Here is a 57,295-nt window from a genome sequence, read left to right as displayed (position 1 = left end):
GTCCAAGGGCAGCAAGAAACCCATATCCGAACAGATAGACCCAATCGACAAAGGACGCGGGCCATGAGGCATGAAGCGCCATCAGGACCCCGTTCCCTACCAGTGGTCCGATCAGGCTTGAACCAAAGAGGGAGAGACGCGTCTTTTCATGATCGGCAAGGCGATAGGCAATCACGCTTCCCGCGTTGGCAAATGCTGCAACAAGGGCGCACAGATGCCCGAAATGGAGCGCCCTAAAGCCGGGACGCAGGACGATCAGCACGCCGACAAATCCAAGCAGAACGGCCAGCCATGCCCAGAAGGTGACTTTCTCTTTCAGAAGAACGACTGAAAGGATCGTCACGAAAAGCGGCATCAGGAACATCAGCGAGAGTGCTTCGGGCATAGGCAGAAGCATGAAGGCTTCCACGCTCGCCGCAGTCGCGACAAACACACAGGCTGCTCGCAGAATCCACATACCCCACAATTTGGGGCGCACGATATCGATGTAGGACTCTCCGGGCTGCTTCAGAAAGGGCAGGATCAGGAATCCGAACACCCCTCCCGAGAAAGCCACTTCAAACGGATCGAGCCGTCCGGCCAGTAATTTGGAAAATGCATCGCTGATGGAAAAGAAGGCATAGGCGCCGAAGGCGAGCGTCATGCCGTTGAACAGTTGCTTGGGAGTCATTATCGTGCGCCGTGTCGTCAGGTGAAAACAGAGACGCCCACCACGCAATGACTGATCACGGCGCGCATGCAGCGTATGGCAGAAGATCGTTGGGCCTTGTTAAGAGCAGATCGGCCCGCAACGCAATCGGCGCGGATACCTCGGACAGACGCTTTCACAAACAAAACCTGCGTGACCGGCCACATCCCTCATATGCCATGCTGTTTTTCCATTAATCTCCCTGCTGACAAAAAGACTTTTGCTCACGCGCAGAGGATTCTGGACCCTTTTCATGGCCGCCAGAGACCTGCGAGGAAACCGTGCCGCCGGGAACGGTGACATAACGCATCGGCCTGAAAGAAAAGCGCTCGTTAAACGTAATTTCGCTGGCTCGGTATGAGAACGCTATGCCGAGTGATGGGCCGTCTGGTCGATTAAAAGAACGGGGATGTTCCCTACGGTCCCTCACGACGAGGGCGCCATTTCCCGCTGCTCTGTCGGGTTTTCGTCGCCGTTCAGCATAGGACCGTTTGAGGCTATCGGGACGATTAAATCGGGAGGGCTTTTCCGGCGGATATATTGATGACTGTATCCGCCGGAAGGTTGCTTTTATTCCACGGTCACCGACTTCGCGAGGTTACGTGGCTGATCCACGTCCGTGCCTTTGAGAAGCGCCGTCTCGTAGGCGAGGATCTGCACGCCGATGGTCTGGATAAGCGGCGTTACGAACGGATGGACTTTGGGCAGCACGATGGTCTGTTCCGCGATGGCTGAAACACGCTCAGCGCCCTCATCGTCCGTGAAGGCGAGCAGACGGCCACCACGAGCCCTGGCTTCCTGAAGATTCGACAGCGTCTTGTCGAACAGAACCCCGGACGGAACAGTCGCGACAATCGGCACCGTGCGATCAATGAGGGAAATCGGCCCGTGCTTCATCTCACCTGCGGCATAGGCTTCAGCGTGGATGTAGGAAATTTCCTTCAGCTTGAGCGCCCCTTCCATCGCCACGGGATAGCCGCTGCCGCGCCCGAGATAGAGCACATCGCGTGCCTCGGCGACGATGGTGGCCATCTTGCGGATGGCGTCTCCATGCGTGAAGACCTCGGCGGCTTTGCTGGGAAGATCCAGCAGGGCCGTCACCAGCTCTTCTTCACCAAGGGCATCAAGTGTGCCGCGTGCGCGGGCGATGGCGATGGTCAGGCAGGCCAGCACGGTGAGCTGGGCGGTGAACGCTTTGGTCGAGGCCACCGAGATTTCCGGTCCCGCGACCGTTCCCAGCACGACATCGCTTTCACGGGCCATGCTGCTGTGTTCGGCATTGAGGATGGAGAGGATCGGCAACCCGGCCTGTTTCAGGCTCCGCATGGCTGCGAGAGTGTCCGCCGTTTCCCCGGACTGGGAGATCAGGATGCCCAGCGAACCGGGAGTCAGCGGCGGATTGCGATAGCGCATCTCGCTCGCCACATCGATATCCACCGGCAGGCGTGCGATTTCCTCCAGCCAGTACCGCCCCACGACACCGGCATAGAACGCTGAACCGCAGGCCGTGATGGCGGCGCGCGGAACGGTCGCAAGATCGACGGGCATGTCCGGCAGCACGACCTTGCGGGTGGCGGGGTCAATCATGCGCTGGAGAGTCTGACCGATCACCAGCGGGTGCTCGTGCAGTTCCTTCTCCATATAGTGACGATAGCCGTCCTTGCCGACGGCACCCGCGACGAGTGCCGTCGTCTGGATCGCGCGCTCTACGCGCTCCCCGGAATGGTCGAAGAATTCGGCTCCCTCACGGCAGAGAACGACAGAGTCGCCATCATCGAGATAGGCAATGCGACGGGTGAGCGGTGCGAGGGCAAGGCTATCGGAACCGAGAAACATTTCCCCTTCGCCGAACCCGACGGCCAGCGGAGCACCGTGGCGGGCTCCGATCATCAGACCCTCATGCTCGGAGAAAATCATCGCGACAGCATAGGCGCCTTCGAGACGCCGGAGTGCGGCGAAGGCGGCCTCCCGAGGGGGCTGCCCTTCAGCGAGGTAATAATCGACCAGCTGTGCAATGGTCTCGCTGTCGGTCTCGGTCTCGAACACCTGTCCTGCCGCTTCCAGTTCGGCGCGCAGGGTCTCGAAGTTCTCGATGATGCCGTTATGCACGATGGCAACACGCGCCGTGCCGTGCGGATGGGCGTTCGTCTCGTTGGGAGCGCCGTGCGTGGCCCAGCGGGTATGACCGATGGCCGTCCTGCCGTGCAGGGGCGTCTGCTCCAGAACTTTCCCCAGATTGTCCAGCTTGCCCGCCGCGCGACGCCGTTCGATATGGCCATCAGCGTTCAGCGTGGCGATGCCAGCCGAATCATAGCCACGATATTCCAGCCGACGCAGCCCCTCGAAAACGATCGGCGTTGCCTGCCTGTGTCCGACGACGCCACAGATGCCGCACATCAGCCCTGTTCCTTCTTTGCCCGAAGCGCCGCACGGAAGCGTGCGGCCCATCCAGTTTTGTTTGTCTGCACGCCTCGCGCAATCGCAAGAGCGTCCGGCTCGACATCCTGCGTGATGACACTGCCTGCCGCTACCAACGCTCCGTCACCCACCGTCACAGGCGCGACCAGAATGGAGTCGGACCCGATGAAGGCGTTCGCGCCAATGGTGGTGCGATGCTTGAAGACGCCGTCGTAATTGCAGGTGATGGTGCCCGCCCCGACATTCGTGGCCGGTCCGACGCTCGCATCCCCCAGATATGTAAGATGGTTAACCTTGGCGCCATCTCCAAGGGTGGTAGCTTTCAGTTCGACAAAATTACCGACATGGCAGCCCTCACCCAGCACTGTTCCGGGACGCAGTCGACCATAAGGACCAACCAGCGATTTCGGGCCGACTTCGCACTGTTCGAGGTGGCTGAAGGCCCGGATTTCCGCGCCTGAACGCACGATCACGCCGGGACCGAACACCACGTTCGGCTGCACCGCCACGTCCGGCTCCAGTACGGTATCGAACGAGAAGAACACAGTTTCCGGCGCGACGAGCGTGACACCCCGTTCCATCGCCTCCCGACGCAGGCGACGCTGCACCGTCGCTTCGGCTTCGGCCAGTTCGACGCGGGAATTCACCCCGAGCAGTTCGCTCTCAGGCGCTTCCACGGCGCGGACGATTCCGCCTTGCTCGCGGACAATACCGACCACATCGGTCAGGTAATATTCGCCCTTGCTGTTGGCGTTACCCACCTTGTGCAGCCATGACCGGAAACGGCTGGCATCGGCACAGAAAACACCCGCATTGCACAGCCCCACAGCCCTTTCAGACTCGGAGGCATCAGCCCATTCGATAATTTTTTCTACCGTGCCGTCCTGATTGAGAATGACGCGGCCATATCGCCCCGGATTGGCCGGACGCATGGCGAGAAGCGCAAGATCAGTCGGCTCGGACGTGCTGCGACGCACATCCAGCATGCGCTGGAGCGTCTCGGGCGTGATGAGTGGATTATCGGCGTAAAGAACGGCCACGTCGCCTTCACCAAACAGCGCCTCGGCCTGTAGCGCCGCGTGCGCGGTTCCGAGGCGCTCGTGCTGGATCACGACTGTATGGGGCGCGGCGCACCGGGCGAGATCGTCCATGCCCGGTCCGATGACCACCACCACCTTGTCGAACACCTTCGCGGCGCTGGCGATGAGGTGACTCAGCATCGGCTGTCCGGCAAGCGGCTGGAGTGCTTTCGGCAAGGAGGACCGCATGCGCGTGCCGAGGCCGGCAGCGAGGAGAATGGCGGTGGACGGACGGATTGCTGGCGATACTGTCATGACTTTCTGGCGGTAAGCCACTGTCGGGAACGTGTCAAATCAGCGGTGTAGGTTCCTGTTTCACTTCGCGTTACCTTCATTTTCCGGAAGAGCATTATCGTGAAGGAACACCCATGAGACTGGCGGTTTTCGATCTGGACGGGACACTGGTGAACTCCCTGCCCGATCTCACGGACTCTGCTGGACTTCTGCTGGCCGAACATGGCTTTCCCGCGCTCTCGGAACCGCAGGTCCGAAGCATGATCGGAGATGGCGTGGCCGCTCTGGTTCAGCGTGCTCTGGACAGTGCCGGACCGGGGGCTGCCGGTATCGACCGTAAGATCGCCACGGAACGGTTCATGGAGATTTACAGCCCGCGTGTGACGCTGAAATCCCGTCTGTTTCCGGGCACGAAAGACGTTCTCCTGCGCCTGCGCGCCGAAAACTGGCGTCTGGCCGTGTGCACCAACAAGCCCGTTGCCGCAGCCCGCGACATTCTGCGCACCTTCGGCATTCTGGAGGATTTCGCGGCCATTGGCGGTGGAGATTCTTTCCCCACCCGCAAGCCGGATGCGGGTCATCTGCTCGGCACCATTGAGGCAGCAGGAGGGCTACCCCGGCAGTCCGTCATGATCGGAGACCACGCGAACGACATGCTCGCGGGGCGCCATGCCGGCGTGCGCTCGATCTATGCGGAATGGGGATATGGGGTTCCGGGTTATGCCGAGGGCGCGGCGGCCGTGGCGGCAAGCATCGCCGAGGTTCCCGACGTGGCCGACAGGCTTCTGCCGACGTGAAACACCGTTAAACGGTTTGAAACGGAAGATCGCTAGCGTGGCCGAAACACATCAGGTCAAGGCTCAGCCAGTGTACGCTTCTCCTCAGTCTCCCCACGTCTTCATTGCCACACCCTGTTTCGGCGGAGTGGTCACGCAAACCTACATGCAGTCGATCATCGGCTGCATGGCGGCTGCACAGCAGCATGACATCGAACTGACCCTTTCACTGGTCGGGAACGATGCCCTGATCACGCGGTCGCGCAACACGCTGCTCCACCAGTTCTTCGCTCAGAGCGATGCCTCGCACCTTCTTTTCGTGGACAGCGACATCGGGTTCCCTCCGAATGCGGTTCCCCGACTGGTTGCGGCCGGCAAGGATGTCGTCGCCGGGATGTATCCGCTCAAGGACCGTTACTGGGACAGGCTGACCACCCTCCTGACCGAGAAAGGCGAGCCAGCGGAAACCGCTTCGCTGCGGTATGTCGGAGAGAGCGCAGCGCTTCACGAGCATCAGCACGGAACCGGTCTGGTCAAGGCCGGATATGCCGGAACCGGCTTCATGCTGATCAGCCGGAACGCCATAAGCCGCATGATCGAAGCGTATCCCCAGACACGCTACAGCCGTATCGACGCGCCCGTCGGACAGGACAATTCCAGCGCGGTAACAGCTGACGCCGCCTATGCGCTTTTCGACTGCATGATCGATCCGGATACGGGCACCTATCTCAGCGAGGACTTCACGTTCTGCAAACGCTGGCGCGACATCGGCGGGGATGTCTGGCTCGATACGGGTGTGGAGCTTTCCCACACTGGTCCCTCTACCTTCATGGGCGATCCATCACTCCGCGTCGGCATCGTCCACAAAGGGTAAGCGGCCAGCCTCCCCGCTCAGAAATCCGGCAGGGTCTGCGAAAGCATGCCACCCTGCCGCAGCGGCGCGACCTTTCGGGCAAGGCCGGTCGCATCGTCGGTTTCCACCATGATGCCGCAGACGGTCGCATCCCCGTCCGCCGGTTGCAGCCGCTCTCCCGGCATTTTGCGGACGAAACGGGCGACGGCTGCTTCTTTCTGCATGCCGATCACACTGTCATAATCCCCGCACATGCCGGCATCGCTCTGAAAAGCGGTTCCGGCAGGCAAGATGCGGTGATCGGCCGTCGGAGTATGCGTATGGGTTCCCACGACAAGGGATACCCTGCCGTCCAGCACATGGCCCAGCGACCATTTCTCGCTGCTGGCTTCCGCATGGATGTCGATCACCGTCGCCTGCACGGAGACACCCAGTCGATATTTTCCGACCAGCTCAAGCGTCAGACGAAAGGGATCGTCGAGCGCATCCATGAACAGCCGCCCCATCACATTCACGATCAGCGCCTTCCGGCCATCGGCGAGAGACACCACCGTGCTGCCATGCCCCGGTGTGCCCGGAGGAAAATTCAGCGGACGCACGACATGCGGCATGCCGTCGATCTCACCGATCAGATCACGCCGGTCCCACGCATGATTGCCAAGCGTGATAACGTCCACCCCGCATTCCAGAAGATCGCGTGCGATTCCCGGCGACAGACCGAAGCCGTGGCTGGCGTTCTCGGCATTGGCGACGACAAGGTCGAGAGACAACGAGCGACGAAGTTCGGGAACGCGGCTCACCACCCCTTCCCGTCCGCTTCGTCCTACGATGTCTCCCAGAAACAGTATCCGCACGCTTTTCTCCTCTGGACGGCGCGATGCCTCATTGGCTTGGGCATGATGCCGCAAGGGCTGTCATCAGTCGGATGACATATCCCTGATGATGTCTTCATTTTCAGTGATGATGATCGGCAGGGCCATATCGAAGGGTCCGACCGGAACCTCAGCCACTTCCTGAGCGGAAAAAGCATAGCCGACAGGTTTTGAACCCGGCAGGCGGGCCAGCGTGCGGTCGTAATATCCTCCGCCATAACCAAGCCGATAACCACGGCGGTCAAATGCCACCATCGGGACGAGAATGACATCGGGCACGCTGACAGGGCCATCGGGATAGGATGTGCCGAAACGCCCCTGCTTCATCTCTGCCTCCGGTCGCCACTGGCGGAAGATCAGCGGCGACCCTTTGGGCGGCGTTTCCGGTATGAGCACCCGCCAGTCATGCTGATGGAGCTTTTCACAGAGAGGGCGCAGGTCAACCTCTCCGGGCAACGGCCAGACGCAGGCGATGCAAGCTGGTGTCTCCGTCAGAAGACGGGAGGCCAGACGCTCGCAAAGATGTCGGGATGTCGCAGGGGGCACATGAACGAGTCTGTCCCGCATTGCAGCGCGGATGGCACGTTTTTCATGCACTGTTCCGGGAAGATCGCCAGAATGCGTCATGAAACCGGGAAAACCGTGTGGAGCCACCATGGCCGTTGGTCTTTACAACCTCCAGGACCTGCTAGTGCAGGTGGGCGCCGGAATACCGTGACCAGGATCACGACAGAGCCAGCTCCCGAGGAAGTGCTTATCGGCCCAGGGGATGAATTGCCTGACGCACCGGGTAGCTCCACATTCATAATCTAGTCTGCCTCAAGCGCCGCCGCAATGGTTTCCGCACGCTCAGCCAGCACAACAAGTTCATCCATGAGGCGTGCATTTTCCCGAACCGCATTCTCACCCGCTTCAATGGCCTTGCTCGTTTCCTTCGAGACCATCTCTGCCGTGAGGTCGGACAGTTCGTCCGCCATCAGCAATCCGGCGAGAACGAGCACCTTCGATTCACCACTGAACCCCAGCGCCCTCACCCGAGCGACCCGCATGCTGACCTCCTGCGCCATATCGAGAAGATGGCGCTCCTCCCCGACCTCGCAGCCGATCTGATAGGCATAGCCATTGATCCGGACTGTCACTTGCGGCATTGCTCAGCCCTCCTCATCATGCGGAATGTCGCTGTCTGCTTCCGCCCATATCGACTGCTCATGTGCCGAATCAGTCAAACGGGGAGCATCCAGATCCGCCAGCACGCCCCGGACATCGCGCATAAGATCATCAAGACCTGCGATGACAGCCTGCACATCCGGTCCCGGTGCCGCCGGGGCTGATCCAGACAACTCCGGCAATGGCTGAGGCGCCGTCTTCCGATGTTCGAGCGCGAAGGCAATCCTGTCCAATGCGATGCGGAGTCGTGAAATCGGATCGACGGACGGAAGATCGTCCGACCTGCTTTCGCTCATATGCGACACTTGCCTCCGCCCTGCTGTATGTCTTTTCTGAAATCCCTTCAGAAATCACCCGCAAAGGATTGAACGTCAAGCATGATCCTCACAATGCCCTCCCATTCGTCGAGGGAAATCGGCTTCGACGGATCACATCCTGTCTTCATCGTCGCCACGCTGGAGGAAGGTCGGCAAGCCCTGCTCACGACCTTTAAGAAAGATGTGCCAGAGACGATCCTGCTTTCCCCGCCTGGAGCCGCATGTTTCATGGGTGTGCCATGGTGGATGGAAATGATGAGACAACTGCGTGCAGGGCTGAAAGAGCCTGCCCGCTTTACTGATATTCTGGATTGCGGCAGTCAGGCCGGGCGCGCCGTGTCGGCTCTCAGCCGCGGCCAGACCCATATCGTTTTCGATCCCGCATCCCCTCAGATCAGCGCCGTGATCGCGCTGGCAAGGTCAACAGGAGCGACCGTTCTCAGGGAGAGACCTGCTTCATGTGAGCAGGCTCTCTTGGCAGAAAGGCGCGTTCCGGCGAATAAGCAGTTTCAAACGACGCACACCAAGACGGGAGAGACAGAGTGAGCAAGACGCAGCCTGCGATGCGGGAGCCCTGTCAGGCCTACCTTGTCACGCCCTTGATCGAGGACCCCGCACCTTTCCTCCCCGCACTCAGGATGGCCTTGCAGGCTCTCCCCGTTGCCGCCGTGCGACTGCGCCTTCCGCCCTCCCTTTCAGGTCAGCAGATGCGCGAGACAATCAGCATGGTCAGGGATCTTGTCCAGAGTCATGGCGCAGCCCTTATGCTGGAGGGACAGCCAAAGCTCGCCCGCGACATGTCCTGTGACGGCGCGCATGTCGCGCCGGAAGATGTCAAAGAGGCGCGACGGATTCTCGGTGAGGAGCTGCAACTGGGCACGTCATGCGGCATCAGCCGGGACGACGCCATGCGGGCTGGGGAAGCCGGGGTTGATTACATCGCTTTTGGCGTATTCGATGAGCAACCGAACCCGGAAGGGGTTGCACTGGTACGCTGGTGGCGGGAAATGATGGAGCTCGCGGTGGTTGCCGAGTGTTTCATCACCCCGACGGATGACAGCATCATGGCCGCCTCAGCCCTGATGGAGGTCGCGGATTTTCTGGCTATCGGCATGACATCCGAGGGTGAGACGAACGAGGCCTTCTGGCAGGCCCCCGATCAGTTTGCGAAGCTGTTCGAGGGCGTCCCCACTCCTTAGTTCATAAGGGGAATAGTCTGATATCTGTCGTTCAGAGCGTTGATATCATGGGTTTCCTGCGCAATCGAACGTACTGTTGCGGGCACCGTCTTCTCCCGGATTTCTGAATGACGGGCCTGCGCGCCGACTTCCGGAAAATCTGCGCGACAGTGAACACCGCGACTTTCTTCACGCTCGTAAGCCTGGAGCGCCATCATCTGGGCGATGAGGGCGACATCGTCATATCCGGCAAATCGTGACAGACGGAACAGAGTCTGACGGAGAGGATTGCCCTCCCGCACCGGACCGAGGGCGGTATCCACCAGTGGACGCACCATCGACATCATACCTTCGGCCAGAGAAAGCCCAGGCGTGAGCGAGGACACGTCGAGCGTTCCGGTTTCCTGCGTCGTTTCCAGCACATTGCGGGCCACGATCTCGCTGCACACGATCGCTTCGAGCAGCGGATTGCCTGTCAGGACGGAAGCGCCGTGAAAGCCGGTGCAGGCAACCTCTCCACATGCCCACAGCCCGGCGACCGAGGTGCGGCCGGAAAGATCGGTCTTTATGCCCCCAATATGGAAAGCGGCGGCAGATTTGACAGGCAAAGCCTCCCGACGAGGATCAAGACCCTGCGACTCGCAAAGCTGAACAAAATGATCGATTTCGTGGCCTGTCACATCGGGCAGACCTGACAGTGCATTTCGCAGATCAAGAAAAACCGCGTGTCCCGCAGCGCGCCACAGACTGACTTCCACCGTCGCGAGCGCTCTGGTCTGACCGGGCTCAACAACATTTTTTCCATGCTCATCGACAACAGGCGATGAGCCGCAGAGATCGAGAGGGATGGCAAGCGCCGTTCCCTGCGATGCGCCGCCCGCCAGCACGAACGGGTGGAACTGGACAAATTCGAGATCGGACAGGACAGCACCTGCCCGCGCGGCCACAGCCATTTGCGTGCCGACCGAACCACCCGGCACCAGCCTTTCATCATAGAGGCCGCAGGCACCTCCGCCAGCCGCAATCACCGTATTGGTATCAAGGACGACGATCTTTCCCGCCGCCTGAATGACGGCCCCCCTGACATACCCCTCCACGAGCACCAGACGCCGCAACATCGCAGAACGGATGATCGTGATATTCCGCCGCTTCGCCAGCACCGACAGAAGAGCGGCATGAAGTCCAGCGCCGGAAACGCATCCGGCCAGGGCGCTCAGGATCCCGAGTTGCTCCAGCCCCGTCAGAGCATGTTTCATGCGGGAGGTAATGCACTGGACCGCATCCAGACGGGCAAGGCCCGCACCGGCTTCAAGCGTGTGGGCGGCCCGGACCATTCCGGTCCCGCCACCTTCCAGCAGGGCCGTCAGGCCAGCGGGTAAAACGCCGACAGCGGGCTGCGGGACACCCGAGACAAGGACGCAGGGCGTGTCACCCATATGCAGGGCGGTCAGGAGGCCGGCGATGGTGGCTCCGACGATCACGGGCTGGCCACGCAGGGCACCAAGGTTGACTGTCGGGTCCATGATCTCACGTCCTTTTCGCGCCGACAGCCGGTAGCCGCCTTCAGGTCAGGACTGGCCACGATGCGCTTCATGAGCACCTGTTTCCTGACGCGCCGGTCCTGTTGGTTTTTCTTTCAGACAAAGATCAGCAAACAGTTACCGGACGGCGCCCGGAATGCGTCAGGTCTCATCGGGTGGCAGAGATGATCCTTTCTTCGCCCGTGAAGGAAACAGGAGAGTTTCAATAGTTTCCGACCGGCTGACGGCGTCGGCAAGCGGGAGTGCCAGTGACAGGCTCTGGGCGTTCCGCGCCACCGCGATATCCAGACGGAAGCGGAATAAACGGGCAGGACGACCAAAGATCTCGTCGCTGACTCCCCCTGTCTCCTCCAGAAGCCCGCAATGCGACACATTCCGCCGAAAGGCCTGCTTATCCAGAGCCTCGCCCAGCACGCCTTCAACAGAGGCCTGAAACTGGGGGATGGTGAAACGTTCCGGCATCAATTCAACCGGCATGTTGAGCGAAGGAAGCGGTTTCCGCAGATAACCCAGCGCCTGAGCAAGCCATTTGTAACAGCGGGTGTCCGCGAGATGGGCGGCGCCGGAACTGCCCTCTTCCGGCAGAAATTCCGCCTCGATCAGCGCACGGCATCGTTCGGCCACAAGATCGGGCCGCCAGGGGCGTCCTTCCAGCGCGAACAGGACGGAAAGTTTTCGGCGCACCTGCACCATATCGGTTGTCAGGGCAGGCGTCAGACCGGCAAGCAATCGTTCGCCAAGCATTGTTCGCAGGGTGATGCCATGAGATGATCTCTGATCTTCCCACGGCAGAAACTCGTAGCAGGGCGTCCATTCGCCGTCGCTGTCTCCTGTCCGCGCCGTGACAAGATAGGGTAATTCCACAACGCGCGATCCGCCCGCTCCTTCATAGACGCGGACCGGCAACTGATCGGCACAGGCGACCGGAACGCGACGACGCGTCACCAGAAGAGATTCGAGCGTTTCCCGTATTTTTTCTTCTCCTCCGGCAAGAAGCGCATGCGGTAGACCACCCTGACCGTCCGTGAGCACGAAAGGCTCGCCCGCCCGCAAGCTGATCGGGATGGCGGCTATCACGATCCTTGCTCCCTCCTTCATGTTGGGCGGATCATTTCAGCCACGCCTTCGGCTCAGTTCGTTGGACGATGCACCGGTATAAAAACCAGCGCATGCCTGTCTCAGGCGAGCGGTCGCTCTCTCCCTTTCCATACCCGGTTAGAACCCCCCGGATGGCCTCCGGAACTGCCCTTGCGACCACACACGTAAGGTTTGACCCGGCCAACGGGGGAACCTCACAAAACATTGCGGGATAAAGGCGACAGGACAAGCGGAACCGTCACAGTGATGTAATCAAACGGCTGCCGATGTATGTCACCGTCGTTTCCCGCCAATGACATTTGCTGTCGCCAGGGAACCCGATAAGGTACAGGAGTTTCTAGGCTAATGTAGAGCGTGTTACGCTCTACCTGATCGCGGACCGTTCATCTTCTTTCAAGAGAGGGCAGCATGGCAGCCAGCAGCGCCAGAGACAGTCTCATCGCCCTTTTGCGCGGCGTTGAGAAATTCAATACCCACGTTTTTCCGGGCAAGGAAAAACTTTTCAGGGAGCTGGCTGAGGGGCAGTCCCCAAGCACGCTCTTTATCGCCTGCGCCGACAGCCGTGTCAGTCCGAGCCTCATCACCCAGACAGACCCCGGAGACCTCTTCATTCTCCGCAACATCGGGAACGTCGTGCCTGCTTACGGCGAGATGCTCGGGGGCGTGTCCTCCGCCATCGAATACGCCGTTGTGGCTCTCGGGGTGTCCAATATCATCGTCTGCGGTCACTCCAACTGTGGTGCTATGACGGCTCTTCTGGAGCCGGACACCTCCAAGCTGGACAAAATGCCGACAGTCAAATCGTGGCTGCGAAACGCGGAAGCAGCCAAGGCCGTCATCGGCGCACTCGTGGGCACCGACACCGGTCCGGCGACAGTCCGCAGTCTCGCCGAACACAATGTCCTGCTGCAGATCGCCCATCTGCGCACCCATCCCTCCGTGGCAGCTGCCTTGGCCCGTAGCACACTTGTCCTTCAGGGATGGTTCTACGACATCGGCTCGGGTGAAGTGTCCGTTCTCGATGAAAATTCGCGCAAGACGATTTCCATCGAGGAAGCCATTACCCGTCTGGAGCATGTTCCGAATCCTGCCTGATCAGACCATTCCAGCAGATGCGAAAAACGTGACGCCTGTGAAAAGGAGCATGGCCCTGTGCCAGCTCCTTTTTGCCATGTGCTTCCTGTTTTCATCAGCAGCCCAAGCCCGCGATGTTCGCGTGACGACCTGGAATATGAGCTGGCTCACCCTGCGTGGCGCGCAGGATTCCAGTATGCCTGCAGATGTGTATCGCCGGACTGATGCTGATATTGCCAAACTTTCCGGCTATGCGGCACGTCTGGGATCGGACGTTATCGCCTTTCAGGAGGTTGATGGCGCCGGTGTCGCCGCCCGCGTCTTTCAGGCACCCACTTATAAAATCTTCATAACGAACGATCCGGTGGTGCAGCGTGTCGGTGTGGCAGTGCGCAACACGTTAACGGTTGAACGGCACCCTGACGTTACGGCTTTGAATGTCTATTCCGCGCAGGCCCCTCACCCGCTCCGCAGCGGTCTGGACATCACCGTTTCGGACGGCAAGGGCTCACTGCGTATTCTGGTGGTGCATCTCAAAACAGGGTGCTGGGACAATCCCCCGGATGAGCAGAAACATGCCTGCCCGACCCTTCAAAGTCAGTTTGCAGTGCTTTCCGACTGGATTCTGGAACGGCAGGATGAAGGCGAGGCTTTCGCTGTTCTGGGAGATTTCAATCGCCGGATGACGCCCGGCGATCCGTTCTTTCATGAACTGGCAACGTCCGCACCGCTTCTCCTCACCACCGCAGGTCATGCCAGTCCATGCTGGGGAGGAGAATATTTCATCGATCATATCCTGCTCGGCGGAGCCGCGAAAAACTGGCTGGTGCCCGACAGTCTTCGGGTCATGTCCTACAAACATGACGGAACCAGCCCGAAGGCGCTTTCCGATCACTGTCCGGTATCGGTCGAACTTTCGCTGCCCTGACCGGCCAGTCACGACCCTGTTTCAATCCACGGGAATTTTTGCCGGAAAAGCACCAAGCGCCCGCAAGGAGGGGTCCTGCTCCCACTCCTCGACAGGCACCAGATCGACGCCGACACGCAGCGTATCGCCGCTTCCACCCAGAATCAGGCCTCGGACAGGACTGATATCCGAGTAATCGCGGCCCCACCCAAGAATCACATGTTCATTGCGGACAACAATGCCATTCGTCGGATCAAGGCCGATCCAACCATATTCCGGCCCCAGCCATACGCCCACCCACGCATGGGACACATCCGCGCCCAGCCGCCTTTTCTGGCCCGGAGAGGGTCGGGTACGGATGTAACCGGACGTATAGCGCGCAGGCAGACCGAGCCAGCGCAGGCCACTCAGGATGAGATGCGTGAAATCCTGACACACACCCTCCCGCCTCTCCAGCACTTCTTCGGGCGTTGTCCGCAGCGATGTCACACCCGACGAGAAACGGAATTCCCTGAAGACACGCTCGTTCAGGTCCAGCAGACCTTCGAGGACTGAACGGCCCGGAGGGAAGCTCTGCGCAACATACGCGCCCACGCGCGGGGATGCAGCACACATCGGTCCGTCAAACAAGAACTCGGACACATCCGGATCAGACGCGGCAAGAACGGCGATCTCTTCCCACGAAGCGGTCATATGGACCGGGGGCGGCTCGGGAAACTGAACATCCACCTCCGACAGGGCGACGATATCAAACCGCGAATGGGGTGTTTCGTGGAACAGCCAGACAATCCGGTTGCCGAAATGATCGGTGCCGGTCTGACGGCGGACGGGGGTCGGTTCACATTCGAGGCTCGTCCAGAGTAATTTCTGTCCCGGACAGTCACGCGGCGTCAGATGCAGGACATGAGCGGCCAGTTCCACCGGTCGGCCATAAACATACGAGGTGGTGTGACGGACGCGATAGATCACGACCCCACCATACTGTCATCGATTGTGGCGTCATTCCCGATTCCCACGAGCCGGGGAGAGTTCAGCACGGAGAAATAACAACGCCCGATCTGTTCCGAGAGGCTCATGACAGCTCTTTGCGCCTCCCTGATGGCGGCAGGAAGTGAGGCCGCCGCAGCATCCTGATTGTCCGCGCTGATCACCATGTTCACCAGATCGGCCAGCGTCACGCGAATGGCCTCGGCGGCTGCGGCCAGTTCCCGGGAAGCAGCCTGCTGCGCGGCCGGAACAGATGGACTGTCCGACACCAGAGCCGCGAGGGAATCCCGCAAGGCCGTCAGCTGGAACCCCACGCCGCGCGGATTGTCTTCATCCAGCAGAAGCAGATCGAGGACGGGCGCGGGCTGAACCACGCTGAAATAACGGGAACGATAGGTAATCACACTGTCGCCGAGTTCGAGCATCAGTCTCAATGCTCCTTCCATGCGACCGCGCTGATGAACATCCGGTTGATCGAGAACACTGGCGCAATCGAGAAGCACGGACGAGGCCCGTTCGATTCTCCGTCCCAGATCGAGAAACTGCCGTCCGCCGGACCGGACCATGTTCTCGGCTACGAAACCCGACAGGGTCGCGCTGTAGACCAGAAGATCATTAGCGCCGGAAAACAGATGGTCGAGCGTCTTCGTAGGATCTCCAGAACGGCCATGCCGCACGAAGCTTTCCAGAATGGCATTGGCCCGATGGATGAGATAATCCCGCACGTCCTGCGTGAGGCGATCCGCCAGTTCGGGACCCAGACGGATGATCTTGCGCAGAGTACGCGCGAAATAACCATCAGGGCTTCCGGTCCCTGCCAGATTACGGGCTATATTCGACATGCCATAACCCGGCATGCTCACCCGATGGATAATCCCCGTGGCCTGCATCTGCCGCATGAGCACTTCCAGGTCTGCTCTTTCGCGAGGTGATGGATCAGGCCCGGCAATATGGGCGAGCGTCACATGCAGGAGACGGGCTCCGCTCTCAATCTGTTCGAGATAGCGGCCCAGCCAGAAAAAATCGTCCGCGGCACGGCTTGGCAGGTCGGCCTGATCCCGACGAATGGCCAGTGGTCGATGCGCCACCAGAGAGCTGCCGCGCTGTGTCACATGCTCATCGACCGTGACCCATACGTCTTTGGTGGTCTGGACAACGCGGATAGGCTCGACCGTCACGGGCTCGCCGGACTCGAACACCCGCGCGACGCCGCCGGGCAGCACCGTCCATCCGTCATCTTCCTGAATGGCGAAAAGCCGCAAGACGATCGGGCGCGGAACAATTGCACTTTCCCCCACCGTGGGAGACAGGGACGCGAGAGGTTCCCTGTAGGCAACGTAACGCCAAGGGGCGTGCCTTACTTTCTCGGCGAGCTGGGCTTTTTTGGCATCATCGAGGATCGACAGACGCTGGACGGTCCTGTCACTTCCCAGCGCGGAGGTGATTACCCAGCGATCAGCATGACCGCCATCCTGCTCCCCGGCGGGACCAAGCAGCCGCTCCCGGAACGATTCAGTCTCCGGGTCTCCGAGCCAGACCGTCTCTATGGTCTCCAGCAGTGGGTCTTCTCCGAGAAACCAGCCTGTCAGGCGTGGAAGAAAGGGTGCCAGTCCGAGCGCTTCCGCAAACCCGGAACGGGGATCGTTGATCAGACGCACTGAACCGCTTCTCGCCGCATCCAGCAGCCCCGAAACGCCCCCCGGTCCAACCGAGTCCAGTTCAAGGGGATCGATCGATCCACCGCCCTGCCGAATGAAAAGCACGTCGATACGCCGCAGCCCGCGCACCGTTTTCAGCCACAACTGGCCCTCCCGCACAGTCAGATCGGCGGTTTCGACCAGAGAACAGCCCAGTTCCCGCGCAAGAATGACATGCTCTCCCCAGTGGGGACTCGCTGGTCCCGGCGTGAGAAGCGCCACGCTTGGATTGGTGGACTCGCCAGAACCGGGGCGCTGAATTCCGTCCTGCCACCGGTCGAGAAAAGAACCGAGCCGTCTCAGGGGCTGGCTGGAAAAGATTTCCGGTATGGCGCGAGCCATCTGCCTGCGATTCTCGATCGCCAGACCGATGCCGTTTCCACGGTCCACCCGATCAGCCAGCACACGCCAGCACCCATCCGGTTCACGCACAAGATCGACCGCGTAACAGGAGATGAAATGCCCAGCAGCTTCCCCACCATCAGGGTTACCCCCACGCAGGAAACCCTGATTGCCCCATACAAGAGCAGGCGGAAGCAGATGGTCCCGCAGAACGGAGCGCTCGCCGTATATATCCCGTAAAAGCGATTCCAGCAGACGGGCGCGCTGGATGACACCTTTCTCCAGCGCGGCGAATTCCTCGTTTTTCAGGATGAGCGGAATGGGATCGCACACGACCCCCACGGGGCCTTCCGGCGTTTTTTCGTCGGCGGAGATGAGCCCTGACAAGGGTGAAGGCGAACTGAGAATGCCTGTCTGATCAGAGAGCGCGAGAGCGATCTGCTGCCGACGCCCGAGGAGGTCCGCATGGCCAAGTTCGGAGAGGATGCTGAGCAGGTGGCGCCACTGCGGACGCACGCCTCCCTGTCCATCCACCATTTCGTCAATCGGTATCGTCCCGCTCATTCGATGCTTTCTAGGGTGTCGCGCTCCCGTGAAGCAATGCAGAGTTGCACGATCGGCCGGGCTTCACAGGGAAACTCCGGCTGATCGCAACCTCACTGTGGCGGTGCGGCCACGGGCTTTAACGGTAGATGGTGCACCAGTTCGTGGATGAACCGCAACTTTTCCGCGATGGGCGGAGTGAGGATGAAGGGATAGAGGTCAGCCTGCCCCATCGATCGATTGAGCGCGTTGACCGCAATGGTCAGCGGTGGCCATGCCTCCAGCAACCCTCCAAAATTGTCACTGCCATAGGCATCGAAATCGAACCTTCGGGTCAGGCTTCCGTCTTTTGCCGCCGCGGGATCCACTGCGATCCCGTAGGAAACGGCTGTCTGGAGCGTATCCACGATATGGAGATAGTGCGCCCAGGTTTCGGCAAAATCTTCCCACGGATGGGTCGTGGCGTAGGCGCTGACATAGCTCTCCTGCCACCCGACCGGCGGCCCGCTCTCATAATGCCGCTGCAGGGCTGCGCCGTAATCCTGCGTGTGGTCGCCAAAGACTGCACGACAGGCGTCCTCATTCCCCGCATTGCGAACCAGCACGTTCCAGTAGAAATGTCCGACTTCATGACGGAAATGGCCAAGCAGCGTGCGATAATGCTCGCCCATCTCCACGCGCATCTTTTCGCGCTCGGCGTCATCCGCCTCACGCAGTGCGATGGTGATCTCGCCTTCATTGTGGCCGGTCAGAACCTTCCCGGAACCATTTGGCAGGTCATCGGGAAAATTGAAGACAAGGCCGCCTTTTGGATCATCCTGCCTTGTCGGCATCGGCAGTTTCAGAAGCAGAAGACTGTAGACCAGCCGATGCTTGGCCTGCTCCAACTGTCGCCAGAGTTCCTGATTCCCTTCTTTCGAGAGATCTGGAATCACATGGTTGTAACGGCACGCCATACAGAGCGCATCCGTGCTTCCTTCCGGCACGAGCCAGTTACAGACATCATATTTTGCATTCGTGCAGAGAAAACGCGTGGGCGTCTCCACCCCCTGCCCCACAGGATTCCAACCCTCCCCGTTTTCCGTGGGAGCGAGAGCAAGAAGAGAAGCTGATTCCGTGCAGTAACCAAGCTTGTGGCCACAGCATTCGCACTGGGTATTTTCGAAAAACAGGACCTGACCACAACTCGGGCAGCTAAACAGCTTCATAACAGCACGACTTCCGTTTCGATGTGTGTGCCCGATCAACGTGTATCAACTGGTTTCGTTGCAAAAGTCATCACGTCCAATATTTTGCTTTTGAACTGCACCCAGAAACTTCCGATGACTCAATTAGCTTATGAGTAACCATTTGCTGAAATCCTTTGTTACAGAAAATGGAGTTGGATCCATGACGATCTCCGCCACGACTTATGACTCACTCGCCACTCTGTCGATCATGACGCAAACGGCATCCGCCGATACTGATCTGCGAGATGGTCACGTCACGGGTTCCGATTTCGGAGATCTCAATGGAGCCACGCTTGCGACAAGCAAATTTGCTTTTGACAGTGGAGAGATTCAGCCATCCTTCATTCTCGACATCAGCACTGCCGCCAACGTCGCAATGACGTCCGACACAGGAACCGTTCAGGTCTCAGCAGCCAGTGACATGAAAGTAGGCGTCATGATTGACGATACACCCATATACACCGTCACAGATGGAGATGAGCCCACATCAAGCAGTGGAGACACTCTGCTGAATGGCGTGCCTATGAAGGACATTAAAGGCGCAACTGTTTCTGATCATAATTACGCCTATATTTATACCGGCACGTCCGTGACAGCGGTTAATCTGGATTCCCTCTCGTCTCAGATGGAGACTTACTCCACATCGGATTCGGACGATTCCGCTCTTTCATCCGTCATCACGAATGTGGCGGCTTATCTGAAATCCACCCACGGACAGCCGGGGGCGGACACTCAAGGCAGTTCGGCCACAGGCTCCACGACCAGCGCCGCGAGTAGCGAAACGATAAAGCAGACCGTTGAAGCGCAGATCGCGCTTGATACTCTCAACAAGGCCACCACCGCACAGAGCGACCTGCTGACGCTTTTCGATGTCCCGAATTCTCAATATGGGACAGGCAACTCGTCCACACCGAACGTGGGACTTTCAACAAAAGCCTAACGCCCCGGCAGAGTTATAAAAACCTGCCCTGCCGGGGAATTTCTCTCAGAACCGCCGCAAATCGAGCGTTCTCGGCTGCTCCATGGAGCGCTCGGCCCGAGGCTCCGTCATCGCCCCCGCCGTATGACCGAACGGGAAGAAACGGATGCGACGCCGCGCCTCGGCCTCATTGGCGTTAACAGGGCGCGTGTCATAGCTACGTCCTCCCGGATGCACGACATGATAGGTCAGGCCGCCGATGCTGCGCCCTGTCCACGTGTCGTAGATATCGAACACGAGCGGCGTTTCGATGCCGATGGTGGGATGCAGCGAACTGGGCGGGTTCCACGCCTTGAAACGCACCCCACCGACATACTCACCCTGCCTCTGCGTGCTGGTCAGAGGCACTGCACGACCGTTGCATGAAAGAGTGTAACGCTCATCCACCCAGCCCGAGACCAGCGCCTGAACCCGCTCGACGGAACTGTCCACATACCGAGCGGTGCCACCTGCTGCCGGTTCTTCAGCCAGCGTATTCCATGGTTCCAGCGCCGTGCGGAGTTCCAGTGTCATGCCGAGTTCGGTGATCGAACCGATTTCCGGGAAGCGGAACTGGAAATGCGGCTCAAACCATCGTGCCTCCAGAGGCGCTCCCATCTGGCGCAGTTCTTCAATGGCGTCACTGAAGTCCTGCCGCACATAATGCGGCAGCATGAAGTCGTCATGCAGGCGCGTGCCCCACCGGACCAGACGGCGCTCGTAAGGTTTGTTCCAGAATGCTGCGATCGCGGCCCGCATGAGTAGCGCCTGCGCTGCCGCCATCCGGTGATGCGGAGGCATCTCGAAGGCGCGGTATTCCACCAGCCCCAGCCGACCGGAACTGCTTTCCGGCGCGTAAAGCTTGTCGATGCAGAACTCTGTGCGGTGTGTATTGCCGGTTATGTCGGCGAAGAGGTTGCGGAACAGGCGATCCGTCAGCCAGGGCGGCGTGAAGTGCTCACGGCTGACCTGACGGAAGGCGATTTCCAGTTCATACAACGAGTCCTGCCGTGCTTCGTCGATACGGGGATGCTGTGAACTGGAGCCTATGAAGAGACCGCTGAACAGATAGGACAATGACGGGTGGTTGTGCCAGAAGCTGGCGAACGACTTCAGCAGGTCGGGGCGGCGAAGGAACGGACTGTCCTCGGCCCTTGCCGCACCCATCACCACGTGATTGCCGCCGCCGGTCCCGACGTGGCGGCCATCAAGCATGAATTTTTCCGCAGTCAGCCCGACAGCACGCGCTTCCTCATAAAGCTGGCGGCTGCGGGTTTCATGCTCGTCCCAGCTTGCTGCCGGATGCACGTTGACTTCGATGACGCCGGGATCGGGTGTGATGGAGAAGGACAGCAGGCGCGGATCGCGCGGGGGTGCATAGCCTTCCAACACCACCTTGCGACCGGTCTCGGCTGCCGTGGCCTCAACGGCGGCACAGAGATCCAGCCAGTCCTCGACAGCGTAAAGCGGCGGGAAGAAGACATGCAGGATTCCGCCCCGGGCCTCCACGGTGAGTGCGGTGCGAACGACGTCCGGCTCTTCGCGGTCGGTCTCCAGCAGATGCTCGGCGAGTGCTTTATCGGTGCTGATGCGCCATGGCTTGCGCACCGGATAAGGCGGGAGCGCCGGAAGATCGGAAAGTTGCGGCAGAGGGCGCTCTGACGGCAGGCCGGAGCGGCTGACGAGGTCCGGCACGCTCGCACCGTAAGGCGTAGCCGAGCGGCGGGCGAAGACCGGATGCGGCGGCAGTTTCGGATGCGGTGCAAACGGATCGACCGGAAACTCATGGTCGATATGGTCATTGTCCGCCCACGGCAGGCTCTCCAGAGGCAACCGGAAGCCTATGGATGCATCGCCGGGAACAAGGAAGATCGTGTCTCCGCGCAGGAACCAGCGACCTGACTGCCAGCGCCGCACACCGTCCTGCACGCCCGCACGTAACGCCAGAACCGACCCGGCTTCACGGGCCAGACCACGATCGAAGACGCGGGCCAGCCGCTCACGTTCGAGCGGATCGTTCAGCTTGGAATCTTCGGCGAGCACGTTGGCCGGAAGCCGGTGCTCTTTCCAGAGATAGTAGTGAATATCCTCATAAGCCGGAGTGACCAGCTCAGGATCGATCTGCAATTTCCGCGCGAGCGCCTGGGCGAACCGTCGGGCATCGTGTTCGGTGGCGTTATCGGTATCGTCGTCCGAGGCCAGCAACTCACGGTTCAGCCATACAGGTTCACCGTCCCGCCGCCAGAAGCAGGTCAAAGCCCAGCGGGGGAGTTGCTCACCCGGATAATGCTTGCCGAACAACGTCATGTAGGTCGCGCCCGCCGACCAGAGCGGCATGAGGCGACGCAGCAGACGATTGGCGTAGGCGCGTTTGGTCGGACCGAGAGCTTCGATGTTCCATTCCGGCGCATCCATGTCATCAGCAGCGATGAAGGTGGGCTCGCCACCCATGGTCAGGCGGACATCTCCCGCCTGAAGCTGCTTGTCGACCACCTCACCCGCCGAGAGAATCGTCTCCCACGTCTGCTCGTCATACGGCTTGGTGGTGCGCGGTGTTTCGGCGACACGCTGCACCTGCATGTCGAAGCCGAATTCCGTTTCGCAAACCTCCATAGCCCCCGAAATCGGCGCGGCGGAGCTGGGCTCCGGCGTCGATGCGAGCGGGATATGCCCCTCGCCCGTCATCATGCCGGAGGTCGCATCCAGACCGATCCAGCCGGCACCGGGGAGATAGACTTCCGCCCATGCGTGCAGGTCGGTGAAGTCGGACGTTGGGCCGGACGGTCCTTCCAGCGGCTTTTCGTCTGCGACGAGCTGGATCAGGTAACCCGACACGAAGCGGGCGGCATAACCGAGATTGCGGAGAAGCTGGACAAGCAGCCACGCACTGTCACGGCACGAGCCCTTTCCTTCTCCAAGGGTCTTTTCCGGTGACCAGACTCCCGGCTCCAGGCGCACGATGTAGCCGATACGTTTTTGTACCGACTGGTTCAGTGCCACCAGCATATCCACCGTATGCTGCTTCTCTTTCGGCACCTCCGCGATCAGGCCCTTGAGCAATGGCCCGACCGGCTCCTTGTTGCGATAGGGAGCGAGTTCCTGATCCAGAACATGATCGTAGGTGAACGGCCAGGCCTCGGCCTCCGGTTCAAGAAAGAAGTCGAACGGATTGATGGTCGCCATGTCGGCAACGAGATCGACCGTGACGTGGAAATGCGTCACGCGTTCCGGAAAAACGACCCGCGCCTGCCAGTTGCCTGACGGGTCCTGCATCCAGTTGATGAAATGCGGTTTCGGCTCGATGGTCAGAGCATAGGACAGCACGTTGGTCCGCGCGTGCGGAGCGGGCCTCAGGCGTATGACCTGCGGCCCCATCATGACGGGACGATCGTAATCGTAGGTGGTCTTGTGAGTCAGAGCGACGTTCAGCGTCATCGTCATCTTTCCAGATCGGTCGTGAAGAGATTAAAGCTCAGCTCTCGGCGGCCTGACACCCCCTATTTCGTTACGATCCAAAAAAAACTTCATCAAAATCCTTTATGCGCGCTGATATCTGCCACGCAAACAGATCAATGACTTTCAAGGTCCGAAATGCCTGACGCTTCATCCTCCACTTTACCGTCATTCACCCTGCCTTCGGACCTGACTGACTGGCGCAGCGTGAGTCTGTCGCCACATCTGTCTGTTGTCGTAACGCAAAATCGTCCGGTCTTGGCCGCCGAAACGGAAGCCCGGATCGACGCGATCTGGACGAGAGCCCGCGCCGCCCGTCCCCGACTTTTCAACGGCCGTATCTTCTGTGCCGACCAGATCGCACCGGACCGCATCACGGGTCACTGGACGGAATACCGGCTGGCTCTGGCGCAGATGACGGAGCCCCTGATTTTTGGTGAGCGTCCGCTTCATCAACTGGCTGTTTGCGGGCTTCTGCGCTGTGCGGACGGTCTGATTCTTGCCCGCAGAAATCCGGCATCGCTCTATCTCGGCGGCTTCTGGCAGTCGCCTCCGGCCGGGACGGTCGAAGCGAGAACAGAAGACAATCAGGTGTCGCACAATCAGGTGTCACTGGCCGCACAGATTCTGGCCGAAGCGGAGGAAGAGCTGGGGCTTTCGCCCTCCGAACTGACGGTGGGTGTGCCTCGGCTGGCTGTCATTCATGGAAGAACGCGCATTGTAGATGTGGGGGTTCCACTCATAACGCCTCTTTCTTTTACGGCTGTGCACGAACGATGGGCCTCCCACGCCAACCGCGAGTATGACCGTCTTGAGCTTGTCCCGGACCCGATGAAGGCCGCATGGAGCAGAAGAGACGATATTCTGCCGACCACCCGGCTGTTGCTGGACATGCTATGACGCAAACCGGCCTTGATATGTGTATTTTTCATGTCTGGCATGTGAACTTCATTTACCTGGGCGCGTTGAGAATGTAAGGTGAGCCTCAACGGCCACCTCCACATTCAAAGTCAGGAGCCTTGCCATGGTCACGCGCATTGCACGCTTCGTCTCAAACGGCCTCATCGCGGTTCTGGTTGCCTCGAAAGTGGAAGCGGAACATGCGCAGGAATCTTCCACGCAGCACCGCTGATTCCCTGAGGGGCAATCGTAGCCGATTTCGGAAGTAACAAGGTTGACCACCAACGAAAACCTTGCTGGATAACGGCAGGGTTTGATGTTGCGTCTTCGGCTGGATTGCCAACTTTCTCGCCCCGGCGACTACGTGCACCATGGCCATTCCAGAAACCCGTGAGCTGCCCTCTCTCCCCTGCGCCTGTCGGGACATCCTGAAAAAGGTTAGGTTTCTCCGGATATTTTTACGGAGAAAATCATGCGGAAACTGTGTCTGGCCCTGAGCTTCTTTCTTTGCCCCATGGCACAGGCGCAGGAAGCCGTGACCATTCCGGACATGATGGACGGTCGGTGGGTCGCGCTGCATCATTCATCGGACGGCGGGGCTCACACGGATGCCTGCATTCTCAACGCCAGCGGACTGAAAATTCAGTTCCGTGCGGATATGCACGGCATGGAAATCCGCACCAGCCCGCAGGACGCGGCCTTTTCAAAAGGACAGTCCGTTTCCACGACGCTTTCCGCTGGCTCGTTCTCCCGCACTTTGAAAATGACCGCTCTGGACGGGACAACCCTGTCAGCCCCCCTTACTCCGACGGCCATGAGCGCCGTTCTGGACGCTTTCACCCGGACGCCATCCGCTACGCTGGAAACGGCAGGGTCGCCGGATGAGGCCGTTTCGCTGGCCGGAAGCCCACGACCGGTGGATGTATTCAAAACATGCGTAACGGCCAGAAAATTCGCTGTGGTGGGCAGCCCGTCAAACAAAACTCACTGAAAATACTGTGCGGCGATCCTCAGATCCCGAGCCAGATCGCGCCCACAATAAGAAGAGTGCCAAGGGTCACGAGAGCGAGCATGCCAGCGGCATTTCCCGGCATGACATCGGGAAGTGCTGTCGCAAAACGAAGCGCGGAGAGAAGCATGAGCACGCCGACCGTGACCGCCAGGATTCTGACGACGGCTATGGTGCTGATGGGAGAACGTTTGATCTGCCGCATGATATCGCTTCCGAGCGCTCTCTTGATGTCGCGCAATCACTGAAAGAACCGAAATCTATCAGCGATTTCGTCATCGAAAAACCTTCGTTTTTCGTTTCCTCTCATGCGAACGCGGGAGGACGTGCGGTCCCTCGGCGACGAGGGCTCTTTATTTCATGCGATAGCGCACGAACCTCTCTTCCCGCTCCCCCTCTGACACCCCTATAAGCGCTTATGCTCAAGGGTTTTCTCACTGTTGGCGGCTGGACGATGCTCAGCCGTATTCTCGGTCTTGTCCGTGACCAGCTTCTTGCCGCCTTCATGGGAGCAGGAGCGATGCAGGACGCCTATCAGGTGGCTTTCCGCCTCCCCAACATGTTCCGTCGCCTGTTCGGCGAAGGTGCGTTCAATGCCGCCTTCGTGCCTCTGTTTTCTTCGGCGCTGACGACCGACGGGGAAGAGCGCGCCCGTACGATGGCACGACAGGTGTTCGGCGTACTTCTGAGTTGGCTGGTCATTCTCTGCGTGCTGGGCGAGATCTTCATGCCGGGCATCCTGCGGGTCATCGCGCCCGGTTTCTCCGAGAACAGCGACCGCTATGATCTGGCTGTCACGCTCAGTCGCATCACCTTTCCCTATCTCGTGCTGATCTGCGCGGCCGCGTTGGTGTCAGGCGTCCTGAACGGACTGCACCGCTTCAGCATGGCGGCGGCTGCCTATCTTTCCTTCAATATCGTGGGCATCGCCGCAGTTCTGTTCGCCACCCCCTTCATGCCGAGCGTCGCTCATGCCGCAGCGTGGGGCGTGACTCTCTCCGGTTTCGTGCAACTCGGACTGCTGATGCTGGCCGCCCGACGCGCCGGGTTCGACCTCACGCCGCTGCCACCACGCATTACCCCCCAGATCCGCCTGCTTGGCCGCAGAATGCTGCCGGGTCTGATTGGAAGCGGCGTCACGCAGATCAACCTCACCATCGACACGATCATCGCGACCCTGCTCCCGGCGGGCAGCGTCTCGCTGATGTATTTCGCGGATCGCCTGAACCAGCTTCCGCTCGGCGTTCTTGGAGCCGCAGCAGGCACGACGCTTCTGCCGGTCCTGACGCGACATCTGGCCGCCGATGATCAGGAAGCAGCCCATGCCACCCAGAACAAGGCTCTGGATTATGTGCTGATGCTCACACTGCCCGCCATGGCCGGACTGCTCGTCCTCGCCACGCCGATCATGCAGTTCCTGTTCGCTCACGGCTCCTTCACGCTTCACGAGGCCGCCCTTTCCGCCCAGTCGCTGCGAGCTTACGCGCTGGGGCTGCCTGCTTTCGTGCTGATCAAGGTGCTGTCCCCCGCTTTCTTCGCACGCGGCGACACCTCCACGCCCGTCAAGATCGGGTTCTTTACCCTGACCGTGAACCTGATTCTCAACCTCCTACTCATGAAGCCACTGGTGCATGTGGGACCGCCCCTCGCCAGCAGCCTCGCAGCCATCCTGAATGTCTGCATCCTGTCCTCCCTGCTCATCCGTCGGGATGCCCTGCGTCCGGAAGCCTCGACTTTCGGTCGGCTCGGACTGATGGCCGCTGCCTCCGTCGTCATGGCGCTGGCCCTGTGTGGTCTCAACAGCTTCCTTCCGATGCCGACGCAGCACGTCACCCTATGGCTGGGTGTCCTGCTGACGATCGAAGTGCCTCTGGGGGGACTGCTTTATCTGCTGGGGCTACAGGTGTTCGGCGTGCTGGATCTGGCCAGCGCCCTCGCCAGTATGCGCCAGCGGCTGAACCGGCGACGGAAAAAGGCCTGATCCCAGTGGGCACGGACATCCTGAGCATCCGCCCTGTGCGGGCAGGTGATGAAACTGCTCTCTGGCACATTCTTGAGCCGACAATCCGGGCAGGCGAGACCTATGCGCTTGATCCCCGCATGACACAGGAAGCGGCCCTCGCCTACTGGCTGGGTGCGGACAGGGAAACTTTCGTTCTGGAACAGGACGATGGAACGATTCTGGGTTCCTATTATCTCCGGGCCAATCAGCTTGGCGGAGGCGCCCATGTCTGCAATGCAGCCTTCATGACCCACAGTGCCGCCCGAGGAAAAGGGATCGCCGGGCGGATGTGCGAAGATGCCGTCATCAGAGCGCAGCAGCACGGCTTCCGCGCCATGCAGTTCAACTTCGTCGTTGCGACCAACGAACGGGCAGTGAGGCTTTGGAGTCGTCTGGGGTTCGCGACCGTGGGCCGCATCCCGCAGGCCTTCGCCCACCCGACACTTGGTCTGGTGGACGCGCTGGTGATGCACCGCTTTCTGTGACGGGAACGAGCCGCTGCCCGCTCCCGTCCGCTCTGCGCTTTACTGGCCAGCAGTCGTCGGTGCGGCAGTCGTCGGTGCGGCAGTCGTCGGTGCGGCAGTCGTCGGTGCGGCAGTCGTCGGTGCGGCAGTCGTCGGTGCGGCAGTCGTCGGTGCGGCAGTCGTTGAAGACGCCTGACGGCTTACCTTGGACGATGCAAGCACATTATCCTGACTGACGAAGCGGAGCGACTCCAGACCATCCGTCAGGGCCGCCACGGCTTCATCAGTCTTGCCGCCTTCGAACAAAACAGAAGCGCGATAGACATCCGCCGTGAACATCTGCTGCGGAGCAAGGGCCAGCACGAACTGAACATCCACACCGGCTTTCTGCAGAACGACAGCGGCGTCCCTCGTCTTGCCCTTCTTCAGCAGGTCGTTCGCCTCGGTGACGGCCTGTTTCTGCCCCGGCGTCTTATCGGACTGCGGTGCAATCATATATTCACCAAGGATCGGCAGCCACAGAACAGGCGCATCCTGCGCCGTGGAAGAAGGCAGTCTGCCGGAATGGCCTTCAGGCACGGCCTGCGCGGGATGCAGGTCGATTTCGGCCTTCAGGAACTGGCGATTATCGCTTCCAGCACGCTCAAGGGTGTGGTTCGCATCGGCCAGAGCATCCGTCGCGGTGGCCTTGTCCTTGGCCAGGATCGCCTTGCGGGCGACATCCACATCTGCGAAAGCCCGAAGACCGTCGCGGGAAAGCTGACTATAATCCTTATCGACCTGCCGCGCCGTTACCGGAGCAGCCAGAACGGGATGAGCCAGAGTGGTCGCGGCGACGAAAGCGGACGCGAGCAGAATGCGAGTATTCATGAACCTCTCCAGAGACAAAGGTTTGTCCTACATCGGCCAATCCCGGGAAGAGAGGAAGACGGAAACTCGCAAGGCCGCTGACAGCTTTCCTCATGGGAACGCTTCTCTCCGAATCGCTCTTCATGTGCTCCCCTCTTTACAGAGGCACGTGGTAAACGTAAGCAAATGATAATTACTCGCATTTGCAGAGATGGCGCCTAATGTCCGCACAGCCCCGCTTCATTCCGCGCCTTCTGATCGCGCTGGCGCTCGCCTATCCCGTAGGGCTTGCCATCACGACGCTTCTCCCGCGACTCTTTCACGGATCACCTCCGGATGCGTTTTTCGTAGCTCAGGCTGAGGCCATCGGCGCCATGCCGATCGTCATTCTGACACTCTTCGCGGCCAGAACCCTCATCCGCGGCCTGCTCGCGGGCGCGGCGGTGATCGTGGCCGTGCTGCTCGTCACCCTCCCCTTCGCGGCACTCGGCGCACCATGAAAACCACCCCTCCTTGCGGAAGCCTCCCGGCTCCCTCCCTGCGGAGCCGGATGGGCTGGCTGCACGCATGGATCGGCTTTGTGGCCGGTTTGATTCTGGTCGGGATTTTCGCCACCGGTGCGCTGGCAGTGTTCGACACGGAACTGACACGCTGGATGCAGCCGGAAATGCCGCACATCGCGACACTGACACCCGGACCGGCCGCACTGGAAGCGGCTTCACGGGAAATCGCGACGCAGGAAGACCTGCATCACCGCGTATTCATGTCGCTGCCATCGTCCCGGGATCCAGTCCTGCGTGTCACCCATATGGACCATGATGTCGTCCAGTCGACCGCATATGACCCCGAAACCGGCGCGGTCATCCCACTGCGGGACACGGCTGGCGGTCTGCTTTTCTTCAATTTCCACTACACCCTGCACATGGGGCGTCTGTTCGGCGTTATCCTTGTGCAGGTCGTTGGCATCGGCCTGATGGTCACTCTCGGGTCGGGTGTGATCATCCATCTGAAATCGCTGCTGCCGAACCTTGTCGTGTTCCGTCCTCGCGCGACGAGCCCGCGCCCGTGGGTCGACGCCCATGTGCTCGCGGCCGTGCTGTTCCTGCCGTTTCTGTTCATGGCTCCCTATACCGGCGTTCTTATCCACGCCAATCGCTTCTTCCCTGCCACCGCCACCGAACGACCCGACCGGGGACCACCGAAATTCAAGCCGGCACCGCTGCCCCCGCTTGCTCCGATAGTGGCGGATGCTGTCAGTGAATTTGGTGAGAATAGCCTTGGTTTCATGCAGTTTTCCGGGAAAGCGGTCAGCGTCTATCGCGCAGACAGCAGTGAAATCCGCATAACGCGCGATCACATCGACTACGACCGGGTCACAGGCGAGCGAATGAAGCTTGTCCGCAAAAGCAGTCCCGTCTCGCGTACATCCCAGTTCCTCAGTGGCTTACATATGGCGCGATGGGCCCCGGCAACCGTCCGCTGGCTCTATTTCGTATCGGGCATGGCCGGATATGTGATGTTCGCCACTGGACTGGTCATGTTTCTTCTCAAACGACGCAGGACGGCAGCCGCGCGCCCGTCGCTCGCCATGAATCTTGCCGAGGGCCTGACCGTTGGAACGGTTCTCGGGATGCCTGTGGCCTGCGCCAGTGTTCTGTGGATGAACAGGCTTCTCCCTGCCTCATTGTCGTCCCGCCTTGAAATCGAAACGTCCGCCCTGTTTGTCGTCTGGGCCATCATGGCTATCCATGGAATGGGGCGTGGCGGCGAAAAGCATATCCTCCGTGGATGGATGGAACAGGCGACCCTACTGGCCGCGCTGCTGATCCTGCTCCCGCTTCTCGATATTGCAACACGCTGGCAGTGGATGAACGGTCAGGATCAGACCGTATATCTCGCTGTGGACGCAACGGCGTGCCTTCTGGGACTTATGGCTTTCCATCTGCGCCGGGTCCTCGTGCGCAAAATGACCAGTCCACCTGCGTCGCCCACGACATTTTCCGCAGGAGTGGCATCATGAATGCTCTGGACCTGTCTCTCATGGGATCTTCCGAACTCTGGGTTCTGGCATTCGTCTGCCACGCACGCCTCCAGACAAGCTGGCAAAGACGCCGCGACTGGACGCCATCACCCGCGATGCGGCGTATCCTGCAAGCTACGAGGCTTGTGTGTCCGATCACGGGCCTGATCCTGTCCTGGCGGCTGGCCCATGCGGAAGGTGTGGTGGTTTGGCTCGGTAGCGGTTCAGCAGCCGGAATCGTCGTGGCGCTGATGGAAAGCTGGCGCGAAACAACTAAAGTCCGCCGCCTCCGCTGAGGGGAATAAACGGAGCGCAGGATGTGCGTCCGGCTTCAGCTTGAAGGCGAAAGCGGACGGACGAGGCAGCCTGAAAACTGGTGCGTTGATTACGATCTGACAGAAAGACGATCAGACAACGCGCATAAAACGGACCGCTCCGCCAGAACGAAACGGTCCATCAGTTGCCCGAAATGTCAGGCTTCAGTGTCGTTTGCAGGCTTTGTGTCACTGGCGACGACTGTGGACAGGGTGGACCGCAGAACACGGACGGACACGGTCGGGGCGATCTCGACCTCGATTTCATCCATCTCCGGGCTGGCCTTGCGGACCACGCCAAGGATACCGCCTGCGGTCACGACCCTGTCGCCACGACGCAGGCTGGCGAGTTTTTCCTTCAGCTTCTTCTGTTTCGTCTGCTGGGGACGAATCATGAGGAAGTAAAAGATGACGAAAACCAGCACATAAGGCAGAAACTGGACAATGCTGGACATGCCGCCCGCAGGGGCCGCGCTCTGGGCGTAGGCCGGGGAAATCAGAAAATCGCTCATCTACGGTAACTTTTCGTCTGACGGGTTGCGTGCCGCGATGGCCCGCTGATAGGCCGGGACCATAGATTCCGGGCGCGCCACGTCAACTGTTCCGCCCCGTTTCGGAGAACGCCATGACGACTGACCTGCTGCCTCTTCTCGATCGCATTGCCTCCGCGCTCGAGCGCCTCTCCCCCGCCCCTGCGAAACTGGAAGGGCTTGAGGTCGCGGATGCCTTCATATGGCAACCTGAGCGCGGTCGCCTGATGCCCGTCCCCTCAGTCTCTCATGTGCCGATGGAGCTGCTGCAGGGTATCGACTCACAGAAACAGGCTCTTGTCAGCAACACCCGTCATTTCGCCGATGGGCTGACAGCCAACAACGCAATGCTCTGGGGCTCACGCGGCACCGGTAAATCTTCTCTGGTCAAAGCCTGCCACGCGGCCGTCAACAGGGACAAACCGACGGGAGCCCACCTTATTCTGGTGGAAATAGAACGCGAGGATCTTGGATCGCTTCCGGAACTGATGGCGTTACTGCGCGAATCACCCCGCCGTTTCATCATTTTCTGCGACGACCTCTCTTTCGAGAAGGAGGACCGGGATTACAAGGCGCTGAAATCCGTTCTTGATGGTGGCATCGCCGGGCGGCCGACCAATGTTCTGTTCTATGCGACATCCAACCGGCGCCACCTCATGCCGCGCGATATGATCGAGAATGAACAGGCCACCGCCATCAATCCTTCTGAAGCGACGGAAGAAAAAGTCTCTCTTTCCGACCGTTTCGGTCTCTGGCTCGGTTTTCATGTCTGCGCGCAGGACGTTTATTTCGAGATGGTGCGCGCCTATGCGAAAGAGCGGAATCTGCCGATATCCGATGAAGAACTCTGTGCCCGCGCCAATGAATGGGCCGTAACACGTGGCAACCGGTCGGGTCGCGTGGCCGCGCAGTTCATCGACGATCTGACGGCAACCCTGCAGGAAGATAAGAATCAATCGTGACAAATGGTTGCTGGGCAGAACGCGACCACACGGGGCAGGCCGGACGTTTGCCCGGTCGCCCCTTGCCTGAAGGGATGGCGGGGGCAAATGGGAAAGGCCGGAAATCGGCATCCTCTTGATCTGTCTCACTTCGACAGTACCTTACTGATGATATAGACTTTCATGACCCGTTCCCACCGCAAGCCTGCTGCGGATGAGGGAAAACGAGGCGATGTGAAGCGCAAGCAGAGGCACGATGGACCAGTCAGTCGAGACCGATTTCTCACCGCATCCCGACGAACTTACGGACACCGTCACTGAGATGGCGTCCACCGTGAAGGACGGCCCGAAAGTCGATCTGAGACGCGTTCATTGCGACCCTGATTTCTGGTACCCGGTCGCCTGGTCACGAAATCTCAAACGCGGGAAAACCCTGGCCGTGCGCTATGCGGGTGAGCCGATTGCGCTCATTCGTCCGGAAGAAGGATCGGTTTTCGCGCTGGAAGACCGCTGCGCCCACCGCCAGGTTCCGCTCAGCAAGGGCCGGGTCTGTGGCCAGTCAGTGCAGTGTTGCTATCATGGCTGGGCCTATGGCCGCTCCGGTCGCTGCATCGACGTCCCGTATCTGGGCAAGGGAAAGCTGCCAAACGGTGTGCGCACTTTTCCGGTGCTCGAACAGGATGGCCTGATTTTCGTATTTCCCGGCGATCCTGAAAAAGCGAAAACCGTCCAGATTCCCGCCATGCTCGCTCAGGTGGATAACTCTGCCTACAAGACCCGCCGTTTCGGTCAGGAAGTCGGCTGCCACTACAGTTTCATGCATGAGAACCTGATGGATATGAACCATCAGTTCATGCACATGAAGCAGATGGGTCAGATGCGCCCGCGCTTCCTCGGGCAGCGACGTGAGCCCGGACTGGTCGAGGCCCGTTATTCCTTCGCCCGGACCAGCGGCAAGCAGCCTCTCGGCGAGGCGCTGATCTTTGGCGAACGGCGCGATGCCTCCGCCAAATTCGCCGATCGCGACGTCATGACGATCCGCACGACCTATCCTTACCAGACGCTGCATATCAAGACGGGCGACGAAGACCCGGTGATGGATCTCTGGATCGCCTATACGCCGCAGGACAAGGATCAGCTGACGAACCGCACGTTCGGTCTGCTGTCCGTGAAGCGCCCGGGCATTCCGGGCCTGCTCGATCTGGCATGGCCGTTCCTCGTCGCCTTTACCGAGCGCATCTTCGCGGAAGACCGCGAGATCGTAGAGCTTGAGCAGCAGGCATGGAAAGAGCTGGGCGGCGACCACAATCTGGAAGTGTTCCCGGTCATCAATGCGCTTCGCAGCCTGCTGGCTGAATCCGGGATCGTGCCGGAGGTGGCTAAGCCCACCTCACCTGCCGAACACGCCGTGCCTGCGGCAAGAACGGCTGAGAAGACAGCCCCGCAAACGGTGATTATTAAAAAGACGACCACGCCCGCTGATGATGCTGGAGCACCCGTTGTTGCAGGGCGACGCGCCGCTGCCACGCCGGCAGAAGCGCCCAAGCGCAAACGTCGTCCGCATCGCAAGCGCAAACCAGAGTCCTCATCCTCACCAGCCGCTTCCTGAAAGCATCGTGGCGGCCACAACATTCCCGGCTGAAACGCCCACACTGACGGCTGGCGTTTATACTCTGCGCGCTCTTGAGCCGGGGGACGCGACTGCCGTTCATACGCAGGTCAATGACTGGAATGTCATCCGGATGCTCAGCCGGTTGCCATTCCCCTACCCCCGCGACCTTGCCGAGCGTTGGATCGACAGCACGATCCGGCAGGCACATGAAGGCGGTGCCTATCATTTTGCGATCGTCAGCCCCGAGGGTGCTGTCATCGGGTGCATTGGCATAACGATCAGCCGGGTGGATGGCGTGTTCCGGGGGGCTCTGGGATACTGGATCGGCCGCGAACACTGGCGCCGGGGTATTGCCAGTCTCACCGCCGGACGGATCTGCCGGTGGGCCTTCGCCAATCTTCCCATCGAGGCAGTCACCGCCACCGTAGCAGAGGATAACCTCGCTTCCGTCGCGGTGCTGAGCAAGCTCGGTTTTAGGAAAAACAATACGGGGACTCAGGATTTTCTGGCCCGTGGCGGCAAGGTGCCGGTTCTCATTTTCCAGGCGCGGCGTGAGGATTTCGATTCTGCCGGCAAGAAGGAGACGACACCCTCCCCCACGCAAACTTCAGAACCGGCCAAGCCCCGCCGTCTGGTGCTCGTCGCCGCTGCTGCCATGATCGACGCCAGCAATCGGGTGCTTCTGGCCCGAAGGCCGGAAGGCAAGACACTGGCTGGTCTGTGGGAGTTTCCCGGCGGCAAGATGGAGGCTGGGGAATCGCCTGAAACCGCACTGGTTCGCGAACTTCAGGAAGAGCTGGGCGTTGACGTCAGTCGGGCCTGCCTTGCCCCTTTCACTTTCGCGTCGCACAGTTACGATGCGTTCGATCTGCTGATGCCCGTCTATCTCTGCCGACAGTGGCAAGGCGAGCCGGAAGGGCGTGAAGGACAGAAACTCGCATGGGTGGCGGCAGATGATCTCGCCCGCTATCCCATGCCGCCCGCGGACTTGCCAATCATCCCATTTCTCCGCGACCTTCTCTGAAATAGCTTATTCGTTTTTCTCTCAGGATCGCTTTCAAGAACCGGATTCCACCTCATGAGCCCCACCTCCGCCCTTATCGTGATCGGCAACGAAATTCTTTCGGGCCGCACGCAGGATGCCAATATCCGCTTTCTCGCACTCGGACTCGGTGAAATCGGCGCACCGCTGAAAGAGGTCCGGATCATTCCCGATATACGGGAGACCATCATCGGCACCATCAACGAGATGAAGGCACGTTACGACCAGGTGTTCACCACCGGCGGAATCGGCCCGACTCACGATGACATCACCGCCTCCTGCGTCGCCGAGGCTTTTGGCGTTCCTCTGGAACTGCATGAAGAAAGTGCAGCGCTTCTGAAAACCCATTACGGCACGGATCAGTTCACTTCGGCCCGTCAGCGCATGGCCATGATGCCGCGCGGTGCGATGCCCATTACGAACGCCGTTTCCATCGCGCCCGGATTTTCCATTGGAAATGTGCACGTCATGGCGGGCGTGCCGTCTATCATGCAGGCCATGTTCCAGTCGGTTCGACCCAATCTGAAGCAGGGAACCCCTGTTACCTCACGCACATGGCACGCACTCGGTCTTTATGAGAGCGCCATTGCTGCTGCGCTGGAGGCGGTTCAGGATCGCTATCCCGATCTGGATCTGGGCTCCTATCCGTTCCGTCGGGAGGATGGAAGACGGGGCGTGGCCCTCGTCGCCAAAGGGACCAATGTGGAGCATCTCGACGGGGCGGCTGCCCAGATTCGCAGCCTCATCGCGGCCACGGGTGAAACACCTGTCGAGGGCGAACCGAAACCCTGAGGGCGTTCTAAAAAACAGGCGCGGAAGTCAGTGACATCCGCGCCTGTGATACAAATCAGAAGAAAACCGGATCAGCTGATCGTGCTACGCCCCATGGCGAGGAATTTCTCACGGCGCTGAGCGATGATCGTGACAGCCGTTTCGCTCAACAGCGGCATAAGTTCTTCAGCAATAGCCTTCCCCACGCTTTCGAGCATGGTCGCGGGATCGCGCTGCGCGCCACCCACCGGCTCTTCGATGATCCGGTCGATCAGCCCGAACTTGCGCAGATCCTGAGCCGTCAGACGCAGGGCCTCCGCCGCAGTGGAGGCCTGCTTCGGATCACGCCAGAGAATCGAGGCGCATGCTTCCGGTGAAATGACGGAATAGATGGCGTTTTCGAGCATCAGGACGCGGTCCGCGGTCGCAAGCGCGACAGCACCCCCTGATCCACCCTCACCGATGACGGTCGCCACGATCGGAACCGGAACCGTCAGGCAGGTTTCAATGGAGCGGGCGATGGCCTCGGCCTGCCCTCGTGCCTCGGCGTCGATGCCCGGCCAGGCCCCTGACGTATCGACAAACGTGAGAATCGGCAGACGGAATCGACCAGCCATTTGCATCAGGCGAATGGCCTTGCGGTAGCCTTCCGGTCGCGCCATGCCGAAATTATGCTGCAACCGGGTTTCGAGGTCGGACCCACGCTCCGTCCCGATCACGACCACGGACTGACCGTTGAAACGACCGAGACCACCGATGATCGCCTTGTCATCGCCGAACTGACGATCTCCCGCCAGTGGCGTGAAATCCGCGATCAGCCCTTTAATGTAATCGACGGTATGAGGACGCTGCGCATGCCGAGCGACCTGCACTTTCTGCCAGGGCGTGAGCTTGGCGTAGAGCCCACGGAGTTGCTTTTCCACCTTGTCGGAGAGGCGACCGATCTCATCGGAGATGCTGACGCCATCATTTCCGCTTGCGGCGGCCGTAGTGCGCAGGCCATCGATCTTGGTCTCAAGTTCGGCGACCGGCTTTTCGAAATCAAGAAACTGACGCATGGCTGACGCGGATAGCACACTGGCGGACAAATCCAAGCATATCAGGCGTCCCGGCTCATAATTTCTTTGTCGGATTCATTTTGCCTGAGCCCTCTTCTACCTGTGAGAAGCCATCCCCCAGCGGATGATGCGCTTCCACCACGGCCTTCAGGCGGTCGGCCTGCACATGCGTGTAAATCTGGGTGGTGGAAATATCCGCATGCCCGAGAAGCATCTGAAGGACACGCAGATCCGCTCCATGAGCCAGCATATGGGTAGCAAAGGAGTGGCGCAGCACATGAGGCGAGAGTCGTGACGAATCGATCCCTGCTCTCCCCCCGATTTCGGCAAGAATCTTGTCGAAGCCCTGTCGGGTGAGCGCCCGCAACGGTGTGCGTCCGGGGAAAAGCCAGAGACTCTGCCGCTCACGATCTTCCTCAAGAAGTGTGGTGACAGCGTCTCGTGCCGCATCGGAAAGTGGAACAAGGCGCTCTCGTCCGCCTTTCCCCCGCACCATCAGCATGCGCGCTTCTTCACGAAACATATCGCGCCTCAGACCGAGCAGTTCCGAAATACGGAGACCTGTGGAGTAGAGCAGTTCGAGCGCGGCGCGTCCGACAGCCAGACGTCGCTGCTGCGTGGGAGATGCTGCTTCATCAGTGCCGGTCGCTTCCAGCAGAGCCGAGACTTCCGACTCCGTAAGAAATTTCGGCAGCGTCTGGCCCGGTGTCGGGGCTTCGAGCTGACTGGCGGGATTGTCCGCGCGTCGGCCATCCCGGAGCAAAAAAAGATAGAACTGGCGGATGCAGGAAATACGACGGGCTATTGTGCGACGGGCAAACCCACTTTCCGTCATCTCTCCGACCCAGCACCGCAACAGCGCTGCCGAGGCCGTTTCCAGTATCTCTCCCTCGGAAGCGAGCCGTGAACTGCAATCCTCCAGATCCCGGCTGTAAGCGGCAAGCGTGGCAGGCGCGGCTGCCCGTTCAGCAGCCAGCATCTCCAGAAAGCTCTCGACGATGGGAGCAGTCTCATTCACCGAACCGCATCGACAGCTTCAGGGGGCCGACGGCGCCGTTACCGGTGCTGTAGCGGCAGGTGGAATGATGGTGGGAGCCGGCGCGGGCTGCACCACCGGAGCCAGAGAGGCAACAGGGATATCCTTATGCACCATCTGCTGCATCGGTGGCGCGGAGGACGTTCCCAGAGCGGCAATTCCGCCAAAAATGACGATGCCTGCGACACAGGCGGCGATAATGACGATTCGGCGCATTCGTGCCTCTATTCTTCCTGCCACGCAGCCATCCGATGCGACTGCGTTCCGAGCATTGCGTGTGTTTGCTCGCTCTATGTTACGATGAAAATCATGTCACGCCCATCCTTCTCAGACCGGAGGCACACGACTCTCCCAGAGCCGGCGCAGCCTCCCCCCACACCGACGTCCGTCCGTGCCCTGCCGCTCAATCTTGACGCGGTGCGCAGCTATACGGGTTTCGGTCCCCTGAGCGGTCGCAGCATCGTGCTGATCGGTCTCATGGGAGCAGGAAAATCTACAATTGGCCGCCGCCTCGCCCAGAGGCTCAGCCTCGGATTCGTGGATGCCGACGCCGAGATCGAGCGTGCCGCCGGGTGTTCCATCAGCGACGTGTTCAGGCTGTACGGTGAAGAGGCGTTTCGTGATGGGGAACGTCGCGTTCTCAAGCGCCTTCTTGATGGGCCTTCTCGTGTGATCGCGACGGGCGGCGGCGCTTTCATGAACGCGGAAACACGGGCGCTGATCCGCGACCGTGCGATCTCGATCTGGCTGCGCTGCCCGCTGCATATTCTGGTGAAGCGCGTCACGGGGCGAACCCACAGACCATTGCTGCACGGCGTGAAGCCCCGGGATATCCTCGAACAGCTGATGGTCGTCCGTCATCCGGTCTACGCCGAGGCCGATATCATCGTGCAATGTGGAGAAGACAACGTGGACAACGCTACCACCCGCGTCATTGAGGCGCTGGCCCTCAACCATCGCCCGCGCCGCCTGCCGGTCAGGCTGGAGCGCGGTTCCTATGAAGTAATCATCGGCAGCGGGCTGGTCGAACGGGCCGGGGCACTTCTCTCCGCCATCCTGCCCCAGAAGCGCGCCATCGTGATTTCAGATGCGCATGTGGCGGAGTTATATCTTCATCCGCTTCTGGAAGCGCTTTCGGATTCCGGTTTCTCAGTCCAGTCGCTCGTGGTGCAGCCGGGCGAGAAATCGAAGTCGCTCGAAGAGTTCCAGCGCCTTACGGACGCCATCCTTGAGCATAAGGTTGAACGGCGGACGGCGATTATCGCGCTCGGTGGCGGTGTTGTTGGGGATCTCGCCGGTTTCGTTGCGGCCAGCACGCTGCGGGGCCTTCCGTTCGTGCAGATGCCGACCACGCTTCTTTCCCAGGTCGACTCCTCCGTCGGTGGCAAGACCGGCATCAACACCAAGTGGGGAAAGAACCTGATCGGTGCTTTCCATCAGCCCGCCGTGGTTCTTGCGGACGTTTCCACGCTTGCAACGCTCCCTCTTCGCGAGATCAAGGCTGGCTATGCCGAAATCGTGAAGTCCGGCCTGATCGGTGACCCTGATCTCTTTGCGTGGTGTGAAAAGCACGGCGAAGACGTTCTCTCGCAGGATCCCAACACCCTGGCCGAAGCGGTGGAGAAGGCCTGCGCCTTCAAGGCAGCGGTGGTGACGGAAGATGAATTCGAGCGGAAAGCTGAAGGCGGTCGCGCACTTCTCAACCTCGGGCACACATTCGGACATGCTCTTGAGGCCGAAATGGGATATGACGGCAGTCTCCTGCATGGAGAGGCTGTCTCAATCGGGCTACGTCTTGCTTTCATGCTCTCGGTGCGCCTCGGCTACTGCCCGCAGGAGGACCTCGACAGGCTGACCGCCCATCTCGACGCCCTGGAGATGCCTTCCCGCATTTCCCAGCTTGGTCGGCCCTTCGCTGCGCGGACTCTTCTTGACCACATGACGCGGGACAAGAAGATGCAGGACGGAAAGCTCACGTTCGTGCTGGTGCGTGGAATCGGTCAGGCCTTTACCTGCCGGGATGTTCAGGCGCAGGCAGTCCATGATGTCCTTGTGGACGATGGATGTGCGCCCGACGCGATGCTGCCAGAAACCAGTCGGGGGACTGACGTCTGAAAGCTTTTCGGTAATTTGCCGACCCCGAAATGAGTGGCCGTTTTGCGCGGTTCCTCCACAGAAGGACCGACGTTAATCATCGTTTTACTGCAATAGTTTGTTCGTGCTCCCGGAATGAACTGTTGCAAATAAAGCACGCTTATGGCGTGTAATCGCCGAAAGCCCCCTCAGATGGGTTCCATTACCGGAACCCATCGTTTTATAGGGCTTTTAGACAGCCTGTAGGGGCAGGGAACCGAACGTCTGGTTTCAGCCCAAACAGTTGAGAAATGAGGACGAAAAAATGCGTCTCCGCACTGCGTTACTCGCAACCACCCTTATGGCGGCAGCCCCTGTGGCTGCTTCCGCCACAACCATCACCGGTCCGTATGTTGATCTCGGTGGCGGTTATGATCTTACGCAGACCCAGCATGCCAATACGGCTGCCAGCGCCATGTCCGGCGGTAGCAACACGATGGGCAACGACACCCACAGCAAGTACCGTCATCAGAACGGCTTCACCGGTTTCGGTGCGTTTGGCTGGGGCTTCGGCAATGGTCTGCGCGTTGAGGTCGAGGGTGTTTATAACTACTCCGAGATCAATCACCGCAACTACACTGGCGTAAGCGGTAAGACCCGCGGCAGCGACCAGTCTTATGGCGGCCTGGTCAACGTTCTGTATGACATCGATCTGAAGCAGTTCGGTATCGATGCGCCAGTTACACCGTTCGTCGGTGTTGGTGCCGGTTATCTCTGGCAGCATTACAACCCGACTGATACCCGCTTCAGCAATGGCAACCGTAGCCGCCTTGGTGGCACGAACGGTGGCTTTGCTTACCAGGGCATCGTCGGTGCGGCTTACGACACGGGCGTTCCGGGTCTGCAGGTCACGACCGAATACCGCATGATCGGCCAGACCTTCACGGATGGGGCTTATCAGTCCACGACGTGGAACCAGTCCGGCGTTCACACAGGTCACGTGAACTTCGATCAGCGCTTCAACCACCAGTTCATCGTGGGTCTGCGCTACGCGTTCGATACGGCTCCGCCGCCGCCGCCGGCTCAGCCCTATGTTGCTCCGCCTGCTCCGACGCCGGCTCGCACATATCTCGTCTTCTTCGACTGGGATAAGTCGAACCTGACGGCTCGTGCTCGCCAGATCGTTGCCGAGGCAGCTCAGGCTTCCACGCACGTCCAGACGACGCGCATTGAAGTCAACGGCTACACCGACAACTCGTCGGCTCGTGGTGGCGCTTCCGGTGCGAAGTACAACATGGGTCTGTCGATCCGTCGTGCGAACAGCGTCAAGGCTGAGCTGATCCGTGACGGCGTCCCGGCTTCCGCTATCGACATTCACGGTTACGGTGAAGAGCATCCGCTGGTTCCGACGGGCGCGAACACACGTGAGCCGCAGAACCGTCGCGTGGAAATCATCCTGCACTGATCCCGGTTTCTGGATCTTTCAGGAAACGCTACGAGAAAGGGTGCCTTTTCAGGCACCCTTTTTTCGTTAAGCCCATTCACACGTCTGGTCGGATTTCTTACATGTCCGAGTTCGCACCACCCCTTTCTCCGCAGACACCTCAAAGCGGCAAGAAAAAATCGCTGCTACGGTTGTTTCGCTTCGGGATGGTCGGAGCGCTGGGCTTCATGTGGGACGCAGGAACCGTTTACGCCCTCCGCGATATTATCGGGCTGAATGCTGCTGTTCTCGCCGCTTATTTTGTTGCCGCCACACTGAACTGGATGGCGAACCGCTTCTGGACGTTTGGCGATGTCGGACGTCATGACCACCCTTTTCTGCAGTGGCTCCGATTTCTGTCCGCCAACAGTCTGGGTTTTCTGCTGAACCGGGGCACTGTTTATCTCCTTTTCTTTTTTATTCCCTTTTGTGTTCATTTCCCGATTATCGCGCTCGCCGCAGGCGCTCTTGCCGGAATGTTCGCCAATTTCAAACTGAGTGAACGCCTTGTATTCCGCGAAAGACCGCCAACATCCGTGATGGATCTTGCTGAAATTTCCACTGGCGTGACTGATGCGGAAATTCCCTGCCCTGCCGACAAGACAGACCCGTGATGGAACGGACGCGTTAGCCATCTTTTCCAGTTGCCTCAGACTGCGCTAGAACCGAGCGAATACCATCCGTTTCCCTTTTACCTGCTGTCCTTTGTCAGCGGGTGACCGCCATCAGGACGTTTCCCCCGACCATGCCAACGACCAACGAAATCCGTTCCGCTTTTCTCGATTACTTTGCGTCCAACGGACATCAGATCGTTCCGTCATCGTCGCTGGTGCCGAGCAACGACCCGACTCTGTTGTTCACCAACGCGGGCATGGTGCAGTTCAAGAACGTTTTCACCGGTCAGGAAACGCGGCCTTATTCTCGGGCGACGACCGCGCAGAAAGTTGTGCGTGCCGGCGGCAAGCACAACGACCTGGACAATGTGGGTTATACCGCGCGCCATCACACCTTCTTCGAGATGATGGGCAATTTCTCCTTTGGCGATTACTTCAAGCCGCAGGCCATTGAACTGGCGTGGAATCTCATTACTCGGGACTTTGCGCTTCCCAAGGACAAGCTGCTTGTCACCGTTTATTCGGAAGACGAGGAAGCCGCCGCTCTGTGGCGGAAGATCGCCGGTCTGCCTGATGACCGTATCATCCGCATTCCCACCTCCGACAATTTCTGGCGCATGGGCGATATAGGACCCTGCGGGCCCTGCTCCGAGATTTTCTACGATCATGGACCGGATGTGTTCGGCGGTCCGCCGGGTTCTCCTGATGAAGACGGGGACCGCTTCGTCGAGATCTGGAACCTGGTGTTCATGCAGTTCTTCGAGGATCCACCGGGAACCCGCACGCCGCTTCCCCGTCCCTCCATCGACACCGGCATGGGGCTGGAGCGCTTCGCCGCCATCATGCAGGGCAAGCGTGACAATTACGACACGGATACGTTCCGCTCACTGATCCTCGCTTCCGCTGATGTGACATCGCAGGACCCGGACGGCCAGTTCAAGGCCAGCCACCGTATTGTGGCTGATCACCTGCGCTCCACAGCGTTTCTGATGGCGGATGGGGTCCTGCCGTCAAAGGACGGTCGTGGGTACGTCCTGCGTCGCATCATGCGCCGCGCCATGCGCCATCTGCACATGATGGGCACTCAGGAGCCGGTCTTCTACAAGCTGCTTCCTGCCCTCATTCAGGAAATGGGTCATGCCTATCCGGAGCTGGGTCAGGCTGAACCGCTCATCCGCGAGACGATGCGTGGCGAGGAAGAGCGGTTCAAAGCCATGCTGGATCGTGGCCTTGCCCTGCTAGAGGAAGAAACGGAGAAACTGGCGCAAGGTGGCGCGCTGCCGGGGGACGTGGCTTTCAAGCTTTATGACACGTTCGGCTTTCCGCTCGATCTGACGCAGGACGCGTTGCGCTCCAGTGGTCATCTTGTAGACGTGCCCGGCTTCGAGGCCGCCATGAAAATCCAGCGCGAGCGTGCCCGAGCAGCATGGACAGGGTCCGGCGACACGGCAGTGGAAACCGTGTGGTTCGAGGCCCGTGACAAGTTCGGTGCCACAGAATTCCTTGGCTATGGCAAGGAGACGGCACAGGCCGAGGTCCAGTTCATCGTGGCCGAAGGCACAAGCGTGGAATCCGCTGGGATCGGTACTGAGGTCGCCATTCTGCTCAATCAAACTCCCTTTTATGGAGAAAGTGGCGGTCAGGTCGGTGACACGGGACAGATCATCGCGCCCGGCCTGCGTGTCGCCATTTCAGACACGCAGAAGAAGCTCGGGGATCTGCTCGTGCATTATGGCACGGTGACAGAAGGCGTCATCAAGATCGGCGCTGCGGTTACGGCTGAAGTTGATCATGCCCGCCGCTCATCCATCCGCGCGCACCACTCGGCCACCCACCTTCTCCATGAGGCATTGCGTCGCCGTCTGGGTGATCATGTCACACAGAAAGGCAGCCTCAACACCCCGGATCGCCTGCGCTTTGATGTGAGTCAGCCGCGCCCGATCACCCGCGAGGAACTGGCCGAGATCGAAGCGGAAGTGAACGCCCGCATCAGGGAAAACACGCCGGTCACGACCCGAATCACGACCCCGGAAGAGGCCTCCAAAGAAGGCGCCATGGCGCTCTTCGGGGAGAAATACGGCGATGAAGTCCGTGTCGTTTCCATGGGTGGCAAGGAAGCCGATGGCACGAAACCGGCCTGGTCGGTTGAGCTTTGTGGCGGCACGCATGTCACTCGTACGGGTGATATCGGCCTGTTCCGCATTTCTTCCGAAAGCGGGGTTTCGGCCGGCGTCCGTCGCATCGAAGCCGTTGCAGGCTCTGCGGCCGAAACGGCTGCCGTGCTGAACGAAGAACGCCTCAATCAGATCGCTGCGATGCTGAAAGTGTCCGCAGTCGAAGCGCCTGAACGGCTGGCGACCCTGCTGGAAGAGCGGAAGACGATGGAGCGTCGGATTTCCGACCTTCAGCGGAAGCTGGCCGCCGGTGGTGCAGACGCGACAAAAGCGGAAACCGTGGCGGGCATATCTTTCGCGGGGCGGAATGTCGGTGACACCCCTGCGAAGGAACTGAAGGGTCTTGCCGAAACCATTGGCAAGCAGATCGGGGTGGGCGTTGTCGCTCTCATCTCGACGGCTGACGGCAAAGGCAGCGTCGTTGTCTACGTCAATCCGGAACTGCCGGAAGCCCTGAACGCGGTTGAGCTTGTGAAGGCCGCGAGTGCAGCGCTTGGTGGCAAAGGTGGTGGCGGCCGACGGGATATGGCGCAGGCTGGCGGTCCGGATGGGAACGCGGCGACAGCAGCTCTCGATGCTGTTCGCGCAGGCATCGTCGCTGCAGTCGGCAAATAATTTTCCTGCATCATGGTTCCGGTGGTCAAAAGCACCGGAACCAGTTCAGGGAAGAGTGATTTCAATTAGAAATCTGGTCTCGAGCCTGAGAGACAGGCTTTGTGCGCCCATAATTTCGGGCATTTCTGGTTACCGAAACTACGTCACCGGATAACAGCCGACGGTTGATAGTGACCCGCCGGCTGTCGGTTCAGATCGGTTCAGGGCTTTGGTGAAACCTTGGAGGGAACTGTCCCAGCGGTGCTCGGCTGCGCGTTGGGCTGAGGAAGCACCGGCGGTAACGCGGACTGCGTGAAATACAGAACACCGTTGGACTGTGGCACGCCCGTCACCCACAGGCGATTGATGACGCCGCTCCGGTTACTGAGTACGATCTGGCCGGATGATGGTTCAATAGAGAAAGTAAGCCGGATACCGGCCAGCGTATTGAGGCTGATGGCATGAGTCGGCACTTTTGCAAGCGCCTTCTGAAGCCGCGGCAATGACCATTTTCCCGGCACGATCGTATAGGCAAGCAGCGCCTTGAGAGCGTTTTTATTAGCCGGGTCCAGCAGACCACCAGTGAACTGGGCCGAATAACGCGCCATCGGCTCGTTCGGAATGGCGAACACGGTATAGGGACCGGCCTGCTGCAGAAGCGCGTAATAGCCGGAAACGTGCAGAGCTTCCGTGTAATTCGCGAGTTCTATGATGGCACTCAGGGACGTGGAGAGAGGTCTGTCGCAGTAGATGGGGGTATCCGGGTCAGGATAGGCCACACGGCTGTCAGGTGCGTCTTTTTCCCCTGCCGGGGCGTAATTCCGTACCCCCGAAACCGTGGGCGCCATGAAGGAGCAGACACTGCCCAGTTTACCGTAGGCGTCCTGTCTGGCGGAACTCTGGCATCCGGCGACGGACAGCACCATCATCACCGCGGCGCCTGCTGTGCCCAACCGCGCCACCTGTCCTGACCGCATCCTGATCTCCCGTCCCGAATCCTTGCGCTGCCTTTGCGGACAGCCATCATGCATATCTAGGGCGACCGGGTTTCACATATGTAAATCCCGGTTCCCTCCGGGATGACTTACCCTTTCCCGCAGCCTTTTGAAATGGCGCGGGAATCAGCAGCCATCACCCCGCATGGTCCAGCCTGTGACAAGGCCGCCGACGAACTCGAAGGTGGTCTGGCAAACGGTGCTGTAATAGCTGGGCGGGAAACCGCCGCCGCCGCCCCAGCCTCCACCCCAGCCGCCGGGACCACCTCCCCAGCCGCCGCCCCAGCCGCCCATGCCCATGCCGCCACCGCCCCAGCCGCCGCCCCAGCCATCCCAACCCCAGCCCCAGCCCATGGAACCGGGGGTGTAGGAGGTCTGGTTATCGATGTAGGCTAGGAAAACATGGCCCTGAGCCTGATAGGTCCGGGTGGGGACGCCAAATGTACGCACCACATCCACTTCGGTCTTGCCAACCAGAGAATCGAGCTGGCGACGCTGCTCTTTGGTGGGTCCGGAGCAGGCCGTCAGAGCCGCCAGCGCCACAACCGGCCAGATACGTTTGTTAATCATGACAATATCCTCAAAACCCCTGCGCGATCTTATGCGCCAGTCGGAGCATCTGTCACCGACATCGTTTCGTTTCGCCATGAAATCAACCTAGCCACAACACATCCGACAAACGGGGAGTTGCTGTGGCCAGCATGACCAGCCGGTCAAATCCGAGAGCAATCCCGGACGTGGGAGGCAGATCAGGTAACGCTTGAAGCAGCCGTTCGTCCATCGGCCAGCCCGGACGGTCGGGGTAAAGTGTCGCACGACGCTGCCGGTCCAGTTCGAAGCGCGTGCGTTGCTCGGCGCTATCGGACAGCTCCTCGAACGCATTGGCGAGTTCAACACCTCCGAGATAAAGCTCGAAACGCAGTGCCACCCGTGGGTCATCTGAGCATGTCCGCGCCAGAGCTGCCTGACTGGCGGGCCAGTGCGTGAGAAAACACGGTCTTTCGCGACCAATTTCGGGCTCGACCCGCTCCAGTAGCAAACGGAAAAAGAGGTCTTCCCACGCCTCGCCTGCTCGCCGCCCACAGCCTGCCTGATGCGCCAGTGCATCCGCATCCCCCTCTGTCGCCAGAACGTCCGCACCGACATATCGCGTAAACGCTTCCGCCACCGTCAGTCGTTCAAACGGACCGTCGAGAGGAATGGCCCTCCCCTCCCGATGGATGACGGGTGGCAGCAGACGACGCACGAAGGTTTCGGTCTCATCCATCAGATCCGAGAGATCGGCACCGGGACGGTACCATTCCAGCATGGTGAATTCCGGAGCATGAAGCGCGCTGCCCTCACCGTTTCGCCAGACCCGGGCCATCTGAAACACTTTTTCTTTCGTCGCGGCGACAATGCGTTTCATCGCAAATTCGGGACTGGTGTGGAGGAACAGCCGCTCGGTTTCGCCTGCCGGTGTCTCGCGTTCGGTCGCGAAGACATGCAGATGAACTTCCTCTCCCGGCGTCGGCACGGCGTAGGGCGTTTCCACCTCCAGATAACCGCGCGCATCGAAAAAGGCCCGGGTAGCCTGAACCATCAGGGCCCGACGACGCAACAACGGCAGTCGCTCCGCAATCCGCGCCGTGTCAGCCTCTCCCGTCCTGTGCCCGCCCATGCTCACGCCTCATTTCCCTATGATCTACCCAGAAGTGCCGCGCTCTTTTCCCACCCGCAAGTTGCTTCCCACGATGCTGAAACAGTAGAAGCCAGTCATGCCTTCCTGCCCCGCCCCTTCACCGGCTTCCTCACGCACGTTGCGCACTCCTCAGGAGCTTCTGGAGGCGGGACTTGTCGATGCCGCCAGCCTGCCAGAAATCGCGAAGGTGGAAGAACGTTATGCTACCGCCATTCCTCCGGCGTTTCGGTCACTGATCGAAAATCCTGACGATCCCATCGGCCGTCAGGTCATTCCCTCACCCGAAGAGCTTATCACGGCATCGCATGAACTGGCGGACCCCATTGGAGACGATGCGCTGTCGCCGGTGCCGGGCATTGTCCATCGCTATGCCGACCGCGCCTTGCTCAAGCCGCTGCTGATCTGTCCGCTTTACTGCCGGTTCTGTTTCCGCCGTGAGCATGTTGGACCCGACGGTGGTCTCCTCGACGAGGCCGCGCTGGAACGGGCCTTTTCGTGGCTGCGCGCGCATCCCGCCATCCGTGAAGTCATCCTCACCGGCGGTGACCCGCTGATGCTGTCCGCACGACGGCTCGACCATATCATGCATGAACTGGCCGCCATTCCACACGTCACGACCCTGCGCATCCACACGCGGGTTCCTGTCGCGGCACCGGAAAAGATTACGGACGAGCTTGTTGCGGCGATGGATTCGGAAAAGGCCGTCTGGCTGGTGGTTCATGCAAATCATGAGCGGGAATTCAGCCCTGAAGCCCGCGCGTCCCTGAAGAAAATTCAGCGCTGTGGCATTCCGGTTCTGGGCCAGTCGGTGCTGTTACGTGGGGTGAACGACAGCGCGCCAGCTCTGGAAGGGCTGTTCCGGGCGATGGTCGAAAATCAGGTGAAACCTTATTATCTGCATCAGCTCGACGCTGCACCGGGCACCGCACGTTTTCATGTGCCGATCGAGGAAGGTCAGGCCTTGCTCGCCAGTCTGCGGGGGCGGGTCACAGGTCTCGCCTGGCCAACCTATGTGCTCGACATTCCGGGGGGGTACGGCAAGGTGCCGCTTGGGCCGGACTATCTCGATCAGCCCCGCGCAACAGTGACTGATCCGAACGGCCAGCGACATGCCATCCAGTCGCCAGACGGGACTATCGCCGCACCCTCATAAAGACGGAAAACGCCGCGTGCCGACCGAAGTCGGGCACGCGGACATCATCTTTACATCTGAGCGCCAGACTGCGCCGGAACCGCCGGGGCACCACTCTGCTGGGGTGCTGATGACGAGTTCATCGTGCCCGGCTGCGTGGAATGCTCGACGTCGTAAGCCGTCGCCTTCTCGGCGTAGGTTCCCTTAGCGCCCGGATGCTCCTTGTCATAAAGCACGGCCTTCGCACGCGCTTCCTTGCGGTATCTGTGGCGCACATACATGCCGGTCACACAGCCGCCGAATGCTCCGAGAACAGCGTGGTGATTGGCAACATGACCACCCACAGCACCCGCCGTTCCATATTTCAGGCAGCCGCCGGGTTCTGCGTGGGCCATGGGTACCGAACCCAGCGTCATCGCTGCGGCCAGAGAAAGAGAGAGTATTTTTTTCATCGAAACGCCATTCCACAGAAGTCAGACCCGGCCTTCGGGCCTGACAGGAGTGTGCCCCAAGATCATGGCAAAAACCAGAACGCTCAAGGAACCTGCTCCGAAACGACGCATCCGGGCTTGACGGTTGCGTGCGGGACCGGTCATGACCGCTGCGACTTTTTCCAGCGTGGCTTAACCTTGCGGAGTTCCTCGTCATGTCGCTTACACGCCGTGCCCTGCTCGCAGCTTCCCTTCCCGCCGCGCTTGCCCCGGCTCTTGCCGGACGCGCCTTCGCGGCTTCGGCCGATCCGCGTCTCGCGCCTCGTGCAATGGGCAATCCGAACGCCAAGGTGATTGTGGAAGAGTGGTTCTCCTTCACCTGCCCGCACTGCGCCCGCTTCGAACTCGACATATTTCCCGAGGTTCGCAAAAAGCTGATCGACACAGGCCGGATTCGCTATGTGTTCTGCGATTTCCCTCTCGACCGCAGCGCCCTGATCGCCGCACAGGTCGCCCGCAGCCTGCCGGAAGAGCGTTACGAGCCTTTTATGACGTCGCTGTTCTCCAACCTTGACCGCTGGGCTTATGGCGAGAACGTCAATCCGGAAGAGCAGCTCCGCAAGATGGCGGGTCTTGCCGGTATGTCTCCTGCCGAGTTCGATACGGCGGTGAACGACACCGCCCTGCAGAATGCCATTCTCGCCGAGCAGCAGCGGGCCGAGACGGAATACAAGATCGACAGCACTCCGACCTTCCGCTTCAACAAGGAAGTCTATCGTCAGGGCGAACTCACCTTCGCCGCTTTCGAGCAGAAAGTCGCGGCTGCCGGCGGATGAAGGCTGTACCGGCCCCTCGTGATCGCGGCGAGGCCGGACGTGTCTGATCACCGGATGTATCCCCTGACCGCCGCATGAGCGCACGCTTCACCCAGCTACGCATCGCAGGCTTCAAGAGCTTCGCGGACCCTGTGGCCGTGGATATCCTCCCAGGCCTGACGGGCATCGTCGGGCCGAACGGATGCGGCAAATCGAATGTCGTGGAAGCCCTGCGATGGGCGATGGGCGAGACGTCAGCGCGCTCCCTGCGCGGCGGCGAGATGGACGATCTCATCTTTGCGGGCACGACCAGCCGCCCTGCCCGCAACCTTGCTGACGTCACCCTTGTTCTCGAAAATGCAAAGGGTCTCGGACCCGGGCCTTTCGCTGAACAGGACGATCTCGAAGTCACACGGCGGGCCGAACGCGGATCAGGCAGCGATTACCGCCTGAACGGCAAGGCCATCCGGGGACGCGATGTGCAGACGCTGTTCGCCGATCTGGCCTCGGGGGCGCGGTCGTCGGCGATGGTCAGTCAGGGGCGCGTCGCCATGCTGGTGGGCGCCCGCCCGGAAGAGCGTCGCACGATTCTGGAAGAAGCCGCCGGGATCACCGGTCTGCACGCCCGTCGTCATGAAGCGGAACTGAAACTCCGCGCCACGGAAGCCAACCTGACCCGCGCCGAAGATCTGCGCACGCAACTTGAAAGCCGACTGGAAGGTCTGACGGGCCAGTCTGAGCAGGCGGCAAAATACCGCGAACTGTCCACCGGTCTGCGAGATGCGGAAATATCCCTCCTCGCTTTGCTCCATGCGAGAGCCCGCCAGCAGGTCGAACGGGCGAAGCAGGCTGTCTATACAGCCCGTCAGGCGCTGATCGCTGCCGAAGAAGCCGCTGAAACGGCTGTCCTGAGCGATTATGAAGCAGACAAGGCGCTCCCAGCCATTCGGGAAACCGCCGAACTCGCCCGCACGGCACTGGAGCGCCAGCGCATTGCCTCGGAAGGCGTGGCGCTGGAAGAGCGACGCGCCGCACAGGCCGCCGAAGCAGTTGCGGAACGTCTGCAGCAGGCCGAGACCGACCATGCCGCCGCACAATCCCGCTTTCAGGACGCCACAGCGAGCCTGAGCCGTTTGCAGGAAGAGAGCGCGGAGATTGAGGCCGCCCTTGGCAGTCTTCCGACCCGACAGGAAGAAGCCGACACTTCCACCGCGCAGTTGCAGGTGGCTCTTGCTGACGCGGGAGAAGCCCTTGAACGCGGCATGGCGGAGGCTTCTGCTGCCCGCAACCGCGCCGAACAGGCTCAGGCAGCCCTTGCGACCGCGAGGACGCGTCATGAAAAACTGGCTCAGTCACAGACTGCGCTGGAAACCGAACTCACGGTTCTTCGCAACCGTCTGCCATCCAATGAGGCCCTCGAAGCCGCTGAAAACGCCGTAAGCGACGCCAGAGCCACCCTCGCCCATTGTCGGGAAACCGTGGAGGCCACGAGTCAGAAGCGGTCTGATGCCCAGCTTGCACTCTCCATCGCCCGCAATGCGGCTGATACGGCACGGAGCCGTCATGGCGAGCGGGAAAAGGCTCTCGCAGCGGCCACTGCGACACTCGCCGGTCTGAAGCGTGACCGTGATGCGTTGCTCACCCGCAAGGAGGAAACGGAACGCGGTCTTGTGCCAGACGAGCGCCGCGCCGCGCTGGCTGCGGCACTCACCGCTGCTGAAACACAGCGCACCGAAGCAGCGGAGGCACTGGAAGCCGCCGAATCCGAACGGGCGGAAGCCGCCGCCGCACTAGTTCAGGCCCGGGGCCGCGCGCAGGAAGACAATGCGATCCGTAGTGCTGCGGCCGAAGCGGTCCGGACCGCAGAAGCCGCCCTGCGCCGTGCCGAGCAGGAAGCCGCGACTTTTTCACGCGAACTGGAAATCGCGGAAAAGAACGCTGTTCCTGACGCCGTTCTCGAACAGGCCCAATCGGATCGCGCACGCGAAGAGCAGCGACTGCACGAAGCTGAAGCGGCTCTTGCGAACGCCGAAGAAACCGCCACGAAAACCACGGCTGACGCAAAAGAGCAGGAGGCCGCTCTCGGAACGCTGCGGGCGGAACTGACCCAACTCCGCGCCCAGATCGACGGACTGGCGCAGGCGCTTGGCGCTGACGATGAAGCCGATGGCGCAAAACCCGCACCCGTCGCCGAACAGCTTGAAATTCCGGACGGACTGGAAATCGCCGTCGCCACGGTGCTGTCGGAGGGGCTGGATGCACCAGATGCCGGGACTGACTCAAGCGCGCCACGGGCATGGTGTGCGCTTGGTCCGCTCGCCTCGGCGCCCGCATTGCCAGATGGAGCGCGAGATCTTTCCTCCCTCCTGACCGCTGTTCCGGAGGTTCTCAACCGCGCTCTCGGTCAGGCCGGGCTGATCGAGTCTGTGGCCGACGGCGAAGCGCTTGTGGAGAGTCTGCGCCCCGGACAGAGCCTTGTGACCCGCGATGGCGCGTTCTGGCGGTGGGATGGGTATCGCATCGCCGCAGGTCAGCCGAGTGCAGCGGCACAGCGCCTCGCCCAGCGTCGTGTCCTGCGCGAAACGCAGGCGCGTCTGGAAGAGCTGGCGGCCGACCTGCCGCTTGCGGAGCAGAAGACGCAGGCCGCATTCAAAGCGCAGGCCGATGCAACGGAAGCCGTGCGGGCTGCCCGCACCATGCGGGGCACGGTCGAAGTCGCCCTCGGCAAAGCGCGGACGATCGAAGCCGAAACCTCCCGCCGCCATGCTTCGGCACGGGCCAGACTGGATGCGGTTCATCCCCAGCAGGAGCGGGCGGCGCAGGCGCTGGAAGCGGCGAAGACCTCCCTCGCCCAGGCCCGTGCCGCTCAGAACGATCTCCCAGACCCCGAGGCGCTGCGTGCTGCTCACGAAACCGCCAAGCTTCGGGACCAGAAGGCGACTCTGGCGGAATCCACGGCTCGCGAGGCGCGCCGCAAGGCCGATACGGCGCTTGAAGCTGCACGCCGGGCGTTACAGGAGACGGAAACCCGGCACGGAAACGCCGAATCCCGTCTTGCCACCATTCTACCGGAACTCGCACGACTCGATGCGGAACGGATCGCCGCCGAGGAAACCGTCACCGCCGCTCATGTGGCTCTTGGTGAGGCCGCCGATCCGGCCGCTGCCACAGCCTCCCTGAAAGACGCCGAGACCACAGTCACCGAAGCCGAAAAGGCAGCCACCACGGCTCGCACCGCTCTTGAGGCTGCCGAGCAGGAGATGCGCCGTGTCGAGGGCGCTCATCGGTCGATGCAGGAGCAGGCTCTGGAGGTTCGCAGCCACCTGTCAGCGATGGAACCACGACTGTCCGCTCTTTCCGAGGAACTGGCAGAAGCCGTCACCATACTGGCCAACGCGGAAGCGACCGCGACTGCTTCCGCATTGGATGGCAGTCAGGCGCAGTCGCTGGAAACGGTGCGTGAAAAGGTGACTTCTCTTCGTGAGGAAGAGCAGGCGACTCGTGAACTGCGCGCAGCACTGGCTGCCGAAGCGACGACGCTTGCTGGTCGCGAAACCGCCCTGAAAGCCTCACTCACGGAATGGACGAGCCGCCAGTCTGCCGCGCAAGAGGAAGTTACAGCGGCAGAACAGCGTCTTGCCACCGTTTCCGAAGAGCATCGGACGGTCGTTGCTCTTCCGGCAGAAGCGCAGCAGCTTCGGGAGCGTACCCTGTCCGCGCTGGCGGAAGCCGAAGAAAAATTCAACGCGGCCAATGCTGCGCGGGAAGCGGGAGAGACACGGCTCCGGGAAGCACAGGAATCCCGGAGGCGCACCGAAGGTGAACTCGCGACCGCACGGGAAAATCTGTTGCGCAGCGAAGGCAAGAGCGAGCAGGCGCGGGCCATTCTCGACCAGCTTCTTGCCGAAACGCCTGACCCACCCACCGCTCCGGTCAGCGACCTCACGGAATCGGCTGAAACCAGTCTCCGCCGCAAGATTTCACGTTTGGCGCGGGAACGTGAGGAACTCGGCCCCGTCAATCTGCGGGCCGATATCGAGGCGCAGGAAGCGGGGCAGAAGATCGAGGTCATCCGGCGCGAGCATGGGGAAATCGAAGCGGCCATTGCCCGTCTGCGCGGCTCCATCGGGGCACTGAACAAGGAAGGCCGCGAGCGCCTGATGGCGGTCTTCACGCAGGTCGATCATCACTTTCAATCCCTGTTCGCCCGGATGTTCGGGGGTGGTCGTGCCCATCTGGGGCTTGTCGGTAGTGATGATCCGTTGCAGGCTGGTCTGGAAATCTATGCCCAGCCTCCCGGGAAAAAGCTTGCGACTCTTTCCCTGCTCTCGGGTGGCGAACAGGCCTTGACCGCCCTATCTCTTATTTTTGCGGTCTTCCGCTGCAATCCGGCGCCGATCTGCGTGCTGGACGAAGTCGATGCTCCCCTTGACGACGCCAATGTCGGCAGGTTCTGTGCCCTTCTGGGCGATATGGTCAATGAAGCAGGAACGCGCTTTCTCGTGGTTACTCACCATCAGCTCACAATGGCCCATATGGACAGGCTTTACGGCGTGACCATGCAGGAACGCGGCGTCAGTCGTGTGCTGTCTGTCGATCTTGAGCGGGCCGCCGCGATGGCGGGTGAAAGGAAAAAGGAAGAGGCCCATGCCTGATCCTTCTCTGAACGGAACTTACGAACGAGGACTTGAGCACGCTGGCCAGACCGGACGGCGTTCAGTGCTCACGCCGCGCTGCCGTCGCAACGGGCTGGTCGCGCTGGCGATCATCGTCGGCGTTGGCGGGGGAATGCTATGGCGTGACTCACATGCCGACGCCCTGCTGACACGCATCCACCACGGTCTGGTCATCTGCGCGAGTGGCAAAGCCGCGACACAGACACTTCCTGTCGCCAATGCGCCGGAAACGAACAGCTTTATTCCTACTGTTCCTTCGCAGGCAGGGAACGCAGATTCCTCCGACCTGCCTTCGATGGTCTCGCTTGCCGTGACGCGCAACACGGCAGGAGAACTGGTCGTCTCCACTGATCGTCCCGTGCTTCTGAGCGATGCCCTTGCGTCATCCCGTAAACGTCATGAACTCGTGATGTTATCCCTACATGACGTTCCCGCAGCGGCGGTTGTGCGATCCATCCGCACGAATCATATGAGAAAACAGGCTGTTCTCATTGCCGACACCACGATTGCCGCGCAGGAAGCGCTCGAAGCTGACAGAGCCATCATCGTGGCGTTTCCGGTGAAATCCGTCGCCGACGAGCGCAAAGCCAAACAGATTGCCGGGCGGCATCCTTACGCGCTTTATCTGCCAGCAAACGCCTCATCCATGCTGTTTCAGGCAGCGCACCGGGAGGCGGATGCCGTCATCGCCAACAGCCCTGACCCGCTGACAAATCGCAAGGCCACACAGCAACTCCTGAATGAGCCGGTCGATATTGTCGTGACCGACTATCCAGATCGTTTTGCCGATATTCTCGACGGCACCTGACGGTCTCGCAGCTTATTTCAGCGCCATACCGAGTCTGATCGCCGCCGCCACGTTGCGTGCCGCACCAGTCAGGTTAGGCCCAGCCTCCGCCAGTGCCTCGGGAAGTGAGCACGGCCGGGGCACCGTTCCAAAGACTGCTTCAATGCCGATGGCGTGGACACGCTCGACATCCGCGCCGAGCGAGCCGCCGAATGCTATGACAGGCTTGCCCAGTTTGCGGGCAACGGCTGCCACTCCGGCAGGTGTCTTGCCGCGAATGGTCTGGGCATCGATTCGCCCTTCCCCCGTGATGACCAGATCGACATCGGCGAGAAGCGCCTCAAGACCCAGTGTCTCACTGACAATTTCAAACCCCGGTCGCAGCCCTGCATTCAGGAACGCCAGTGCACCCGCCCCTGTTCCGCCAGCGGCACCTGCACCGGGAATCGCTGCTACATCTTTCCCGAGATCTTCCCGCAGCCTTTCAGCGTAAACACCCAGAGCCTCATCCAGCCGTTTCACAAGCTCAGGCGAAGCGCCTTTCTGTGGCCCGAATACCGCAGCAGCTCCCTCCTCGCCTAGGAGAGGATTATCCACGTCACACGCCACCTCGATGACACATTCAGCCAGCCGCGGTTCAAGACCGGAAATATCAATCTTCACCAGTTGCGCCAGCGGTAGCCCTCCCGGTTGCAGTTCCTGCCCTTCCCTGTCGAGCAGACGAACCCCAAGCGCCTGAGCCAGCCCGGCACCTCCGTCATTCGTGGCGCTCCCGCCCAGGCCGAGAATCAGATGACGGCATCCTTCATCAAGGGCTCTCCGGATCAGCTCGCCCACGCCGCGCGTCGTCGCTATTGCCGGATCACGCTGCTCTGCCGGCACCGATTCCAGTCCGGCCGCCGCCGCGATCTCGATGATGGCGGTGCGCCCGTCGCCCGTGATGCCGAAGAACGCTTCCACAGGCTGTCCCATGGGCCCCGTGGCAATCATCTCCACCCGCCGTCCCTTCGTGGCGCTCACGAGAGCAGCGACCGTTCCTTCCCCTCCATCAGCGGCGGGACACAGAACGAAGGAAGCTTCCGGAAACTCGGCGCGAAACCCATCGCTAATGGCGACAGCGACCGCTTCGGCCGTCAGGCTTTCCTTGAATGAGTCGCAAACAACGGCGATTTTCATGATGCCTCACCCTCACCAGTCAGCTTTCATTGAACGTCCAGCCATCACATCGGAATTCTCTGATGGATCAGATGGGATAAACCCATTTCACATCTGTTCGTTGCCGCTCACGATACTGAAATCAAAAAAAGGGCGCTCCTCAAAGCACCCTTTTTGGAAAAAACCTGCAACCCGAAAGGGCGTCAGCGCGGAAGCATGGACCCCGTCTCGATGAAACGCTCGTGCCAGGACAGCGCTTCCTTGAGCAGATGCGGCGTGTGCTTGCCGAACGACTCTTTTTTCGCGCGCGTCAGATAATCCAGCAGCAATGGCTTGTAAGTCGGATGCGCACAGTTGCGAATGACGACTTCGGCGCGCTGCACCGGCCCCAGGCCGCGCATGTCCGCCAGTCCCTGTTCCGTCACGATGATCTGGCTGTCCTGCATGATGTGATCGACATGCGCCGCCATAGGCACGATCGCCGAGATATGGCCGTCCTTCGCCGTGGAAGGCGTGAGGAAGATCGACAGGAAGGAGTTGCGGGCAAAATCGCCCGAGCCGCCGATGCCGTTCATCATTTTCGAGCCCATCACCCGGGTCGAGTTGACGTTGCCGTAAATGTCGGCTTCCAGCATGCCGTTCATGGCGATACAGCCCAGACGACGGATGATTTCGGCGTTGTTGCTGATGTCCTGCTGACGCAGGATGATCTTCTCGCGGAAGAAC

Annotated in this window: 50 protein-coding genes, 1 other RNA gene and 1 pseudogene (2 of these 52 running past the window's edge); 26 read left to right on the top strand and 26 right to left on the bottom strand. The window is 60.5% G+C overall.

All coding sequences use genetic code 11. The features are described from left to right. The 3 genes from GOB81_RS06290 to glmU all read right to left on the bottom strand — a co-directional run. Positions 1–670, bottom strand: partial view of a DMT family transporter gene (locus GOB81_RS06290; RefSeq protein WP_242010084.1) — the 5' portion only. Its footprint begins 311 nt before the window's first position; only the first 670 of its 981 coding nucleotides appear in the window; it begins with the start codon at positions 668–670; its stop codon lies off the left edge, out of view. A gap of 588 nt (positions 671–1,258) precedes the next feature. Next, complete coding sequence (gene glmS, locus GOB81_RS06285) at positions 1,259–3,085, bottom strand: glutamine--fructose-6-phosphate transaminase (isomerizing) (RefSeq protein ID WP_173569499.1); 1,827 nt, start codon at positions 3,083–3,085, stop codon at positions 1,259–1,261. Continuing rightward, complete coding sequence (gene glmU, locus GOB81_RS06280) at positions 3,085–4,440, bottom strand: bifunctional UDP-N-acetylglucosamine diphosphorylase/glucosamine-1-phosphate N-acetyltransferase GlmU (RefSeq protein WP_173569498.1); 1,356 nt, start codon at positions 4,438–4,440, stop codon at positions 3,085–3,087. Before glmU ends, glmS begins: the two co-directional genes overlap by 1 nt. Before the next feature lie 113 nt (positions 4,441–4,553). Between glmU and GOB81_RS06275 the strand changes: the two genes are divergently transcribed. Both GOB81_RS06275 and GOB81_RS06270 read left to right on the top strand, forming a co-directional pair. Then, positions 4,554–5,216 carry an HAD-IA family hydrolase gene (locus tag GOB81_RS06275; protein ID WP_173569497.1) on the top strand — a complete coding sequence of 221 codons (663 nt, stop codon included), beginning with the start codon at positions 4,554–4,556 and terminating at the stop codon, positions 5,214–5,216. A gap of 70 nt (positions 5,217–5,286) precedes the next feature. Next, positions 5,287–6,069 carry a hypothetical protein gene (locus GOB81_RS06270; protein ID WP_173569549.1) on the top strand — a complete coding sequence of 261 codons (783 nt, stop codon included), beginning with the start codon at positions 5,287–5,289 and terminating at the stop codon, positions 6,067–6,069. 17 nt (positions 6,070–6,086) lie between these two features. On the opposite strand, the gene GOB81_RS06265 is transcribed toward GOB81_RS06270, so the two are convergent. The 5 genes from GOB81_RS06265 to GOB81_RS06245 form a co-directional block, all read right to left on the bottom strand. Then, positions 6,087–6,902 (bottom strand): YmdB family metallophosphoesterase, encoded by an 816-nt coding sequence (locus tag GOB81_RS06265; RefSeq protein ID WP_173569496.1) that lies wholly within the window; start codon positions 6,900–6,902, stop codon positions 6,087–6,089. Positions 6,903–6,965: 63 nt separating this feature from the next. Further along, the gene (locus GOB81_RS06260) at positions 6,966–7,577 is read right to left on the bottom strand and encodes a 5-formyltetrahydrofolate cyclo-ligase (RefSeq protein WP_242010083.1); all 612 of its coding nucleotides are present in this window, start codon (positions 7,575–7,577) and stop codon (positions 6,966–6,968) included. Next, positions 7,564–7,720, bottom strand: a non-coding RNA gene (ssrS, locus tag GOB81_RS06255) — 6S RNA. The genes GOB81_RS06260 and ssrS overlap by 14 nt, the downstream gene beginning before the upstream one ends. Positions 7,721–7,729: 9 nt before the next feature. Further along, complete coding sequence (locus GOB81_RS06250; RefSeq protein ID WP_173569495.1) at positions 7,730–8,068, bottom strand: cell division protein ZapA; 339 nt, start codon at positions 8,066–8,068, stop codon at positions 7,730–7,732. Positions 8,069–8,071: 3 nt separating this feature from the next. After that, entirely contained in the window at positions 8,072–8,383 is a 312-nt protein-coding gene (locus GOB81_RS06245; RefSeq protein WP_173569494.1) for a hypothetical protein, read from the bottom strand. Positions 8,384–8,464: 81 nt separating this feature from the next. Between GOB81_RS06245 and GOB81_RS06240 the strand changes: the two genes are divergently transcribed. Then, on the top strand, positions 8,465–8,950 hold the full coding sequence (locus tag GOB81_RS06240) for a hypothetical protein (protein ID WP_173569493.1): 486 nt from the start codon (positions 8,465–8,467) through the stop codon (positions 8,948–8,950). Next, a complete protein-coding gene (locus GOB81_RS06235) occupies positions 8,947–9,603 on the top strand; it encodes a thiamine phosphate synthase (protein ID WP_338421324.1) in 657 nt (218 codons plus the stop codon). Before GOB81_RS06240 ends, GOB81_RS06235 begins: the two co-directional genes overlap by 4 nt. Here GOB81_RS06235 and GOB81_RS06230 read toward each other — a convergent pair. Further along, positions 9,600–11,105, bottom strand: coding sequence for an FAD-binding protein (locus GOB81_RS06230; protein ID WP_173569492.1), 1,506 nt, complete (start codon positions 11,103–11,105; stop codon positions 9,600–9,602). The two genes, GOB81_RS06235 and GOB81_RS06230, sit on opposite strands and share 4 nt — an antisense overlap. A 159-nt stretch (positions 11,106–11,264) precedes the next feature. Then, the gene (locus GOB81_RS06225; protein ID WP_338421323.1) at positions 11,265–12,200 is read right to left on the bottom strand and encodes an NrtR DNA-binding winged helix domain-containing protein; all 936 of its coding nucleotides are present in this window, start codon (positions 12,198–12,200) and stop codon (positions 11,265–11,267) included. A gap of 429 nt (positions 12,201–12,629) precedes the next feature. Between GOB81_RS06225 and GOB81_RS06220 the strand changes: the two genes are divergently transcribed. Both GOB81_RS06220 and GOB81_RS06215 read left to right on the top strand, forming a co-directional pair. After that, positions 12,630–13,316, top strand: a complete 687-nt coding sequence (locus GOB81_RS06220; protein ID WP_173569490.1) for a carbonic anhydrase — start codon at positions 12,630–12,632, stop codon at positions 13,314–13,316. Between the two features lie 136 nt (positions 13,317–13,452). Beyond that, on the top strand, positions 13,453–14,223 hold the full coding sequence (locus tag GOB81_RS06215) for an endonuclease/exonuclease/phosphatase family protein (RefSeq protein ID WP_338421322.1): 771 nt from the start codon (positions 13,453–13,455) through the stop codon (positions 14,221–14,223). A gap of 21 nt (positions 14,224–14,244) precedes the next feature. On the opposite strand, the gene GOB81_RS06210 is transcribed toward GOB81_RS06215, so the two are convergent. The 3 genes from GOB81_RS06210 to GOB81_RS06200 form a co-directional block, all read right to left on the bottom strand. Continuing rightward, positions 14,245–15,171, bottom strand: coding sequence for a transglutaminase family protein (locus tag GOB81_RS06210; RefSeq protein WP_173569489.1), 927 nt, complete (start codon positions 15,169–15,171; stop codon positions 14,245–14,247). Next, a complete protein-coding gene (locus GOB81_RS06205) occupies positions 15,168–17,792 on the bottom strand; it encodes a circularly permuted type 2 ATP-grasp protein (protein ID WP_173569488.1) in 2,625 nt (874 codons plus the stop codon). Before GOB81_RS06205 ends, GOB81_RS06210 begins: the two co-directional genes overlap by 4 nt. A gap of 92 nt (positions 17,793–17,884) precedes the next feature. Next, positions 17,885–18,979: a zinc-binding metallopeptidase family protein gene (locus GOB81_RS06200; protein ID WP_173569487.1), complete on the bottom strand. Its 1,095-nt coding sequence runs from the start codon at positions 18,977–18,979 to the stop codon at positions 17,885–17,887. 181 nt (positions 18,980–19,160) lie between these two features. Here GOB81_RS06200 and GOB81_RS06195 point away from each other — a divergent pair, with 181 nt between their 5' ends. Next, the gene (locus GOB81_RS06195) at positions 19,161–19,940 is read left to right on the top strand and encodes a hypothetical protein (protein WP_173569486.1); all 780 of its coding nucleotides are present in this window, start codon (positions 19,161–19,163) and stop codon (positions 19,938–19,940) included. A gap of 45 nt (positions 19,941–19,985) precedes the next feature. Here GOB81_RS06195 and GOB81_RS06190 read toward each other — a convergent pair whose 3' ends face one another. After that, positions 19,986–23,393 carry a transglutaminase family protein gene (locus tag GOB81_RS06190; RefSeq protein WP_173569485.1) on the bottom strand — a complete coding sequence of 1,136 codons (3,408 nt, stop codon included), beginning with the start codon at positions 23,391–23,393 and terminating at the stop codon, positions 19,986–19,988. A gap of 156 nt (positions 23,394–23,549) precedes the next feature. On the opposite strand from GOB81_RS06190, the gene GOB81_RS06185 reads away from it, so the two are divergent. Both GOB81_RS06185 and GOB81_RS06180 read left to right on the top strand, forming a co-directional pair. Further along, positions 23,550–24,311: a phosphohydrolase gene (locus tag GOB81_RS06185; RefSeq protein ID WP_173569484.1), complete on the top strand. Its 762-nt coding sequence runs from the start codon at positions 23,550–23,552 to the stop codon at positions 24,309–24,311. 472 nt (positions 24,312–24,783) lie between these two features. After that, positions 24,784–25,302, top strand: a complete 519-nt coding sequence (locus GOB81_RS06180) for a hypothetical protein (protein ID WP_173569483.1) — start codon at positions 24,784–24,786, stop codon at positions 25,300–25,302. 19 nt (positions 25,303–25,321) lie between these two features. Here the strand turns inward: GOB81_RS06180 and GOB81_RS06175 are convergent, their stop codons facing one another. Then, the gene (locus tag GOB81_RS06175; RefSeq protein ID WP_173569482.1) at positions 25,322–25,525 is read right to left on the bottom strand and encodes a hypothetical protein; all 204 of its coding nucleotides are present in this window, start codon (positions 25,523–25,525) and stop codon (positions 25,322–25,324) included. Between the two features lie 213 nt (positions 25,526–25,738). Here GOB81_RS06175 and murJ point away from each other — a divergent pair, with 213 nt between their 5' ends. Beyond that, on the top strand, positions 25,739–27,301 hold the full coding sequence (gene murJ / locus GOB81_RS06170) for a murein biosynthesis integral membrane protein MurJ (RefSeq protein ID WP_173569481.1): 1,563 nt from the start codon (positions 25,739–25,741) through the stop codon (positions 27,299–27,301). 5 nt (positions 27,302–27,306) lie between these two features. Further along, positions 27,307–27,807 (top strand): GNAT family N-acetyltransferase, encoded by a 501-nt coding sequence (locus tag GOB81_RS06165; protein WP_338421321.1) that lies wholly within the window; start codon positions 27,307–27,309, stop codon positions 27,805–27,807. 39 nt (positions 27,808–27,846) lie between these two features. Here the strand turns inward: GOB81_RS06165 and GOB81_RS06160 are convergent, their stop codons facing one another. Beyond that, positions 27,847–28,656, bottom strand: coding sequence for a YfdX family protein (locus tag GOB81_RS06160; RefSeq protein ID WP_173569480.1), 810 nt, complete (start codon positions 28,654–28,656; stop codon positions 27,847–27,849). Positions 28,657–28,856: 200 nt separating this feature from the next. Between GOB81_RS06160 and GOB81_RS06155 the strand changes: the two genes are divergently transcribed. The 3 genes from GOB81_RS06155 to GOB81_RS06145 are packed head-to-tail and all read left to right on the top strand — an operon-like array spanning position 28,857 to position 30,951. Then, entirely contained in the window at positions 28,857–29,135 is a 279-nt protein-coding gene (locus GOB81_RS06155) for a hypothetical protein (RefSeq protein WP_173569479.1), read from the top strand. After that, on the top strand, positions 29,132–30,655 hold the full coding sequence (locus GOB81_RS06150; RefSeq protein WP_173569478.1) for a PepSY-associated TM helix domain-containing protein: 1,524 nt from the start codon (positions 29,132–29,134) through the stop codon (positions 30,653–30,655). The genes GOB81_RS06155 and GOB81_RS06150 overlap by 4 nt, the downstream gene beginning before the upstream one ends. Beyond that, positions 30,652–30,951 carry a hypothetical protein gene (locus GOB81_RS06145; protein WP_173569477.1) on the top strand — a complete coding sequence of 100 codons (300 nt, stop codon included), beginning with the start codon at positions 30,652–30,654 and terminating at the stop codon, positions 30,949–30,951. The genes GOB81_RS06150 and GOB81_RS06145 overlap by 4 nt, the downstream gene beginning before the upstream one ends. 176 nt (positions 30,952–31,127) lie before the next feature. Here the strand turns inward: GOB81_RS06145 and yajC are convergent, their stop codons facing one another. Beyond that, complete coding sequence (yajC, locus tag GOB81_RS06140; protein ID WP_173569476.1) at positions 31,128–31,481, bottom strand: preprotein translocase subunit YajC; 354 nt, start codon at positions 31,479–31,481, stop codon at positions 31,128–31,130. Between the two features lie 113 nt (positions 31,482–31,594). Between yajC and GOB81_RS06135 the strand changes: the two genes are divergently transcribed. From GOB81_RS06135 to GOB81_RS06120, 4 genes and pseudogenes are all read left to right on the top strand, one after another. Continuing rightward, positions 31,595–32,461: an ATP-binding protein gene (locus tag GOB81_RS06135; protein WP_173569475.1), complete on the top strand. Its 867-nt coding sequence runs from the start codon at positions 31,595–31,597 to the stop codon at positions 32,459–32,461. A 235-nt stretch (positions 32,462–32,696) separates the two neighbouring features. After that, positions 32,697–33,836, top strand: a pseudogene (locus tag GOB81_RS06130) (Rieske 2Fe-2S domain-containing protein); the annotation flags it as partial. Between the two features lie 220 nt (positions 33,837–34,056). Further along, positions 34,057–35,076, top strand: a complete 1,020-nt coding sequence (mutT, locus tag GOB81_RS17875; protein WP_173569474.1) for an 8-oxo-dGTP diphosphatase MutT — start codon at positions 34,057–34,059, stop codon at positions 35,074–35,076. Positions 35,077–35,130: 54 nt separating this feature from the next. Further along, entirely contained in the window at positions 35,131–35,886 is a 756-nt protein-coding gene (locus tag GOB81_RS06120; RefSeq protein WP_173569473.1) for a competence/damage-inducible protein A, read from the top strand. A gap of 71 nt (positions 35,887–35,957) precedes the next feature. Here GOB81_RS06120 and GOB81_RS06115 read toward each other — a convergent pair whose 3' ends face one another. Genes GOB81_RS06115 through GOB81_RS06105 form a run of 3 tightly spaced genes read right to left on the bottom strand, consistent with a single transcriptional unit; the run spans position 35,958 to position 38,175 of the window. Then, positions 35,958–36,923 carry an acetyl-CoA carboxylase carboxyltransferase subunit alpha gene (locus tag GOB81_RS06115; RefSeq protein ID WP_173569472.1) on the bottom strand — a complete coding sequence of 322 codons (966 nt, stop codon included), beginning with the start codon at positions 36,921–36,923 and terminating at the stop codon, positions 35,958–35,960. A 55-nt stretch (positions 36,924–36,978) separates the two neighbouring features. After that, complete coding sequence (locus tag GOB81_RS06110; protein WP_338421320.1) at positions 36,979–37,941, bottom strand: tyrosine recombinase; 963 nt, start codon at positions 37,939–37,941, stop codon at positions 36,979–36,981. An 18-nt stretch (positions 37,942–37,959) separates the two neighbouring features. After that, a complete protein-coding gene (locus GOB81_RS06105) occupies positions 37,960–38,175 on the bottom strand; it encodes a hypothetical protein (RefSeq protein ID WP_173569471.1) in 216 nt (71 codons plus the stop codon). 93 nt (positions 38,176–38,268) lie between these two features. On the opposite strand from GOB81_RS06105, the gene aroB reads away from it, so the two are divergent. From aroB to alaS, 4 genes are all read left to right on the top strand, one after another. Then, positions 38,269–40,074 (top strand): 3-dehydroquinate synthase, encoded by a 1,806-nt coding sequence (aroB, locus tag GOB81_RS06100; protein WP_173569470.1) that lies wholly within the window; start codon positions 38,269–38,271, stop codon positions 40,072–40,074. A 283-nt stretch (positions 40,075–40,357) separates the two neighbouring features. Beyond that, positions 40,358–41,497: an OmpA family protein gene (locus tag GOB81_RS06095; protein WP_173569469.1), complete on the top strand. Its 1,140-nt coding sequence runs from the start codon at positions 40,358–40,360 to the stop codon at positions 41,495–41,497. 101 nt (positions 41,498–41,598) lie between these two features. Continuing rightward, complete coding sequence (locus tag GOB81_RS06090; protein ID WP_173569468.1) at positions 41,599–42,129, top strand: GtrA family protein; 531 nt, start codon at positions 41,599–41,601, stop codon at positions 42,127–42,129. Positions 42,130–42,260: 131 nt separating this feature from the next. Continuing rightward, positions 42,261–44,918 carry an alanine--tRNA ligase gene (alaS, locus tag GOB81_RS06085; protein WP_173569467.1) on the top strand — a complete coding sequence of 886 codons (2,658 nt, stop codon included), beginning with the start codon at positions 42,261–42,263 and terminating at the stop codon, positions 44,916–44,918. Between the two features lie 200 nt (positions 44,919–45,118). Here the strand turns inward: alaS and GOB81_RS06080 are convergent, their stop codons facing one another. The 3 genes from GOB81_RS06080 to epmA all read right to left on the bottom strand — a co-directional run bounded on the left by GOB81_RS06080 (position 45,119) and on the right by epmA (position 47,552). Next, positions 45,119–45,874: a fasciclin domain-containing protein gene (locus tag GOB81_RS06080; protein WP_242010082.1), complete on the bottom strand. Its 756-nt coding sequence runs from the start codon at positions 45,872–45,874 to the stop codon at positions 45,119–45,121. Positions 45,875–46,018: 144 nt separating this feature from the next. Further along, positions 46,019–46,462, bottom strand: a complete 444-nt coding sequence (locus GOB81_RS06075; RefSeq protein ID WP_173569466.1) for a hypothetical protein — start codon at positions 46,460–46,462, stop codon at positions 46,019–46,021. A gap of 82 nt (positions 46,463–46,544) precedes the next feature. Then, positions 46,545–47,552, bottom strand: a complete 1,008-nt coding sequence (epmA, locus tag GOB81_RS06070; RefSeq protein ID WP_173569541.1) for an EF-P lysine aminoacylase EpmA — start codon at positions 47,550–47,552, stop codon at positions 46,545–46,547. 97 nt (positions 47,553–47,649) lie between these two features. Here epmA and GOB81_RS06065 point away from each other — a divergent pair, with 97 nt between their 5' ends. Then, positions 47,650–48,726: a lysine-2,3-aminomutase-like protein gene (locus GOB81_RS06065; protein WP_173569465.1), complete on the top strand. Its 1,077-nt coding sequence runs from the start codon at positions 47,650–47,652 to the stop codon at positions 48,724–48,726. A gap of 50 nt (positions 48,727–48,776) precedes the next feature. Here the strand turns inward: GOB81_RS06065 and GOB81_RS06060 are convergent, their stop codons facing one another. Further along, the gene (locus tag GOB81_RS06060; protein WP_173569464.1) at positions 48,777–49,157 is read right to left on the bottom strand and encodes a hypothetical protein; all 381 of its coding nucleotides are present in this window, start codon (positions 49,155–49,157) and stop codon (positions 48,777–48,779) included. A 194-nt stretch (positions 49,158–49,351) separates the two neighbouring features. Between GOB81_RS06060 and GOB81_RS06055 the strand changes: the two genes are divergently transcribed. The 3 genes from GOB81_RS06055 to GOB81_RS06045 all read left to right on the top strand — a co-directional run bounded on the left by GOB81_RS06055 (position 49,352) and on the right by GOB81_RS06045 (position 55,435). Further along, on the top strand, positions 49,352–49,972 hold the full coding sequence (locus tag GOB81_RS06055; RefSeq protein ID WP_173569463.1) for a DsbA family protein: 621 nt from the start codon (positions 49,352–49,354) through the stop codon (positions 49,970–49,972). A 74-nt stretch (positions 49,973–50,046) separates the two neighbouring features. Further along, positions 50,047–54,606, top strand: a complete 4,560-nt coding sequence (locus tag GOB81_RS06050; RefSeq protein ID WP_173569462.1) for an AAA family ATPase — start codon at positions 50,047–50,049, stop codon at positions 54,604–54,606. Beyond that, positions 54,599–55,435: a hypothetical protein gene (locus GOB81_RS06045; RefSeq protein ID WP_242010081.1), complete on the top strand. Its 837-nt coding sequence runs from the start codon at positions 54,599–54,601 to the stop codon at positions 55,433–55,435. Before GOB81_RS06050 ends, GOB81_RS06045 begins: the two co-directional genes overlap by 8 nt. Positions 55,436–55,447: 12 nt before the next feature. Here GOB81_RS06045 and GOB81_RS06040 read toward each other — a convergent pair whose 3' ends face one another. Both GOB81_RS06040 and GOB81_RS06035 read right to left on the bottom strand, forming a co-directional pair. Beyond that, positions 55,448–56,590 (bottom strand): glycerate kinase family protein, encoded by a 1,143-nt coding sequence (locus GOB81_RS06040; protein WP_173569461.1) that lies wholly within the window; start codon positions 56,588–56,590, stop codon positions 55,448–55,450. 182 nt (positions 56,591–56,772) lie between these two features. Continuing rightward, positions 56,773–57,295, bottom strand: partial view of a succinate CoA transferase gene (locus tag GOB81_RS06035; protein ID WP_173569460.1) — the end only. Its footprint extends 995 nt past the window's final position; 523 of the gene's 1,518 nt are visible here — the last part of the coding sequence; its start codon lies off the right edge, out of view; the stop codon is at positions 56,773–56,775.

Origin of the sequence: Acetobacter conturbans, assembly GCF_011516755.1 — a bacterium.
Lineage (GTDB): Bacteria > Pseudomonadota > Alphaproteobacteria > Acetobacterales > Acetobacteraceae > Acetobacter > Acetobacter conturbans.
This window is presented reverse-complemented; position numbering and strand designations above follow the sequence as displayed.

What these genes read in the sequence shown, in the direction of transcription:
- GOB81_RS06195 (WP_173569486.1), top strand. Translation starts at nt 19,161, where the DNA reads ATGACGATCTCCGCCACGACTTATGACTCACTCGCCACTCTGTCGATC.
- GOB81_RS06275 (WP_173569497.1), top strand. Translation starts at nt 4,554, where the DNA reads ATGAGACTGGCGGTTTTCGATCTGGACGGGACACTGGTGAACTCCCTG.
- GOB81_RS06155 (WP_173569479.1), top strand. Translation starts at nt 28,857, where the DNA reads ATGTCCGCACAGCCCCGCTTCATTCCGCGCCTTCTGATCGCGCTGGCG.
- GOB81_RS06060 (WP_173569464.1), bottom strand. Translation starts at nt 49,157, where the DNA reads ATGAAAAAAATACTCTCTCTTTCTCTGGCCGCAGCGATGACGCTGGGT.
- GOB81_RS06245 (WP_173569494.1), bottom strand. Translation starts at nt 8,383, where the DNA reads ATGAGCGAAAGCAGGTCGGACGATCTTCCGTCCGTCGATCCGATTTCA.
- GOB81_RS06205 (WP_173569488.1), bottom strand. Translation starts at nt 17,792, where the DNA reads ATGAGCGGGACGATACCGATTGACGAAATGGTGGATGGACAGGGAGGC.
- GOB81_RS06190 (WP_173569485.1), bottom strand. Translation starts at nt 23,393, where the DNA reads ATGACGCTGAACGTCGCTCTGACTCACAAGACCACCTACGATTACGAT.
- GOB81_RS06240 (WP_173569493.1), top strand. Translation starts at nt 8,465, where the DNA reads ATGATCCTCACAATGCCCTCCCATTCGTCGAGGGAAATCGGCTTCGAC.
- GOB81_RS06145 (WP_173569477.1), top strand. Translation starts at nt 30,652, where the DNA reads ATGAATGCTCTGGACCTGTCTCTCATGGGATCTTCCGAACTCTGGGTT.
- GOB81_RS06250 (WP_173569495.1), bottom strand. Translation starts at nt 8,068, where the DNA reads ATGCCGCAAGTGACAGTCCGGATCAATGGCTATGCCTATCAGATCGGC.
- GOB81_RS06120 (WP_173569473.1), top strand. Translation starts at nt 35,131, where the DNA reads ATGAGCCCCACCTCCGCCCTTATCGTGATCGGCAACGAAATTCTTTCG.
- GOB81_RS06080 (WP_242010082.1), bottom strand. Translation starts at nt 45,874, where the DNA reads ATGCGGTCAGGACAGGTGGCGCGGTTGGGCACAGCAGGCGCCGCGGTG.
- GOB81_RS06075 (WP_173569466.1), bottom strand. Translation starts at nt 46,462, where the DNA reads ATGATTAACAAACGTATCTGGCCGGTTGTGGCGCTGGCGGCTCTGACG.
- GOB81_RS06135 (WP_173569475.1), top strand. Translation starts at nt 31,595, where the DNA reads ATGACGACTGACCTGCTGCCTCTTCTCGATCGCATTGCCTCCGCGCTC.
- GOB81_RS06055 (WP_173569463.1), top strand. Translation starts at nt 49,352, where the DNA reads ATGTCGCTTACACGCCGTGCCCTGCTCGCAGCTTCCCTTCCCGCCGCG.
- GOB81_RS06150 (WP_173569478.1), top strand. Translation starts at nt 29,132, where the DNA reads ATGAAAACCACCCCTCCTTGCGGAAGCCTCCCGGCTCCCTCCCTGCGG.
- GOB81_RS06230 (WP_173569492.1), bottom strand. Translation starts at nt 11,105, where the DNA reads ATGGACCCGACAGTCAACCTTGGTGCCCTGCGTGGCCAGCCCGTGATC.
- glmU (WP_173569498.1), bottom strand. Translation starts at nt 4,440, where the DNA reads ATGACAGTATCGCCAGCAATCCGTCCGTCCACCGCCATTCTCCTCGCT.
- GOB81_RS06095 (WP_173569469.1), top strand. Translation starts at nt 40,358, where the DNA reads ATGCGTCTCCGCACTGCGTTACTCGCAACCACCCTTATGGCGGCAGCC.
- GOB81_RS06040 (WP_173569461.1), bottom strand. Translation starts at nt 56,590, where the DNA reads ATGAAAATCGCCGTTGTTTGCGACTCATTCAAGGAAAGCCTGACGGCC.
- GOB81_RS06260 (WP_242010083.1), bottom strand. Translation starts at nt 7,577, where the DNA reads ATGGTGGCTCCACACGGTTTTCCCGGTTTCATGACGCATTCTGGCGAT.
- yajC (WP_173569476.1), bottom strand. Translation starts at nt 31,481, where the DNA reads ATGAGCGATTTTCTGATTTCCCCGGCCTACGCCCAGAGCGCGGCCCCT.
- GOB81_RS06090 (WP_173569468.1), top strand. Translation starts at nt 41,599, where the DNA reads ATGTCCGAGTTCGCACCACCCCTTTCTCCGCAGACACCTCAAAGCGGC.
- murJ (WP_173569481.1), top strand. Translation starts at nt 25,739, where the DNA reads ATGCTCAAGGGTTTTCTCACTGTTGGCGGCTGGACGATGCTCAGCCGT.
- GOB81_RS06045 (WP_242010081.1), top strand. Translation starts at nt 54,599, where the DNA reads ATGCCTGATCCTTCTCTGAACGGAACTTACGAACGAGGACTTGAGCAC.
- GOB81_RS06050 (WP_173569462.1), top strand. Translation starts at nt 50,047, where the DNA reads ATGAGCGCACGCTTCACCCAGCTACGCATCGCAGGCTTCAAGAGCTTC.
- GOB81_RS06175 (WP_173569482.1), bottom strand. Translation starts at nt 25,525, where the DNA reads ATGCGGCAGATCAAACGTTCTCCCATCAGCACCATAGCCGTCGTCAGA.
- glmS (WP_173569499.1), bottom strand. Translation starts at nt 3,085, where the DNA reads ATGTGCGGCATCTGTGGCGTCGTCGGACACAGGCAGGCAACGCCGATC.
- aroB (WP_173569470.1), top strand. Translation starts at nt 38,269, where the DNA reads ATGTCACGCCCATCCTTCTCAGACCGGAGGCACACGACTCTCCCAGAG.
- epmA (WP_173569541.1), bottom strand. Translation starts at nt 47,552, where the DNA reads ATGGGCGGGCACAGGACGGGAGAGGCTGACACGGCGCGGATTGCGGAG.
- GOB81_RS06115 (WP_173569472.1), bottom strand. Translation starts at nt 36,923, where the DNA reads ATGCGTCAGTTTCTTGATTTCGAAAAGCCGGTCGCCGAACTTGAGACC.
- GOB81_RS06215 (WP_338421322.1), top strand. Translation starts at nt 13,453, where the DNA reads ATGAGCTGGCTCACCCTGCGTGGCGCGCAGGATTCCAGTATGCCTGCA.
- GOB81_RS06200 (WP_173569487.1), bottom strand. Translation starts at nt 18,979, where the DNA reads ATGAAGCTGTTTAGCTGCCCGAGTTGTGGTCAGGTCCTGTTTTTCGAA.
- GOB81_RS06105 (WP_173569471.1), bottom strand. Translation starts at nt 38,175, where the DNA reads ATGCGCCGAATCGTCATTATCGCCGCCTGTGTCGCAGGCATCGTCATT.
- GOB81_RS06180 (WP_173569483.1), top strand. Translation starts at nt 24,784, where the DNA reads ATGCGGAAACTGTGTCTGGCCCTGAGCTTCTTTCTTTGCCCCATGGCA.
- alaS (WP_173569467.1), top strand. Translation starts at nt 42,261, where the DNA reads ATGCCAACGACCAACGAAATCCGTTCCGCTTTTCTCGATTACTTTGCG.
- GOB81_RS06185 (WP_173569484.1), top strand. Translation starts at nt 23,550, where the DNA reads ATGCCTGACGCTTCATCCTCCACTTTACCGTCATTCACCCTGCCTTCG.
- GOB81_RS06160 (WP_173569480.1), bottom strand. Translation starts at nt 28,656, where the DNA reads ATGAATACTCGCATTCTGCTCGCGTCCGCTTTCGTCGCCGCGACCACT.
- GOB81_RS06065 (WP_173569465.1), top strand. Translation starts at nt 47,650, where the DNA reads ATGCCTTCCTGCCCCGCCCCTTCACCGGCTTCCTCACGCACGTTGCGC.
- GOB81_RS06220 (WP_173569490.1), top strand. Translation starts at nt 12,630, where the DNA reads ATGGCAGCCAGCAGCGCCAGAGACAGTCTCATCGCCCTTTTGCGCGGC.